At 59.8% G+C, this 57671-nt stretch carries 50 protein-coding genes (2 of these 50 running past the window's edge); 18 read left to right on the plus strand and 32 right to left on the minus strand.

The genetic code is table 11. The features are described from left to right. Positions 1 to 706, minus strand: the 5' portion of a protein-coding gene (locus tag FHS81_RS09705; RefSeq protein WP_183752416.1) for an LL-diaminopimelate aminotransferase. The gene continues 512 nt to the left of window position 1, outside the view; the window shows 706 of its 1218 coding nt (coding positions 1-706); it begins with the start codon at positions 704 to 706; its stop codon lies beyond the left edge, outside the window. Between the two features lie 270 nt (positions 707 to 976). Continuing rightward, entirely contained in the window at positions 977 to 1336 is a 360-nt protein-coding gene (locus FHS81_RS09710) for a hypothetical protein (protein WP_183752418.1), read from the minus strand. A gap of 286 nt (positions 1337 to 1622) precedes the next feature. Between FHS81_RS09710 and FHS81_RS09715 the strand changes: the two genes are divergently transcribed. After that, positions 1623 to 3431, plus strand: a complete 1809-nt coding sequence (locus tag FHS81_RS09715; protein ID WP_183752420.1) for a PHA/PHB synthase family protein — start codon at positions 1623 to 1625, stop codon at positions 3429 to 3431. Between the two features lie 75 nt (positions 3432 to 3506). Here FHS81_RS09715 and argC read toward each other — a convergent pair whose 3' ends face one another. The 3 genes from argC to FHS81_RS09730 all read right to left on the minus strand — a co-directional run bounded on the left by argC (position 3507) and on the right by FHS81_RS09730 (position 6254). Then, positions 3507 to 4490 carry an N-acetyl-gamma-glutamyl-phosphate reductase gene (gene argC, locus FHS81_RS09720; RefSeq protein ID WP_183752422.1) on the minus strand — a complete coding sequence of 328 codons (984 nt, stop codon included), beginning with the start codon at positions 4488 to 4490 and terminating at the stop codon, positions 3507 to 3509. Between the two features lie 75 nt (positions 4491 to 4565). Next, positions 4566 to 5519 carry an agmatinase gene (speB, locus tag FHS81_RS09725; RefSeq protein WP_183752424.1) on the minus strand — a complete coding sequence of 318 codons (954 nt, stop codon included), beginning with the start codon at positions 5517 to 5519 and terminating at the stop codon, positions 4566 to 4568. 237 nt (positions 5520 to 5756) lie between these two features. Next, positions 5757 to 6254: a hypothetical protein gene (locus FHS81_RS09730; protein WP_183752426.1), complete on the minus strand. Its 498-nt coding sequence runs from the start codon at positions 6252 to 6254 to the stop codon at positions 5757 to 5759. Between the two features lie 17 nt (positions 6255 to 6271). Between FHS81_RS09730 and FHS81_RS09735 the strand changes: the two genes are divergently transcribed. The 3 genes from FHS81_RS09735 (at position 6272) to FHS81_RS09745 (ending at position 9025) form a co-directional block, all read left to right on the plus strand. Next, positions 6272 to 7042: an NAD kinase gene (locus FHS81_RS09735; protein ID WP_183752428.1), complete on the plus strand. Its 771-nt coding sequence runs from the start codon at positions 6272 to 6274 to the stop codon at positions 7040 to 7042. Positions 7043 to 7060: 18 nt separating this feature from the next. Continuing rightward, a complete protein-coding gene (locus FHS81_RS09740; RefSeq protein ID WP_183752430.1) occupies positions 7061 to 8002 on the plus strand; it encodes a hypothetical protein in 942 nt (313 codons plus the stop codon). Between the two features lie 222 nt (positions 8003 to 8224). After that, positions 8225 to 9025: a carbon-nitrogen hydrolase family protein gene (locus tag FHS81_RS09745; protein ID WP_183752432.1), complete on the plus strand. Its 801-nt coding sequence runs from the start codon at positions 8225 to 8227 to the stop codon at positions 9023 to 9025. Positions 9026 to 9129: 104 nt separating this feature from the next. Here the strand turns inward: FHS81_RS09745 and thrS are convergent, their stop codons facing one another. Both thrS and yidD read right to left on the minus strand, forming a co-directional pair. Further along, on the minus strand, positions 9130 to 11085 hold the full coding sequence (gene thrS / locus FHS81_RS09750) for a threonine--tRNA ligase (RefSeq protein ID WP_183752435.1): 1956 nt from the start codon (positions 11083 to 11085) through the stop codon (positions 9130 to 9132). Between the two features lie 99 nt (positions 11086 to 11184). Then, entirely contained in the window at positions 11185 to 11577 is a 393-nt protein-coding gene (gene yidD, locus FHS81_RS09755; protein WP_183752436.1) for a membrane protein insertion efficiency factor YidD, read from the minus strand. 162 nt (positions 11578 to 11739) lie between these two features. Between yidD and FHS81_RS09760 the strand changes: the two genes are divergently transcribed. Beyond that, the gene (locus tag FHS81_RS09760) at positions 11740 to 12639 is read left to right on the plus strand and encodes a MipA/OmpV family protein (RefSeq protein WP_183752438.1); all 900 of its coding nucleotides are present in this window, start codon (positions 11740 to 11742) and stop codon (positions 12637 to 12639) included. Between the two features lie 13 nt (positions 12640 to 12652). Here the strand turns inward: FHS81_RS09760 and FHS81_RS09765 are convergent, their stop codons facing one another. Beyond that, entirely contained in the window at positions 12653 to 13141 is a 489-nt protein-coding gene (locus FHS81_RS09765) for an iron-sulfur cluster assembly scaffold protein (protein WP_183752440.1), read from the minus strand. A gap of 234 nt (positions 13142 to 13375) precedes the next feature. Here FHS81_RS09765 and folE point away from each other — a divergent pair, with 234 nt between their 5' ends. Then, the gene (folE, locus tag FHS81_RS09770) at positions 13376 to 14011 is read left to right on the plus strand and encodes a GTP cyclohydrolase I FolE (protein ID WP_183752442.1); all 636 of its coding nucleotides are present in this window, start codon (positions 13376 to 13378) and stop codon (positions 14009 to 14011) included. Between the two features lie 153 nt (positions 14012 to 14164). Then, the gene (gene hisI / locus FHS81_RS09775; protein ID WP_183752444.1) at positions 14165 to 14587 is read left to right on the plus strand and encodes a phosphoribosyl-AMP cyclohydrolase; all 423 of its coding nucleotides are present in this window, start codon (positions 14165 to 14167) and stop codon (positions 14585 to 14587) included. A gap of 57 nt (positions 14588 to 14644) precedes the next feature. Here hisI and FHS81_RS09780 read toward each other — a convergent pair whose 3' ends face one another. From FHS81_RS09780 to FHS81_RS09890, 23 genes are all read right to left on the minus strand, one after another. Then, positions 14645 to 15058 (minus strand): hypothetical protein, encoded by a 414-nt coding sequence (locus FHS81_RS09780; protein WP_183752446.1) that lies wholly within the window; start codon positions 15056 to 15058, stop codon positions 14645 to 14647. A gap of 221 nt (positions 15059 to 15279) precedes the next feature. Next, the gene (ndk, locus tag FHS81_RS09785; RefSeq protein ID WP_183752448.1) at positions 15280 to 15702 is read right to left on the minus strand and encodes a nucleoside-diphosphate kinase; all 423 of its coding nucleotides are present in this window, start codon (positions 15700 to 15702) and stop codon (positions 15280 to 15282) included. 179 nt (positions 15703 to 15881) lie between these two features. Then, complete coding sequence (locus FHS81_RS09790) at positions 15882 to 16874, minus strand: branched-chain amino acid ABC transporter permease (RefSeq protein WP_183752449.1); 993 nt, start codon at positions 16872 to 16874, stop codon at positions 15882 to 15884. After that, the gene (locus FHS81_RS09795; RefSeq protein WP_183752451.1) at positions 16874 to 17761 is read right to left on the minus strand and encodes a branched-chain amino acid ABC transporter permease; all 888 of its coding nucleotides are present in this window, start codon (positions 17759 to 17761) and stop codon (positions 16874 to 16876) included. The genes FHS81_RS09790 and FHS81_RS09795 overlap by 1 nt, the downstream gene beginning before the upstream one ends. A 170-nt stretch (positions 17762 to 17931) precedes the next feature. Further along, positions 17932 to 19131 (minus strand): ABC transporter substrate-binding protein, encoded by a 1200-nt coding sequence (locus tag FHS81_RS09800; RefSeq protein ID WP_183752453.1) that lies wholly within the window; start codon positions 19129 to 19131, stop codon positions 17932 to 17934. Between the two features lie 70 nt (positions 19132 to 19201). Next, entirely contained in the window at positions 19202 to 19948 is a 747-nt protein-coding gene (locus tag FHS81_RS09805) for an ABC transporter ATP-binding protein (RefSeq protein ID WP_183752455.1), read from the minus strand. After that, positions 19941 to 20696, minus strand: a complete 756-nt coding sequence (locus FHS81_RS09810) for an ABC transporter ATP-binding protein (protein WP_183752457.1) — start codon at positions 20694 to 20696, stop codon at positions 19941 to 19943. Before FHS81_RS09810 ends, FHS81_RS09805 begins: the two co-directional genes overlap by 8 nt. Before the next feature lie 430 nt (positions 20697 to 21126). Next, entirely contained in the window at positions 21127 to 22305 is a 1179-nt protein-coding gene (gene lpxB, locus FHS81_RS09815) for a lipid-A-disaccharide synthase (protein WP_183752459.1), read from the minus strand. Positions 22306 to 22419: 114 nt separating this feature from the next. Next, positions 22420 to 23259, minus strand: coding sequence for an LpxI family protein (locus tag FHS81_RS09820; RefSeq protein ID WP_343052465.1), 840 nt, complete (start codon positions 23257 to 23259; stop codon positions 22420 to 22422). 2 nt (positions 23260 to 23261) lie between these two features. Beyond that, positions 23262 to 24077 carry an acyl-ACP--UDP-N-acetylglucosamine O-acyltransferase gene (gene lpxA, locus FHS81_RS09825; RefSeq protein ID WP_183752461.1) on the minus strand — a complete coding sequence of 272 codons (816 nt, stop codon included), beginning with the start codon at positions 24075 to 24077 and terminating at the stop codon, positions 23262 to 23264. Positions 24078 to 24091: 14 nt separating this feature from the next. Then, positions 24092 to 24556 (minus strand): 3-hydroxyacyl-ACP dehydratase FabZ, encoded by a 465-nt coding sequence (fabZ, locus tag FHS81_RS09830; protein ID WP_183752463.1) that lies wholly within the window; start codon positions 24554 to 24556, stop codon positions 24092 to 24094. Positions 24557 to 24634: 78 nt separating this feature from the next. Further along, on the minus strand, positions 24635 to 25720 hold the full coding sequence (lpxD, locus tag FHS81_RS09835; protein WP_183752465.1) for a UDP-3-O-(3-hydroxymyristoyl)glucosamine N-acyltransferase: 1086 nt from the start codon (positions 25718 to 25720) through the stop codon (positions 24635 to 24637). A gap of 81 nt (positions 25721 to 25801) precedes the next feature. Further along, complete coding sequence (gene bamA, locus FHS81_RS09840; protein WP_183752467.1) at positions 25802 to 28126, minus strand: outer membrane protein assembly factor BamA; 2325 nt, start codon at positions 28124 to 28126, stop codon at positions 25802 to 25804. Positions 28127 to 28309: 183 nt separating this feature from the next. Further along, a complete protein-coding gene (gene rseP / locus FHS81_RS09845; RefSeq protein WP_183752469.1) occupies positions 28310 to 29479 on the minus strand; it encodes an RIP metalloprotease RseP in 1170 nt (389 codons plus the stop codon). Positions 29480 to 29621: 142 nt separating this feature from the next. Continuing rightward, positions 29622 to 30929, minus strand: a complete 1308-nt coding sequence (dxr, locus tag FHS81_RS09850; protein ID WP_343052466.1) for a 1-deoxy-D-xylulose-5-phosphate reductoisomerase — start codon at positions 30927 to 30929, stop codon at positions 29622 to 29624. Further along, positions 30907 to 31818 (minus strand): phosphatidate cytidylyltransferase, encoded by a 912-nt coding sequence (locus FHS81_RS09855; RefSeq protein WP_183752471.1) that lies wholly within the window; start codon positions 31816 to 31818, stop codon positions 30907 to 30909. The genes dxr and FHS81_RS09855 overlap by 23 nt, the downstream gene beginning before the upstream one ends. 191 nt (positions 31819 to 32009) lie before the next feature. Beyond that, positions 32010 to 32771 carry an isoprenyl transferase gene (locus FHS81_RS09860; protein ID WP_183752472.1) on the minus strand — a complete coding sequence of 254 codons (762 nt, stop codon included), beginning with the start codon at positions 32769 to 32771 and terminating at the stop codon, positions 32010 to 32012. 414 nt (positions 32772 to 33185) lie between these two features. Continuing rightward, positions 33186 to 33743, minus strand: a complete 558-nt coding sequence (frr, locus tag FHS81_RS09865; RefSeq protein WP_183752474.1) for a ribosome recycling factor — start codon at positions 33741 to 33743, stop codon at positions 33186 to 33188. Positions 33744 to 33846: 103 nt separating this feature from the next. Then, positions 33847 to 34554 (minus strand): UMP kinase, encoded by a 708-nt coding sequence (pyrH, locus tag FHS81_RS09870; RefSeq protein WP_183752476.1) that lies wholly within the window; start codon positions 34552 to 34554, stop codon positions 33847 to 33849. A 95-nt stretch (positions 34555 to 34649) separates the two neighbouring features. Beyond that, positions 34650 to 35570, minus strand: coding sequence for a translation elongation factor Ts (tsf, locus tag FHS81_RS09875; RefSeq protein ID WP_183752477.1), 921 nt, complete (start codon positions 35568 to 35570; stop codon positions 34650 to 34652). Between the two features lie 108 nt (positions 35571 to 35678). Beyond that, positions 35679 to 36686, minus strand: a complete 1008-nt coding sequence (locus FHS81_RS09880; protein WP_183752478.1) for a 30S ribosomal protein S2 — start codon at positions 36684 to 36686, stop codon at positions 35679 to 35681. Between the two features lie 191 nt (positions 36687 to 36877). Beyond that, the gene (gene dnaE, locus FHS81_RS09885) at positions 36878 to 40372 is read right to left on the minus strand and encodes a DNA polymerase III subunit alpha (RefSeq protein WP_183752479.1); all 3495 of its coding nucleotides are present in this window, start codon (positions 40370 to 40372) and stop codon (positions 36878 to 36880) included. 710 nt (positions 40373 to 41082) lie between these two features. Next, positions 41083 to 44160, minus strand: a complete 3078-nt coding sequence (locus FHS81_RS09890) for an autotransporter domain-containing protein (protein ID WP_183752480.1) — start codon at positions 44158 to 44160, stop codon at positions 41083 to 41085. A gap of 1155 nt (positions 44161 to 45315) precedes the next feature. Between FHS81_RS09890 and FHS81_RS09895 the strand changes: the two genes are divergently transcribed. The 6 genes from FHS81_RS09895 to FHS81_RS09920 all read left to right on the plus strand — a co-directional run bounded on the left by FHS81_RS09895 (position 45316) and on the right by FHS81_RS09920 (position 51849). Then, the gene (locus FHS81_RS09895) at positions 45316 to 45546 is read left to right on the plus strand and encodes a hypothetical protein (protein ID WP_183752481.1); all 231 of its coding nucleotides are present in this window, start codon (positions 45316 to 45318) and stop codon (positions 45544 to 45546) included. A gap of 353 nt (positions 45547 to 45899) precedes the next feature. Next, positions 45900 to 46850, plus strand: a complete 951-nt coding sequence (locus FHS81_RS09900) for a homocysteine S-methyltransferase family protein (RefSeq protein WP_183752483.1) — start codon at positions 45900 to 45902, stop codon at positions 46848 to 46850. Between the two features lie 27 nt (positions 46851 to 46877). After that, positions 46878 to 48422, plus strand: coding sequence for an ABC transporter substrate-binding protein (locus tag FHS81_RS09905; protein WP_210281625.1), 1545 nt, complete (start codon positions 46878 to 46880; stop codon positions 48420 to 48422). Between the two features lie 36 nt (positions 48423 to 48458). Continuing rightward, positions 48459 to 49457, plus strand: a complete 999-nt coding sequence (locus FHS81_RS09910) for an ABC transporter permease (RefSeq protein WP_183752484.1) — start codon at positions 48459 to 48461, stop codon at positions 49455 to 49457. Continuing rightward, positions 49454 to 50269, plus strand: coding sequence for an ABC transporter permease (locus tag FHS81_RS09915; RefSeq protein WP_183752485.1), 816 nt, complete (start codon positions 49454 to 49456; stop codon positions 50267 to 50269). The genes FHS81_RS09910 and FHS81_RS09915 overlap by 4 nt, the downstream gene beginning before the upstream one ends. Next, positions 50266 to 51849 carry an ABC transporter ATP-binding protein gene (locus FHS81_RS09920; protein WP_183752486.1) on the plus strand — a complete coding sequence of 528 codons (1584 nt, stop codon included), beginning with the start codon at positions 50266 to 50268 and terminating at the stop codon, positions 51847 to 51849. Before FHS81_RS09915 ends, FHS81_RS09920 begins: the two co-directional genes overlap by 4 nt. A gap of 64 nt (positions 51850 to 51913) precedes the next feature. Here FHS81_RS09920 and FHS81_RS09925 read toward each other — a convergent pair whose 3' ends face one another. Next, positions 51914 to 53734, minus strand: coding sequence for a SwmB domain-containing protein (locus tag FHS81_RS09925; RefSeq protein ID WP_183752487.1), 1821 nt, complete (start codon positions 53732 to 53734; stop codon positions 51914 to 51916). Between the two features lie 693 nt (positions 53735 to 54427). On the opposite strand from FHS81_RS09925, the gene FHS81_RS09930 reads away from it, so the two are divergent. The 5 genes from FHS81_RS09930 to FHS81_RS09950 form a co-directional block, all read left to right on the plus strand. Beyond that, positions 54428 to 55015 carry an NAD(P)H-dependent oxidoreductase gene (locus FHS81_RS09930; RefSeq protein ID WP_183752488.1) on the plus strand — a complete coding sequence of 196 codons (588 nt, stop codon included), beginning with the start codon at positions 54428 to 54430 and terminating at the stop codon, positions 55013 to 55015. A gap of 146 nt (positions 55016 to 55161) precedes the next feature. Then, positions 55162 to 55557: a VOC family protein gene (locus FHS81_RS09935; RefSeq protein ID WP_183752489.1), complete on the plus strand. Its 396-nt coding sequence runs from the start codon at positions 55162 to 55164 to the stop codon at positions 55555 to 55557. A 39-nt stretch (positions 55558 to 55596) separates the two neighbouring features. Continuing rightward, on the plus strand, positions 55597 to 56274 hold the full coding sequence (locus tag FHS81_RS09940; protein WP_183752490.1) for a type 1 glutamine amidotransferase domain-containing protein: 678 nt from the start codon (positions 55597 to 55599) through the stop codon (positions 56272 to 56274). A gap of 120 nt (positions 56275 to 56394) precedes the next feature. Then, entirely contained in the window at positions 56395 to 57078 is a 684-nt protein-coding gene (locus FHS81_RS09945; protein ID WP_183752492.1) for a glutathione S-transferase family protein, read from the plus strand. A 144-nt stretch (positions 57079 to 57222) separates the two neighbouring features. Beyond that, positions 57223 to 57671: the 5' portion of a TetR/AcrR family transcriptional regulator gene (locus FHS81_RS09950; protein ID WP_246374960.1), read on the plus strand. Its footprint extends 82 nt past the window's final position; 449 of the gene's 531 nt are visible here — the first part of the coding sequence; it begins with the start codon at positions 57223 to 57225; its stop codon lies beyond the right edge, outside the window.

Consider the following 57671-nt stretch of genomic DNA (forward strand, 5'->3'; position numbering starts at 1 on the left):
TGGAGGTGAACTCCACCGTCACGTCGATGGCGCCGGGCACCTGCAGCACGGAGGGCGGCGGCTCGCCGTTGAAGTAAACCTCCGAATAAGCAAGATCCGACAGCAGGATCAGCTCATGCTTTTTCGCGAACGCGACGAGATCGCGATAGAAATCCAGCGACGCCACATAAGCGGTCGGGTTGGAGGGATAGCACACGACCAGCGCCAGCGGCTTGGGAATGGAATGAGCGACTGCCCTTTCCAGCGCCGGGAAAAACGCGGGCGTCGGCTCGGCCGGAACGGAGCGGATGACGCCGCCCGCCATCAGGAAGCCGAATGCGTGGATCGGATAGCTGGGGTTCGGCACCAGCACCACGTCACCGGGCGCGGTAATGGCCTGCGCCATGTTGGCGAAGCCTTCCTTCGAGCCGAGCGTGGCGATGACCTGCGTATCCGGGTTGAGCTTCACGCCGAAACGGCGTTCGTAATAACCTGCCTGCGCGCGGCGAAGGCCGGCGATGCCGCGCGAGGCGGAGTAGCGGTCCGTGCGCGGCTTGCCGACGGTTTCGACAAGCTTCTCAATGACATGAGGAGGTGTCGGCAGATCGGGGTTGCCCATGCCGAGATCAACGATATCGGCGCCCGCCGCCCGAGCCGCCGCCTTGGCGCGGTTGACCTGCTCGAAAACGTAGGGAGGAAGGCGCTTGATACGGTGAAATTCGCTCATGGCTTGTTGTCCGACGGGTTGTTGGCCGGGATATCATGTCCCGGACGATGGAAGGCTGCCGCGATTGCAAAGCAGCACTTGTGACGCGACAGATTAAAGTGCTCGTCGTGAGGTGCCGCATCACGGGCTTTTCGCATTGGTTATCATGCGCCGCAGCCGTAAAAGGAATCTTTATCATCGCCCCGGATCTTTGAAAATGCCTTCCCGGAAATTATCTCGCCGGGCACTTGCAAGCGGGCTTTTTATCCGAAAGGCACGACAATGTGAGGCTTACTCCAGCGGCGCCACAACGGGTGGCTGGGCCATGGGCGTACTGCCAAGGGCACGGGCTGCGGCGGCGGCCTGATCGTTATTCGCGCGGCGTTTTTCGAGATTCGCCTTCAGCGCATCAAGTTCATCGTCTTTCAGCGGCGCGAGGTCGCGGGCCGGCGGCGTCCTGCCAATCGGCCTGTACTCCTCGTTCGCGGAGCGGCTCGCCTCGACGAAATCGGCAGCGCCCGGGGTCTCCGTGGCGAAGCCCGTCGCTTTGGCGAAGCCGCCGATTGGCCCGTCCGTCGAGCATCCGGCCAGACCGAGCGCGGTGAACAGCAGGGCGGCTGCGTAAGCCTGTCGGCGCGGATTATGAATCATTGATCGTGACTTTCGTGTCGAATGCGTCAACTTTAATGCTGACCGTTGCGCGTGGGTCATCGCAACGGCGGCCCGGAAGGCTTATGTCGTAGGACAAGGCTGATGTCCTGACGAAGGTCGAGGTCCGGCGGGTCATGACCCTGCGGGGCCGTGTCCTGAAGGTCCGGTTTTTGGAACGCCATCTTAATGGCCAATGTCCTATAAAGCCCGACAGGCGGGGGCGACAAGATCCCCCCGGCTGCCGCGGATGCAGGATGGCCCCGGTTTCGACGAGGAAACGAATAAAATGTCCAACAGCAGCGCAAACCCTCAGTCCGATTTTCCGCTCCCCGATATCGAGGCATTATCGCACAACATGGCCAAACTCGTCGAGGAGACAGGCCGGGCGACCGCGGCATTCCTGAAGCCCCTCGAAACCGGCCGCGCTGCCCCCAAGACGCCCACGGACATCTCGGATATGGTCCGGACACTCGGACTGTTGGCCGAACAGTGGATCTCCTCTCCCGAAAAGATCGTCGAGGCGCAGATGAGCCTCGCCAACGGCTTCATCGACCTCTGGGCCTCGACTTTCCGGCGCTTGCAGGGCGAGGAAGTCAAACCCGTGGCCTCCCCGCGCCCGGGCGACAAGCGCTTCCGCAGCGACGACTGGCAGATGAACCCGGTTTATGATTTTCTGAAGCAGGTTTATCTGATCACCAGCCATTGGGCCGACAATCTCGTGGAAGGCGCAGATGGGCTGGATGACGAGACGCGGCAGAAGGCGCGCTTCTATATGAAGCAGATCTCAAGCGCCCTTTCGCCGACGAACTTCCTGGCAACGAACCCGGAAGTGCTGCGCGAGACCATCAAGGAAAACGGCGCCAATCTGGTGCGCGGCATGCGCATGCTGGCTGAGGATATCACCGCCGGCAACGGCGAGCTGAAAATCCGCCAGACCCCGCCAGATGCCTACAAAGTCGGCGTCGATCTCGCGACAACGCCCGGCAAGGTCGTTTTCCGCAACGAGCTGTTCGAGCTTATTCAGTATTCTCCGGCCACGCCGCAGGTTCTCAAGCGCCCTGTCCTGCTGGTCCCGCCGTGGATCAACAAATATTATATTCTCGATCTGACGCCCGAGAAATCGTTCATCAAGTGGACGGTCGAACAAGGTGCGACCCTGTTCTGCATTTCGTGGGTGAACCCCGATGCATCGCATGCCGACAAGGACTTCGAAGCTTATATGCGCGAAGGCTTGCTTCAGGCTGTCGATGCAGTGCTGAAAACGACCGGCGAGAAGAGCCTGGCAGCCGTCGGCTATTGCGTTGGCGGAACGCTGCTGACGATGACGCAGGCTTTTCTGGAGTCCAATGGCGACAAGCGCATCGACAGCATCACCCTCCTCACCGCCCAGATCGACTTTACGCGCGCTGGCGACCTGAAGGTGTTCATTGACGACAACCAGCTCACCCGGCTGGAAGAGCGCATGTCCGAAAACGGTTATCTGGAAGGCATCGTCATGGCCGGTGCGTTCAACGCGCTGCGGCCCAATGACCTCATCTGGCCCTATATCATCAACGTCTATCTCAAGGGCCAGTCGCCGTTTCCGTTCGACCTGCTGCACTGGAACTCGGATTCCACGCGCATGACGTGCGCGAACCACTCCTACTACCTGCGCAAATTCTATCTGGAGAATGCCTTCGCGCGGGGTGAACTCAAGATTGGCGGGCACAAGCTGACCCCCGGCCAGGTCACCGTTCCCGTCTATGAGCTGGCGACACGGGAAGATCATATTGCCCCGGCCGAGTCCGTCTTCATCGGCGCCAAGCTGCTGGGCGGCCCGGTGAAATTCGTGTTGTCCGGCTCTGGACACATCGCCGGTGTCGTCAACCCGCCCGTGCGCGGCAAATATCAGTATTGGACTTCGGATCGCCCGCTCTACGGCGATCTGGAGGAGTGGATTGCGTCGTCGACCGAACATCGCGGCTCGTGGTGGCCGGACTGGTTCGGTTGGCTGGAAGCGCAGTCGCCCGAACGTGTTCCGGCGCGCGATCCCGCCAAGGGCAGCCTCCCGCCGCTGGCCGAAGCGCCCGGTGAGTATGTGCTGGCACGCTCCTGAAACATGAAAAAAGGCGTGCCCGATATTGGGGCACGCCTTTTCATCGAGAAGGCCGGATCGACGGCAAGCTGGCTGTCAGACGCCGAGCATCAGCCGCAGGTTCTGGACTGCCGCGCCTGAAGCGCCCTTGCCCAGGTTATCCAGCCGCGCCACGAGCACGGCCCGGTCTCCTGCAGGGTTTGCAAATACGTTGATCTCAAGCCGGTTGGTGTCGTTGAGCGCCAGCGCCTCGATACGGCCAGCCGCTTTCGAGTCCGCGAAAGGCACAACCGCAACTTCACCGTTATCGCCATAATGGCGCACGAATATACCGTGCAGGTCGGCGGCTGCCGGCTTGCCCGGGAGCGCATCGAGAAACAGCGGGATGCTGACCAGCATGCCCTGCCGGAAATTCCCTACCGAGGGCACGAAAATCGGCTGGCGCGACAGGAGGCCATAGGCCTCAATCTCGGGCAGATGTTTGTGTGTCAGGCCAAGGCCGTACAACTCGAAGGCGGGCGCCTCTCCGGATTCGTAATCGGCGATCATCGCCTTGCCGCCGCCCGAATAACCGCTTGCGGCATTGATGCTGATAGGGAAATCGGCGGGCAGGACGCCTGCCTTGACCAGAGGCCGCAGCAGGGCAATTGCGCCGGTAGCATAGCAGCCGGGGTTGGCGACATGCGAAGCGCCCGCAACGCGTTCTGCCTGTCCCTCGTCCATTTCCGGAAAGCCATAGGTCCAGCCATCGGCCACACGGTGGGCGGTGCTGGCATCGAGAACGCGCGGGGCATTCTCTCCCAGGCTGGCGGCCAGCTGAACGGCTTCGCGCGCGGCATCGTCGGGCAGGCAAAGAATGATCAGGTCGGCTTCGGCCATCAGCGCCCGGCGCGCATCGGCATCCTTGCGCAGAGCCGGATCAATCCCGAGCACGTCCACCAAGCCGAGTTCATCGAGACGCGTGCGAATCCCGAGCCCGGTCGTGCCCGCCTCCCCGTCTATGAAGACACGCGGCTTGCCGCCTGATGACTTGATGGCGGCTGGATTGGCATTGATGTCGCCCGCAGGCTGACCGGACATGATGGAACCCTCGCAATAATCTTGTGCGGCATTGAGGCGTATGGGCGCGTGATGTCAAGCACGCATTCCCGGTGATCATCGGGCCTTTTCGGCCAGAATCTGGAGATAATGCTGTACGATGGTGGAGCCGGCAATCGCCGTGATGTCCGCATGGTCGTACGGTGGCGATACCTCGACAATATCCATGCCGCGCCAGTCGAGATCGCGGAGCGACCAAAGCGCGATCAACGCGTCGATCGATGTCATACCGCCCGCAACCGGCGTCCCCGTGCCCGGAGCAAATGCCGGATCGAGTGCATCGATGTCGAAAGACAGATAGGTCGGGACACCGCCTGTCCGCGCACGCACCCTCGCCGCGATGCCCGACGGCCCCAACCCGTGCGCCTCATAAGCATCGACGATCTCGATACCGAAATCATCAGGCGCGACAGTGCGAATACCGATCTGGATCGACCGCGCGGTGTCGATAAGGCCCTCGGATTCGGCCTGCGTGACGAATGCGCCATGCGACTGCCCGCCATCGCCTTCCCACGTATCCTGATGGGCATCGAACTGCACCAGCGCCAGTGGTCCATGCAGACTGGCATGGGCGCGCAACAGCGGCAGCGTGATCGAATGATCGCCGCCCAGCGTGATGAGATGCGCGCCGGCTGCCAGAATATCGACGGCCTGCGCTTCAATCAGGCCGGGAACTTGATCGAGATGGCGATAGTCGAACGAGCAATCCCCCCAATCGACAACGGCGAGCGCATCGAACGGGTCGAGTCCAGACGGAAACTGCGGATCGCCATCGAAGATCGCTGATGCGCGGCGCAGCGCCTGCGGCCCGAAACGTGTTCCGGGGCGGTTCGATGTGGCTGCATCGAAGGGCACCCCCCAGATGACGACGTCCACGCCATCGATGTCGCGGCTGAAACGGCGGCGCATGAACGACAACGCGCCGGAATACGTCGCCTCATGCGAGCCGCCGCGCAAATCGCCGAGAAATGCATGGTCAGTCGGGCGTGGGCGAATGGGATCGTCGGTCAAGCTGGCCTCCCGATAATGCCCCGTATCCTGTCATAAATACTGCTATTTTCAAGCTAGGTACGCTCATGCAAACGGCCTTTTCCAGCCATCTTGATGGAACTTGTATAAGACGCAGGTTATCGCCAGCTCCAGAAGCGGGTGCATGATCGTCGGTAGATCTATAATCCTGTTTGCCAGTCTAAGCGCTTCGGGGCACCATGCAGCAGCAGATCATCGCACGAGCCGCGAGTTCCACATTTAACCACAATCTGCGTCTAACTTGGTATACTGAGTGAAACGCCAATTATTCCGAGGCATGTCCTGATGACGAATGATCCCTTTGGCCGAAGTCCTTTCGGCTTCGCGCGTGTCCGTGTCGTCCAGCTTCCGAAATGGAAGCTGGTTCTTTTGTCGGCACTGGCGATTACGGTGCTGCTGACGCTTGTTATCGTGGCAGCGGGCGCGTTTCTGTTGCTTTTTCCGGTCGTATTGATCGGCGGCCTTGTCCTCGGAATTGTTGGGCGTTGGAGAAGCAAGGCGTCGGTGCCAGCTCCTGGCCCCCGCGGCACGCAGAATGACCGCAACGATGATATTGTCGATGCGGAATATGTCGTCATAACCGACAGGCGCCGGGAAGATCAGCGTTGAACTGCTTGCCGCAGGACAATGCCGGATCAGGCGATCGATAGCTGCGCCTGAGGACAGCCTTTGCGCCTGAGGACAGCCTTGCATGGCGGATTGCAACATGCCTGCCATCAGCGTAAGTTCCTGCCATGAGTGAAACACTGTCCATCGCCTTTGTCGCCAGCGACACCCTGGAAGCACAGGCAGCCAAAGAACGTCTGGAAGCCCGCTATGGTGCGCGCGATCCGGATACGGCGCATCTTGTCGTTGCGCTGGGCGGCGATGGGTTGATGCTGCAGACGCTGCATCGCTTTCTTGGAACCGGCAAGCCGATCTACGGCATGAATCGCGGCTCCGTCGGCTTCCTCATGAACGAGTTTCGCGAGGACGATCTTCTTGAGCGTGTTGCGCGAGCCCAGCGTAGCGCCGTTCATCCCCTTCTCATGCAGGCGCATGATGTTGACGGGCGCTCGTTCAGTGCGCACGGCATCAACGAGGTGTTTCTGTCCCGAAAGACCTATCAGGCGGCGAAGATCAGGGTTCAGGTCGATGGGCAGGTGCGCCTGGCCGAGTTGATCGCCGACGGCATCATGGTCGCGACGCCGGCCGGTTCAACGGCTTATAACCTCTCTGCCAACGGCCCCATCCTGCCACTGAACGCTCCGCTGCTGGCGCTGACGCCGATCTCGGCCTTCCGCCCCCGGCACTGGCGGGGTGCTCTGCTGCCGGACCATGCCAAGCTGCGCTTCGAGGTGCTGGAAGCGGAAAAGCGCCCGGTCAATGCCGTCGCCGATCACACCGAGATCCTGTCGGTCTCTTACGTCGATATCGCGCTCGATCCTTCCGTGGACCTCATCATGCTGCATGACCCCGGCCACAGCCTGGACGAGCGGATACTGCGCGCGCAATTCGGATATTGACGCAGAAGGTTGCCGCCAATGCGTAAAGCCCGCACCTCCTTCGCTCTCTTCGCTCTTGCGATTGCAAGTCTCACGTCCACGCCGCACGTGCAGGCGCAAAGCAACGGTGCACCGGCGGCGATCCCCATCACGCCGTCGCTTCCAATGGAAGGCAGAACTTTCAGCGACAGACCGAATGTGCTGCCGGGGGTGCTTGAAGGTGGAAACGGCTCTGTCCATTCGCTGTCTCTTACCGCGACCCTGGCGGATAGCGAAATGCCGATCCAGTCCGGGTTGACATGGCGCATCTACGCCATCAACGCAGACGGCACACCCGTTCTGGCCTCAGAACTGGAGGAGGCGACGCCACGGCAGATCCTTCCGCAGGGCAACTATATCGTGCATGTATCTTATGGTTTCACCAGCGCCATCGCCCGTGTCGCGTTGCGGGCAGATTCCATTACACGCCTCGCGATTGCGGCCGGCGGCCTGCGCGTCACCGGCATGATCGGTACAGAACCGATACCTGACGAGGATTTGACGTATTCCGTCTACCTGCCCGATCAGAACGATCCCGAAGCACGGCTGGTGGTTGCCAACATTGCATCTGGCACGATCCTGCGCTTGCCGGAAGGCGATTATCACGTGGTGTCGACCTATGGGAAGGCAAATGCCATATCGCGGACGGATCTCAGCGTCGAAGTGGGTAAGGTGACCGATGCCACCATCAGCCATCACGGCGCGCGCGTCACGCTCAAGCTCGTCGCCATGGAGGGCGCCGAAGCCTTTGCCGGCACCGCCTTCAGCATACTGACCCCCGGCGGCGACACCATTCACGAGGAAATTGGCGCTTTCCCGTCGCTTATCCTCGCTGAAGGCGACTATGTTGTCGTCGCACGGCATGAGGGGCAAGTTTATTCACGCGAATTCACAGTTCAAAGCGGCACCGACGCAGCTATCGAAATCGTCGGCAGCCAGTGACGAGCCCGCCTGTTAAGAACAATTATTTCGTAACCATGCCTCCGGACATGAGGGGGTAATATTTTTTTATGTGTTACATTGTCTTAGAGAGAATATCTCAAGCCTCAAAAGCTGTTTCTCTCATTCGCTTTGGTGTGCCACCTGGCACGCCATGAATTATTTTTGCCACGCCATGCATCAGATGGGGTTGGCAGATTGTCGTAAAACCGTCACGCTTCAGAAATGACGAATCTCTCCAGCCCCCTGTCCATAGCCGTGGCGCAAAGCCACGTGACCGCCGATGTTCAAACCAATGGGCGGCATATCCGCGCGTTGATGCAACGCGCCAGCGACAAGGGTGCCCGCCTGATCCAGTTCACCGAGTGCGCCCTGTCCGGCCGCGCCCGGAATCACATCAACAACTGGCATCGGGTTGACTGGGACGTTATCGACACGGAACTGGCGGAAACCGCCGCTCTGGCGCGCAAGCTCAAGCTCTGGACCGTTGTTGGCTGCAATCATCGCCTGCCGCCGCCGAGCGAGCCGCACAACAGTCTGTACGTGATCTCGGACAAGGGCGTTCTCATCACCCGCTATGACAAGCGGCTCTGCGCCAGCGATGGCTCCAGCCTGTGGTATACGCCCGGTTCCTCGTCCACGACGTTCGTCGTCGATGGTTACCGTTTTGGCTGCGCGCTGTCGACGGAAGTGCACTACCCGGAGCTGTTCGCAGCCTATGAGCGCCTGTCGGCGGATGTCGTACTGCTTTCATCCTATTCGGATGAAGCGATCTTCGCCATCGAGGCGCAGGCCCATGCCGCCATCAATGCGCTGTGGGTCGGGCTGGCGACGGCCGTGGAAACCAGCCACGGACTTCCCGGTGGCATCATCGGCCCGGATGGCAATTTCCTTGGCAGGAACCGGCGTCGCATGGCCTCGGTGGTGATCGCAACCATCGACCGCGATAGCCCGGAATATACTCGTGTGCACAACCGCACCCGTCTGCGCAACCGCGCAAACCAGCAATCGTCTCAGCTTTTGTGAGAGGCGTGATGCGAATTACGGCGATATGCCGAAGCCACAAAAAAGCGTGGGATCATCGACCCCGCGCTTTTCATTTTTGACATAACACCTGAACGCTATCGCGGTCACACCTGCGATGCGCGGCGCACATCGGGTGGCAAAGCCTCAGCCGCCAACAGGTCAAGCGCTTCGTCCAGCGGGAGTTGCTGCTGCGCCTGCGAGCCGAGACGGCGGATCGACACCGTGCGCTGCTCGCCCTCTTTCTTGCCGACCACCAACAGCACGGGCGTTTTGGCCAGTGAGTGTTCGCGCACCTTGTAGGTGATCTTCTCGTTGCGCAGATCCGTCTCCACACGCAGTCCGCACTTTTCAGCTTCCGCCGCCACGTCACGCGCATAATCGTCCGCGTCCGAGGTGATGGTGGCGATCACTGCCTGCACCGGCGCAAGCCACAGCGGGAAATGACCGGCATGATGCTCGATCAGGATGCCGAGGAAGCGCTCCATCGAACCGCAGATGGCGCGATGCACCATGACCGGGGTTTTCTTCTGCCCATCGTGATCGACGAAAAACGCGCCGAAGCGATCCGGCAGGTTGAAGTCCACCTGCGTCGTGCCGCACTGCCAGTCGCGGCCAATCGCATCCCGCAGCACGTACTCGAACTTCGGACCGTAGAAAGCACCCTCGCCGGGGAAAATCTCGGTGCGGATGCGGTTGCCCGACCGCGCGCGGATTTCTTCCAGCACCTTGCCCATCACCTCTTCAGCGTGATCCCACAGAGCATCGTCGCCCACGCGCTTTTCGGGCCGCGTGGAGAGTTTCACGACGATATTGTTGAGATCGAAGCCGAAATCGGCATACGTGGAGAGGATCAGGTCGTTGATCTTCAAGCACTCTTCGGCCAACTGGTCCTCAGTGCAGAAGACGTGTGCGTCATCCTGCGTGAAGGCACGCACGCGCATCAGGCCATGCAGCGCGCCGGATGGCTCATAGCGTGACACCGAACCGAATTCCGCAAGCCGCAGAGGCAGATCACGATAAGACTTGAGACCGTGCTTGAACACCTGAACATGGCCGGGGCAGTTCATCGGCTTGATGGCGAAGACGCGGTCGTCCTCGGTCTGCGTGACAAACATGTTCTCGCGGTACCACGCCCAGTGGCCGGACGTTTCCCACATGGCCTTGTCGAGGATCTGCGGCGTGTTGATCTCGCGATAATCACCGTGCAGCCTGCGCCGCATGTAGGCGATGAGCTGCTGGAAAATCGTCCAGCCCTTCTCGTGCCAGAACACGACGCCGGGGCCTTCCTCCTGAAAATGGAACAGATCCATCTCCCGGCCCAGCCGTCGGTGGTCGCGGCGCTCGGCTTCCTCAAGCTGGTGGAGGTAGTTGTCGAGATCTTCCTGCGTGGCCCATGCAGTGCCGTAGATACGCGTCAGCATGGGGTTGTTGGCGTCGCCGCGCCAGTAGGCGCCCGCGACCTTCATCAGCTTGAAGGCGTTCCCGATTTTGCCGACGCTCGTCATGTGCGGGCCGCGGCACAGGTCGAGCCACTCGCCCTGACGATAGATCTTGAGATCGTCGCCGGCAGGAATGGCGTCCACCAGCTCCACCTTGAAGTGCTCGCCACGGGCGCGGAAGAAATCCTTTGCCTCGTCGCGCGACCACAGTTCCTTGGTGAAAGGCGCATCGCGGGCGATGATTTTCTTCATTTCCGCCTCGATGGCGGTGAAGTCTTCCGGCGTGAACGGCTCGTTGCGCGCGAAGTCGTAGTAGAAGCCGTTCTCGATCACGGGGCCGATGGTGACCTGCGTGCCGGGCCACAGCGTCTGCACCGCTTCGGCCAGCACGTGGGCGCAATCGTGACGGATAAGCTCAAGCGCCCGCGGATCGTCTCGCGAAACGAACTCGATGCGCGCATCCGCGGGGATGGCGTCGGACAGGTCACGCACTTCGCCATCGAGCGCCATGGCGACGGTGCGCTTGGCAAGCGACTTGGCAATGCTTTCCACCACCTCGCGACCGCTGATGCCGGGGGCGTACTGGCGCGATGCACCATCGGGAAATGTCAGGGTAATCATCAAATAAAGTCTCCGGCTCACTCCTGCACACAGAACAGGTAAGCGACTTGTCAGCAGACAAAATGATGGCCACGGGCAGGCAATAGCCGCGCGGCCGGGTCAACGGACGGAGGTCAGGCCGGGCTTCGAGGTGTCGCCGCCGTCCTTGTCGACGTCCTCACAGACCATGCATGGTCTGGTGGCTGGCGGTGCATTGGTGCCCCTCCAGCGCCCGTAGGTCCACGGCTTATACCATCGAGCTGTCGCGGGCAATGCGTCGGGCACGAGATCGAGACCGCTCGTGCCCAGCGGGTGACAGCGGCAGACGCGCGCCAGTCCGACCCAGCCGCCGGCCCAGAAGCCGTATCGGTCAATCGCCTCGTCTGTATAAAACGAACAGCTCGGCAAATGGCGGCAATGGCGCCCGAATATGGATGAAAGCGTCAACTGATAAATACGGATCAGCGTGCGGGCAATAAAAACGCCGGGCCTGCGGACAGCGCTGATGATCATAGTCTTGAAGAGATGCAATTTGGACACGTCTGACGCTGCGGTTGTGTGTTATCTGGTGTAGTCATAGCATGAATCGGCGATCATCAGGGTTATGTTGTTGGCGCTAACCAATTGGTGAAGATTATGCGGCAGAGTCAGATCGTCAGACAGTGGAGAAATGTTGTGTTGCGTCATCCATCCCGTCCCGCTCTGAAAATCATCGCCGCTTCGGGTTTTCTGGCTGCCGCCATTGCCGCCACCCCCGCTGCCGCGCAAAACGCGGGTTACGACCCTTACGCCGGCGAAGCTGGCGGCTCGTCATTTCCCTCATTCGTCGCGGCTCCGGTTGATTCGGCTCGCTGGATTGTGACGGTCAGCGCCAATGCCGATGTGGGACCGTCTTTCCGCGGGTCCGATAAATACAGCATCACGCCCTATCCGCTGATCGGCATCCGCCGGGGTGGACAGGCGCGGCGCGCCGCGGTTCCGGGCGACGGCCTCACCATCGATCTGCTCGATAATCAATATGTGAGCTTCGGTCCCATCGCCCGCTATCGCAGCGGCCGTTACAAGGCCGACGACCGCAAGCTGTTCGGCCTGCGCAAGCTGCCATGGAGCGTCGAGGCGGGCGTGTTCGCCGAAGTTTGGGCGACCCATAATCTGCGCGCCCGCGCCGAAGTCCGTCACGGGTTTCGCGGTGAAGACGGCTGGGTTGTCGATTTGGGCGGCGACTTCGTGCAGCCGTTCGGTCAGTTTACTTTCACCGTCGGTCCGCGTGTGAGCTGGGCCAGTGGCAAGATGATGCGCAGCAACTATGGCGTGAACGCTTATGAAGCTTCGCTGAACAATCTGGTGTTCCCGCAGCACGGCCTTTACGAATACAAGCCCGGCTCCGGCATCCAGAGCGCCGGGGCGGCAACATCCCTCGCCTACCAGATTAATGATCAGTGGAGCGCCACCGCGAAGGCAACCTACAGCCGCCTCGTCGGCGATGCCGGCAAGAGCCCGATCGTGCGTCGCCTTGGCGACCGCAACCAGTTCTCCCTTGGCCTGAGCGCAGCCTACGCCTTCGGTATCAACTGACGTCGAAACCGCGTCATACCAGCTGATCCAGAACGATCCGGCCCTCATCTGCCGGATCGTTTTTTTGTGTCCGCCGCTTGTCCTCAATCTGCGATAGCGCATCAAGAACGGCGTCGAACGTCAACAGCGTCGAAGCATGGCGCGCCGGGTAGTCACGCACGGGAGCCAGCACGGCAAGGTCTTCCCACCGGCCGGACGGCGGCTCACCGCCCTCTTTCAGCATGCGGCGCATGACCTCGCGGATTTCGCGCAGCTCCTGCGCCGTCGAACCGACGACAAGACGCCCCATGACTGACGATGACGCCTGCCCCAAGGCGCACGCCCGCACCTCGTGGGCGAAATCGCTCACAGTCTCCCCGGACATCACCAGATCGACAGTGACGGTGGAGCCGCAAAGGCGCGCGTGCGCGGTCGCCGTCGCATCAGGCGTGGCAAGCCGCCCCAGACGGGGAATGTCACTCGCGAGCACCAATATCTGCCGGGAATAGATTTCGTTCAGCATCGTCTTTCCATTTCGGCGTGCTCCGGATGGGTGGCAACCGCCGCCCAAGGCCCCGGAGGCCTGATCATCCCATTGGCAGCCCGGCATAGATGTGGTCAAGCTGCCGATGCCGGGTGATCCGTTGTGGTATCGTCAACGTAAACTATATAAGATTGATGTTTACGGGAAAAATATCCCGCCCTGCAAATCTCGAAACCGTCCCCACCCGGCCGGTCAAACAACGGGAGGCACCACATGGATGCCGTGGTTAAGTCCTTGTCCGACGGTGAAGCCAGTCAGGCCGAATCCGACAAGCCGATTTCCGACAGGCCAACACGCGCCGAAGCCGAAGCCGCCGTGCTGACGCTCTTGCGCTGGATCGGCGAAGACCCGGCCCGCGAAGGGCTTCTGGATACACCCAAACGGGTGGTTCGCGCCTATGAGGAGCTGTTCGCCGGCTATCGCGACAACCCGGTCGAAGTTCTCGACCGTGTTTTCGAGGAAGTCGAGGGATATTCGGATATCGTCCTCGTGCGCGACATATCGTTTTTCTCCCATTGCGAGCACCATATGGTGCCGATCATCGGCAAGGCGCATATCGCCTATTTCCCGGAGGGCGGCGTCGTTGGCCTCTCCAAACTTGCGCGCGTGGTTGACGTGTTCGCCCGCCGCCTTCAGACGCAGGAAGCACTGACGGCGCAGATTGCAGATGCGATCAACGACACCCTGCGCCCGCGCGGTCTCGCCATCATGCTCGAAGCGGAGCATATGTGCATGGCCATGCGCGGCATCCAGAAACAGGGTGCGTCCACCATCACCACCCGCTTTACGGGTGTGTTCGAGGAAGACCCGGCCCTTCAGGCACGGTTCTTCATGCTGATCCGCGAGTGACACCGGGCTTTTGTCAGGCTATTTTCATTGTCCGTCAGAGATGTTCGCGTGCAAATCGATCAATCAGTTTGCACGCGCTTTATCGTCTGTACAGTGACGCCTGTCAGTTGCCCACAGCATCTCAATCCAGCATTTTCTTCAGGGTATAATTCCGTGACAGACCGCCTCTTTCAACAGCCCCCCAGCGACAAGACAGCGCTGGAGGAAGGGCTCGCGCTGACCCCCGCTTTTGATGCCAACGGGTTGGTGACATGCGTCACTACCGATGCCGATACTGGCCACCTGCTGATGGTTGCGCATATGAACGCCGAGTCTCTGCGCCGCACGATCGAGACCGGCGAGGCTTGGTACTGGTCGCGTTCACGCCAGACCCTGTGGCACAAGGGCGATACCTCGGGCCAGATCCAGACTGTTGTGGAAATGCGCGTCGATTGCGATCAGGACGCAATATGGATCAAGGTGCGCGTCGCTGGCGATGGCGGCTGCTGCCACACCGGCCGGTGCTCGTGCTTCTACCGCGCTGTTCCTGTCGGACACGGCACCTGCGAGGAGCTTGAGCTGATCAAGGACGATTGACGGGCTGCTACCAGCTTTTACGAGGCCCGCCGGGAGATCACATCCCGGCGGCTGCGATCATAGCTTGCAAGCTGCCCGTGCAGCCTCAGCCTTGGGCCGGGCGGTGTTACTAAAGACACCGGAGCGGCGAAACGCCGCCAATTCGTCCTCACCCATGGCTTGCGTGATGCGCCGCGCATAACAGCCACAACGGTCGGCGTAGCTGTCTTTCGAGGAACTCGAAACGCCCCATTGCTGAACCACGCATGCGTCCAGAATATGCAACCGGATGGTGTCGAGGCTGGCGCTGCTCAAATCGACGGTGCCGGCACCTGCCGGTTGTCGCGGCGGAGTTGCGCCGGCCCATGCCGTCAACGGCAGCGAAAACGTCGCCATCGCCGCCGCAAAGGCAATACAGGCAATCTTTGAGCCAGAAACGCGCGATTGACCGAACTCTGTTCCACTGAACTTGCTGAGACCCGACATCATCATCGCAGTGCCTTTATGGGAGCGCCCGAGAAAGCGCCGTCACCTGAGCATAGCGCTCTAGGTTCTATATTTCGCCGCAACTTGCGTTCAAGGCGATGGATCGACTTGAACGCAAACTGCTCTGGCTGCCTTTCGCGTTTCATCAGAGAATGAAAGGCAGCCAATTATCTGGAATTTAAGCAAATTCCTGTCGATCAGACAATTGCGTCCGACCGAAACGCACTTCAGCCAACGATTTCGTTGCCGGCGAAGAACTGTGCGATTTCCACCTGAGCGGCCTCGGGCGAATCCGAACCGTGGACGGAGTTCTCACCGACGGACTTGGCGAAGAGCTTGCGAATCGTGCCCTCTGCTGCGTTCTCGGGGTTGGTTGCGCCCATGACTTCGCGATAGGTCGCGATGGCGTCCTCACCTTCCAGAACCTGCACCACGACCGGGCCGGAGATCATGAAATCGACCAGCTCGCCGAAGAACGGACGGGCGCTGTGGACGGCATAGAACTGTTCGGCCTGTGCGCGCGTCAGAAGGATGCGCTTCTGGGCGACGATGCGAAGGCTTGCCTTCTCGATGACGGCGTTGATGGCGCCGGTGAGATTGCGTTCGGTCGCGTCGGGCTTGATGATTGAAAAAGTACGCTCAAGAGCCATGATATATCCGTCTAAAACCTGGAGTTTTCGGAGTTGTGAGCGGCTTATAGCCCTCCATAGCGTCAGCGACAAGACACAGCGCTTCTGAAACAGCAAACGTGGTTTTCAGGTTACGCTTTTGGCGGCGGGGAGCGAACTCCCCACCGCCTCGTGCCTTTTATCTCGGCAGATGCGAGACGTTACAGCGGCCGCTTCACCCAGCGCGACAGCACGCCGATGATGCCTTCGCGGAACAGCATCACGCAGACGACGAACACGATACCCTGGATGATCGGCACCCACGCGCCGAACGATGCCAGATAGTTCTGCATCGACACCACAATCACCGAACCCACGATCGGCCCGAAGATCGTGCCCATGCCGCCGACGAGCGTCATCAGCACCACCTCGCCAGACATGGTCCAGTGCACGTCCGTCAACGAGGCGAGCTGGAACACGATGGCTTTCGTGCCGCCGGCAAGCCCCGCCAGACCGGCGGAAAGCACGAACACGGCAAGCTTATATTGGGTCGTGCGATAGCCGAGCGAGATGGCGCGCGGCTCGTTATCACGAATAGCGCGCAGCACCTGGCCGAATGGCGAGTGGATGATGCGGAAGATCAGCAGGAAGCCGAACAGGAAGATCGCCGCGACCACGTAATAAAGCGTGCGATCATCGGTGAGCGGAATGACGCCGAACAGATTGCCACGCGGCACGCCCTGAATGCCGTCCTCACCGCCCGTAAAGGCCGATTGCAACGACACGAAGTAGATGAGCTGCGCCAGCGCCAGCGTGATCATGGCAAAGTAGATGCCCTGCCGGCGGATGGCCAGAGCGCCGAATATGAGGCCAAGCACAACCGCAGTGGCCGTGCCTGCAAGGATGGCCAGTTCCGGCGTCAGCCCCCACACTTTGGCCGCATGGGCGCTGACGTAACTCGCGAAGCCGAAGTAGGCCGCGTGCCCGAAGGACAACAGGCCGCCATAGCCCAGCAACAGGTTGAGCGCCGCCGCGAACAGCGCGAAGCACAACACCTTCATGAGGAAGACAGGATAGAGAAGGTGCGGCGCAATCAGCAACCCGACGATCAACGCAATGAACAGCGCGCCATAGAGCCGGGAGTTGCCGCGCGCAACGGTATCGATAGGCTCGCCAGCGGCGGTGCCGGAAGCTGCGATATCCTGGGTGGTCATCAGGCAGCCCTCCCGAAAAGGCCAGCGGGCTTCACCAGAAGCACGAGGATCATGATAACGAAGATGACGGTCGAGGATGCCTCGGGATAGAACACCTTGGTCAGCCCCTCGACGATGCCGAGCGCGAAGCCCGTGACGATGGAGCCGAGGATCGAGCCCATGCCGCCGATGACAACCACCGCGAACACCACGATGATGAGGTCCGCGCCCATGTTGGGGTTCACCGCATAGATCGGCGCGGCCAGCACACCGGCAAAGCCTGCGAGCGCGACGCCGAAGCCGTAGGTGAGCGTCACCAGCATCGGCACGTTGATGCCGAAGGCTCCGACAAGCGTGGCATTTTCAGTCGCTGCACGCAGATAGGCGCCAAGGCGTGTGCGCTCGATTACCAGCCACGTCACGATGCACACCGCAAGGGCCGCCACCACAACCCATGCCCGGTAATTGGGCAGGAACATGAAGCCCAGGTTATTCCCGCCCGCCAGCTCGCGCGGAATGCCGTATGGCAGACCCGAAACGCCGTATTCGTTGCGGAATACGCCCTGAATGATAAGCGCGAGGCCGAATGTCAGCAGCAGGCCGTAGAGATGATCGACGTTTTGCAATCGTGAGAGAAATAATCGCTCAATGACGATACCCGTCGCACCGACCACCAGCGGGGCGATCAGCAGCGACCACCAATAGCCGACGCCGGCATATTGCAGCAGCATCCACGCAACAAACGCACCCATCATGTACTGGGCGCCGTGAGCGAAGTTGATAATGTTGAGCAGGCCGAAAATGATGGCAAGCCCGAGACTGAGCACCGCGTAGAACGAACCGTTGATCAGCCCCAGCAAAAGCTGGCCGAACAGGACCTGAGGCGAAACGCCGAGAAGTTCGAACATCGATACGCCTTTCAGAGGCAGATGGTATCCGATGAAGGCAATAGCGTTTCATATCAATATGTTGCTATCGTATCATGATGCATTATATGAGCATATGACATCAACATATTGACTGACCGGAAATGCGGGCCGGCATGAACAGCCAGCCCGCATTCCGGCCTTGAAGCGCGTTACTTGACGAGGTTGCAGGCTTCGCCATCAAGCGGACGGAACGCATCCGCCGCCGGGATCACCGCCAACTGCTCGTAGTAGTCCCATGGGCCTTTGGAGTCGCCAGGCGCCTTGACCTTGAACAGGTACATGTCGTGGACGTGGCGGCCGTCGACGCGCACTTCGCCCTTACCGAACAGCGGGTCCTCGGACGGGTTGTCACGCATCCATTGCAGCACCTTCTCCGGATCCTTGGACTTCGTAGCTTCGACGCCCTTCAGATAATGCAGCGTGCCGGAGTAAACGCCGGCGTGCACCATCGTCGGCTTTTTGCCGCCGTGCTGCGCCGCAAAACGCTCGGACCACTCGCGCGTACCGTCGTTTTGATCCCAGTAAAACGCTTCCGTCAGCACCAGACCCTGGGCAGCCTCAAGACCGAGAGCGTGCACTTCGGACAAGAAGACCAGCAAACCTGCGAGCGTCTGTCCACCGGCCACGATGCCGAACTCGGACGCCTGCTTGATGGCGTTGATGGTGTCGCCACCAGCGTTGGCAAGGCCGATGACCTTGGCGTTGGAAGCCTGCGCCTGCAACAGGAACGACGAGAAGTCACCGCCCGGGAACGGGTGCTTGACCTGCCCCAGCACCTTGCCGCCGGCATTCTTCACCACTTCGGCGGTGTCGCGCTCCAGCGCATGGCCAAAGGCATAATCGGCGGTGAGGAAGTACCAGGTATCACCACCCTGTGCGACCACCGCAGAGCCCGTGCCCTTGCCGAGTGAATAGGTGTCGTAGGTCCAATGGATGGTGTTGGGCGAGCACTGCTTGCCGGTGAGTTCGGTCGCGCCCGGGCCAGACGCGATCAGAACCTTGTTCTTCTCGCGCGTGATCTGGGACACGGCAAGCGCCACCGAGGACGTGGGCACATCGAGAATGACGTCGACGCCATCCCGGTCATACCACTGGCGGGCGATGTTCGAGCCTACGTCCGGTTTGTTCTGGTGGTCAGCGGAGATGATATCGACATTGATGCCCTTTTCAGCCGCCTTGAAATCCTCAGCCGCAAGCCGAGCGGCAATGACGGAGCCTTCGCCGGACAAGTCCGCATAGACGCCGGAGCGATCGTTCAGCACGCCGAGTTTCACCGGGATTTGCGCCTGAGCCGCGCTGAATGCGCCGACGATGAAGGTGGTAGCCAGCAACCAGGTCTTGATACCCATTGTTTCCCCCTTGATGATTTTGTTTCACATATTGACGTATGCCACTGTGATAATTTGATTTTATATGGTGTTATACGCCGAGATAGGAGTGCAGCTTGTCGATGTTCGCATCGAGTTCGTCGTTGCGGATCATGTCGACGACCCGCCCCTGATCCACAACGTAATGACGGTCTGCGACCGTCGACGCGAAGCGGAAGTTCTGCTCCACCAGAACGATGGTGAAGCCATCCTGCTTCAGCCGCGCGATAGTGTGACCGATCTGCTCCACGATCACCGGCGCAAGTCCTTCGGTGGGTTCATCGAGCAGAATGAGGTTAGCGCCGGTGCGCAGAATGCGGGCGATTGCCAGCATCTGCTGCTCACCGCCAGACAGCTTCGTGCCCTGGCTGAAGAGCCGCTCCCGCAGGTTGGGAAACAGCGTGAAAATCTGGTCCTGCGTCATGCCGCCGGGTTTGATGATCGGCGGCAGAATCAGGTTCTCGGCCACGGACAGGCTGGAAAAAATCCCGCGCTCTTCCGGCACGTAGCCAATACCCAGCCGCGCTATCTGCCGCGCGGGCAACCGTATGGTCTCCTGCCCGTCAAAGTTGATGGACCCGGTGCGCTTGCGCAGAATGCCGATGATCGACCGCAAGGTTGTGGTCTTGCCGGCGCCGTTGCGGCCGAGCAGCGTCACGACTTCTCCCGGCGCGACATCAAAATCGATCCCGTGCAGGACGTGAGATTCGCCATACCACGCCTGAAGGTTCCGCACGGATAGCAGCGGAGCCGCCGCAGGTTTCGGCGCGGGGAATGGGCGGACAACAGCTTCAGGCATGCATGCCTCCCATGTAGGCTTCCACGACGCGCGCATCGCCGGAAATCGTCTTGTAATCCCCCTCCGCCAGCACTTTGCCACGCGCCAGAACCGTGATCCTGTCTGACAACGAGGCCACGACAGAAAGGTTATGCTCGACCATCAGAATGGTGCGGTTGGCCGACACCCGGCGGATGAGTTCCGCCATGCGATCCACGTCCTCGTGCCCCATGCCGGCCAGCGGCTCGTCCAGCAGCAACATCGACGGATCGAGCGCGAGCGTTGTGGCGATTTCCAACGCGCGCTTGCGGCCATAGGGCAACGCGCCCGCCCGGGTTTTTTCGTACTCTGACAGCCCCACGGCTTCGAGCAGACCTCTGGCCTCGCGGTCATAGCGTCGCAGAAGGCTTTCGGAGCGCCAGAAATCGAACGAATCCCCCCGCCGGCGCTGAAGCGCGATGCGGACATTCTCCAGCGCCGTGAATTGCGGGAACACTGCCGAAATCTGGAATGACCGCACCACCCCAAGCCGCGCGATTTCCGCCGGCTTCATGGATGTGATGTCCTTGCCCTTGTAGGTGATTGCCCCGCGTGTGGGGGTGAGGAACTTGGTCAAGAGATTGAAGCAGGTCGTCTTGCCAGCGCCATTCGGCCCGATAAGGGCATGGATAGTACCCTCCTCGACGTTGAGGCTGACACCGTCGACCGCCTTGAACCCTTTGAACTCTATCGTCAAATCACGTGTTGCGAGAATCGCCTCGGCGCGCATCCGCCGTTCCCCCCTGCGTGTTCCGTATGATTGTTGATGATGGGCTTCGCCCAATTTAGTCGGACACGTAACTATTTCAAAAGAAACCTAGGTATGCACATAAGTCTGTCTAGGCATGCACATGTAGCATTACGCGGATTCGGACCACTGTCAATTGGCCCAAGAGATGAGCCTGTAGAAACAGCGGAAAACATTTGCCAGTTCAATTATGTATGATTATCCGTTCCCATGCGGGGCAAGCATTTGCGCGCGGGTGTGCGCTGCCGCACCATGCAGGGCGGCAGGCTAAAATCGCATGATCCAGTATGCTGGGGTCGATAATTTCGCGGCGCGCCGTGCGCAGTCGATGCTGACCGCGTTGGCATATAGGCAACGTGGCAAAAGGCCCCAAACCCCTGCCAGCCGATCGTGCGCGGGTTTTTAGAAGGTCTTATTGCCGCCGGGTAATTTCTGCAGCGACAATCCGCGCCGCACGCTCGCTGGGCGTGTCATCGCCGATTGCCATGGCCTCTTCAAGGCGCCGGAAGGCCTCAGTCTGCCGTCTTCGATCAGGCGTATCCGCAAGCAACGGCAATACCGTGGCCGCGAGTTTCTCCGGCGTGCAATCCCATTGTAGCCGCTCCGGGATGATGTTCTCGCCGAGAATCAGGTTGGCATATGTCACGGTCGACACCGTCAGGAAATGCCGCACCTGCGATTCGAGCCACGACACCTTGTAAGCCACGACCATCGGCACGCCTGAAAGCGCCAGTTCCAGCGTTACAGTTCCCGATGCGGCAATCGCAGCATGCGCACGTCTGAAAGCGGCATATTTGGCCGCCTCGCCCTCAACGATCTCAGGCTTCACCGGCCATTGCGACACCGCCTCGCGAATGAGCGGTGCGACATGCGCCACGGCAGGCAATACAAAACGGATGGGCCGTCCGGCCTGGGCTTCGATGAGCGGCAACGTATCACCAAAAACCGGCAGCAGGCGGCTCACCTCGGAGCGCCGGCTACCGGGCAGCACCAGCACTTCCAACTTTTCGGCGTCCGCAATAGAGGGCCGCTCACCCGGCGCGGGACGTAGCGTCTCAAGTCTCTCGATCAGCGGATGGCCAACATACGAGCAAGGCGGCCCGCCGAGGCGGCGATGGGCTTCAGGCTCAAACGGCAACAGAGCGAGCAGGTGATCGACGTAACCACGCATCTTTCGTGCCCGGCCCGGCCGCCATGCCCAGACGCTGGGGCTGACATAATCAACAATCGGAAGCTCCGGCCGCGCGGCACGCACCCGCTTGGCCACCGCATGTGTGAAATCCGGGCTGTCAATGATGACAAGCACATCCGGATTGGCCGCAAGCGCCGCAGCGACCGTCTCATGAACTCGCCGAACGATGGTACGCAGCCGCGCGATTACCGCGACGAAGCCCATCACCGCGATATCAGCAAGCGGAAACACGCTGGTAAGCCCTTCAGCCTCCATGGCATGCCCGCCAACACCGGAAAAGCGCACGTCCCCGCGCGCCTTGAGCGAACGCATCAGCCGCGCACCGAGTTGATCGCCGGATTCCTCACCCGCGACAATGAAAACATGCACGGGCTTATCAGTTTCAAGCTGGTCGTTCATGTCCCAATCCCGTTCGCCAGAGGCCTGTTTCAACTCGAAGAATGAGACCACCTCACCTTGACGAGAGACAGGCAGAGGCGGGAGCAGCAAAATATAGATTCTTGAATGCGCGTTCTAGGTTTCGATACCAACCACAAAAAGACCGCGCCTGTCCGCCTCTCGGATAAGCTCTGCCTCATCGATGACAAGCGTGCGTCCCGCGCCATAGGCGATGCCATCAAGCCCGGCCTTCGCGGCCAGACGAACAGTTCTGGGGCCAATTGCAGGCAGATCTATCCGGAAATCCTGCCCGTCCTTCGTGGTTTTCACCAGAACGCCGCGATTCTCAGATCGCCACCGCCGCGTAAACCGCATCCAACGTACACGCTTCAGCATGGCGTCCGTACCCTCGGGCCCTTCCAAAGCGATCACCCGCCTGCCGCCGACAACTGTGGCCTGCCCGGCGTCAAAGCGCGAAACCGTGCGCAACAGATCCAGGCCGATCGCGACCGCCCCTGCGCTGGCTTCATCAGGACCACGCTCGGTGATGCATCCGATCCGGCCCAGCAGTTCCGGCGCCAGTTCGTCGACACCAACGACCTTGTGCCCGTGGTCTTCCAGAAGCCGTACGACACCTGACAGCAAGCCATCATCGCCAAGAGACATCAACGCAGCGATTTCGCGCCGATTGCGGTAGGCAGCGAAAGCACTCAGCACCACCGACGGCTGCGGCCGGCTGACCGGCCCCGCCATTACCACGCATCCGGGCTGCCATTCAGCCAGCAGACGCAATGTCCGCCGGACATCCACCATGCTGACGGTCGCATCGGCCCGGCGCGATATATCCGCCCCGGCAAAGCCACGAAATGCCAGAATACGCGTCGGCACGCCACGAGCATGCAGCGCATCAGCCAACATCACCGGCAAGGCACCGCCGCCTGCCAGCATGACAACCGCTTCGGACTGCCCTGCCACGATTAGTGCCCGTGCCCGTCTCTCGGCACGCAGATGGATCGCTTACCTGCGTTGCGGATAAACGAAAGCACTTCGTCGACCAGTTCGGAAGCCGGAAACGCAGCAGCGACGTCTTCGACCCGCTCCAACAACGTTCCCTCATCGGCGAACAGGGCGCGGTAGGCGCGACGCAGTTCGTGAATCTGCTCCCGTGAAAAGCCACGCCGTTGCAGGCCGACGATATTCAAGCCGCCCAGATACGCCCGGTTGCCAAGCGCCATGCCATAGGGAATGAGATCGTTTTCCAACCCTGACAAGCCGCCGACGAATGCATGCCTACCCACGCGCGCGAACTGAATAACCGCCGCTCCACCGCCGATGATGACATGGTCGCCAACCGTGACGTGTCCGGCCAGCATCACGTTATTCGACAAAATAACGCAGTCGCCTACGTGGCAGTCATGGCCCACATGGGAGTTGGCCAGAAAGGCGCAACGATCGCCAATGACCGTTTCCATGCCGCCGCCTTCGGTGCCGGGGTTGATCGTCACCCCCTCACGGATGAGGCAGTCCGCACCAATAATCAGCGTCGATGCCTCGCCATGATACTTGAGATCTTGCGGCTGGTGCCCGATGGACGCAAAAGGAAAAATCCGGCAGCGGGGACCGATGCGCGTCAACCCGGCAACGACGACATGACTTGCAAGCTCGCAGTCGTCGCCAATTTCAGCATCGGCGCCCACAACGCAAAAGGGCCCGATGCGCACGTTTGCGCCAAGCCGCGCCCCCTCCTCGATCAACGCCGAAGGGTGAATCACGGCCGTATCCGCTTTGCTCATCGGCAATATCCCGCTCACTCGACGACGAGCATGGCAGAAAGCTCGGCCTCGCAAACCAGCGTGCCGTTGACCTTCGCCTCTCCCCGGAACCACCACATATTACGACGGTTCGCGAGCTTCGTCATGTGATAGTGCACGACATCACCCGGCTCGACCGGCTTGCGGAACTTCACCTTGTCGATCGTCATGAAATACACTTCCTTCGGCCGTGCCTTTTCAGCAATCTGCGAAGCGACGCACAAAGCCCCGGCAGTCTGGGCCATGCCTTCGATCATGTAGACGCCCGGAAACAACGGCCGGACAGGAAAGTGCCCCTGAAATTGCGGCTCGTTAAACGTGACGTTCTTGATGCCGATGCAACTGTTGTCGCCATCCATATCAATGATGCGATCAATCAGCAGGAAGGGATAGCGATGCGGCAAATAGCTCAAAATTTGCAGAATATCGGCTGTATTCAGGTGCGACGGCACGTCTGTCATGTAATAGGTGCTCCCTGGATCATGCTCCCTGACACAGGTGCAAGATCATCGTGTCCATTGGTCGGGCAGCAATCTGCCTCACTGAGAATCGTCGCCGGTGTTGCCGGACGATGACTTGCGGTCACCCGGCGACCGACTTGAAATCATCATCTTCAACCATGCGACTTCCTTCATCCATTCCTTGATCGGCTGGGCTGGAGCCCCGCCCCATTTCGCGCCGGCAGGCACATTTTCGGCAACAGCGCTGCGCGCAGCGAACTGCGCGCCGGTACCGATGGTGACATGGCCAACCACGGCACTCTGCCCGCCAAAAACGACAAAATCCCCAAGCGTCGTACTGCCCGAAATTCCGACCTGCGCCACGATCACGCAATGGCGGCCAATGACCACGTTGTGAGCGATTTGCACCAGATTGTCGATCTTCGTGCCTTCGCCGATGATCGTATCACGACTGGCGCCCCGGTCGATCGTGGTGTTGGCGCCGATTTCAACGTCATCCTGAATAATGACGCGGCCAACCTGCGGCACCTTCAGATGGCCGCCCGGTCCCATGGCAAAGCCAAACCCGTCCTGCCCGATACTGGCACCGGGATGAACCACGATCCGATTCCCGAGCAAAGCATGTGAAATCGTTACATTGGGTCCGATACTGCAATCACGGCCAATACGCACCTCAGCCCCGATAACGGCATTGGCGCCGATAACCGTGCCGCTTCCGATCTCCGCGCCAGCCCCGATGACAGCGCCGGGATCAACCGCAACTCCGGTTTCAAGCCGCGCATCAGGATGCACGACCGCTCCCGGCGATACGCCAGATCCCGAAAAAAGCGGACGAGGCCGCAGAGCGGATGGGTGAAGCCTGGCCAGAACCTGCGCAAAGACGCGGTAGGGAACCGGCGTTACCAGAGACAGCGTCGAGGAAGGCACGCGATCTGCGAAGCGTGGCGAAACAAGGCAAATACCGGCCTTCGTTTCAGCCAGCATGGCGGCATAACGCGGGTTGTCCATATAGGCGATATCATCCGGACCAGCCGTTTCCAGCGGCGCTGCGGATGACACTATCCGCGACCCGTCAACGCCCTCAGGCAAGTTGATACCGGCCAATTCGGCAATGTCGCTCAGAATGACTGACCCGACATCGGAAAAAAATACTGGATCGCTCATGCCAGCCCGTTTCGCAAAAAAACAGGGATGGCGCAAGGCCATCCCTGTCGATCTCCCCAATTACCCCGGAAAAACCAGCCGTCAGAAGCTGGTACCGCCGGAGAAGCGGAATGCCTGTGTCTGGTCGCCTGTAACCTTCGACAGCACGTAGGCGTAGTCGAAGCGCAGCGGGCCGAGCGGCGACGACCACAGAAGGCTGACACCGACGGACGAACGAATGTTCTTGTCGTCCTTGACGTTGACGCAGGTCGGCTGGCGATTGGACACATAACCCGGCAGGCCGGCACAGTTGCTGGGCACGCCAAGGCTGGATGCGAAGTCTTTCTGTCCTTCATAGCCGTAAAGGGTACCGGCGTCGGCAAACACAGCACCCTTCAGACCAAGTTCACGCGGCAGGCCGAAGATCGGGAACTGCACTTCGAGCGTACCGCCAAAGTAGGTCGTGCCGCCGAGTGCGTTGTTCTGGAAGTCTCCGGACATATCGCGCGGACCGATACCGGACGGAGCGAAGCCGCGGACAAGCGATGGGCCAAGGAAGAAGTTGTCGACGATACGCAGATCCTTGTTGCCGAAGGAGCGGATGTGACCGCCCTGCAGCCGGACGAAACCGACGACTTCATCGAACAGCTCATGGTAGTAGCGAGCATCAACCGTTGCACGGATGAAGCGGGAGTCGCCACCAAGACCGGCGACATCCGGCTTGAACTCCGCGTAGAGACCCGATGTCGGGTTACGCGTGTTGTCCAGCGTGTTGTAGGTCAGTGTCGCACCGACGAGCGACGTCAGCGTCGTACCAGCAGCTTCCTTGATCGCCAGCGATGCCTCGCCATCCCACGTACAATTCGGATACAGCGACGAGCCATCCGGGTTCAAAGCTGTATAGCCAGGGATCGGGATCGAGCAGTCACCATAAGGATGGCGCCACGTATTCGGAACCTTGATCCGTGACTGATAGAGCGAGTAACGCAGAGTCAGCGTCGTCGCTTCATCGATTGGCAGGCCGACGCGCAGCTGACCGCCGGTTACCCGGTCTTCATAGCGCGAATAGCGGCTGTTATCCGTGAACTTCGAGAACACGTCGAAACCAAACGCGATCCGGTGGCCAAGGAAGTAAGGCTCGGTGAACGAGAAGTCGACACCCTGCGAATACTGGCCCCAAGACCCGGCGAGACGGACGAACTGACCGCGGCCGAGGAAGTTCGATTCGGAAACCGCGACCTCACCGATGAAGCCATCCGAGGTGGAGTAACCACCCGAGACCGAAAACTGACCAGTGGACTGATCTTCGACATCCACGTTGACAACCACACGATCCGGCGACGATCCCGGCTCGCTGGTGATACGAACGTTCTTGAAGTAACCGAGGTTGTTCAGACGCCGCTCGGCCCGGTCGATCAGAACCTTGTTATAGGCATCGCCCTCACCGATATCGAACTCGCGGCGAATGACGTGATCACGCGTACGGCTGTTACCGCGGACATTGATGCGCTCAATGTAGACGTGCGGGCCTTCATCAACGATGTACTGAATGGAAACCGTGTTGTCTCCAGGATTGCGCAACCCGGTGGGGCGCACCTGAACGAACGGGTTACCGTCGCTGTTGACTTCCTTGGTAATACGCTCCAGCGACTTTTCCACTGCCTCGACGTCATACACGTCGCCAGCACGGGTGCGCACCAGTGGCTGAAGCTGCTCGGACGGAGCCACACCCACACGCGAATCGACGGTGACATCGCTGATGCGATATTGCGGCCCTTCCGAGAGATTGAAAGTGACGACATAGCCTTCGCGCTGCGAGTCGTACACAACATCTGTCGAGAGGATCTGGAAGTCGGCATAGCCGTTCTTCAGATAGTAACGGCGGATAGCATCCTCGTCAGCGGCAATGCGTGCGGGATCATAAACGTCGGAGGACTTCAACCATGACAGCAGGTTCGATTCCGTTGTCGTGATCAGGTTACGAAGCTTGTAGGAAGAGAGAGCGTTGTTACCGACGAAGTTGATTTCCTTGACGCCGGTCTTGTCGCCCTCGTTGATCGTGAACACGACGTCGACCGTGCCATTGGGCAGCGGAACCGTGCGGGGCGTAATCGACGCCGCCGAACGTCCGGCGCGGCGATAGGCATCCCGGATTCGCTCGACATCCGCGTTGACCGTGACCTGATTGTAAGGATTGCTGGCCTGCGTGGCCACGACATCGCCAAGGATTTCCTTGGTGAGCTTCTTGTTGCCCTCGAACACCACACGGTTGATTCGTTCGCCTTGCGCGGCGCGGGCCTGAGCCTGCTCCGAACCGGCCTGTGCGTTTGCCTGACTGGCTGGCCCGGCGGTCATCGTCAACGCCAGAAGGCAGGTCGATACTCCTGCCAGCAACATTGCCCGGCTGTTCGTCTTTCTCCGCGTCATCAGGTGCCGCCCTTCACTTGCAACTCGATAAAACCAGCCGTAACTGCCGGCGTGCAGAAGTCCTATAAGTACATGCTTCTAGCGCCAAAAAGCCTGACTGAAAACGCCCTATGCGGCATGAAACGACATTTCCCCAGCCGCCGTTGCGTTCTGGTCACGCCCGAGGGGCAGAAAGTGCCAAGGTCACTGACCGACACTCAACCTGCCACCGATATGCGCCAGATCATTCCATGTCACGAGCAACATCATCATGAGAACAAACGCAAGCCCGATCTTGAAACCGAATTCCTGCGCCCGTTCGCTGAGAGGTTTTCCGCGTATGGCTTCTATAGCATAGAACAGGAGATGTCCGCCATCCAGCATGGGAATGGGAATGAGGTTAACCAATCCGATAGAGACGGACAGCAGCGCCGCGAGACTGAGCAGCCCGGTCAACCCGCCAAGGCGTGCGACCTGCCCCGAAACTTCAGCGATTCGTATGGGCCCGGAGAGTTGATCGGTCGTCTCCTTGCCGGTGAACAGACGCCCAAGATAGTGGTAGGTCTGCGCCACCACCTGCCATGTTTCGCCAGCGCCCGCCTGCAATGCCCCGGGCAATGAATACGACTCAGTGCGCCAGCTCGACCTGTCTCCAGAAGCCTGAACGCCCAGAACGCCAACACGGTGAGAACCAAGCGGGGATGTCACTTCGCGCAACTCGGGAGAAGCCTGGAGTTCCACCTGCACGCCGCCGCGATCCACGACGATGTTGAGCGTCTCACCAGCGTTCATGCTGACGATTCGCTGCATATCGGTAAAGCTGTCGATTGTGCGGCCGTCGATTGAAATTACCAGATCGCCGGTCTGAAAGCCCGCTTTCTCGGCCGCGCTGGCTGGCTGGATGGTTTCGATTCGCGGCAGCAGAATTTGTCTGCCGTTGAAGTAAGCCATGGCACTGAAAACGACGATTGCCATGAGGAAATTGGCCGCAGGGCCGGCTGCAACAATAGCCGCACGCTGTCCCACACTTTTATGGAAAATGCTGCCTTCTCGCTCGGCCGCCGTCATGCTTTTCACGGCATCGTAATCCGGCACGCTCGCGGCGTTGGCATCGCCCTCGAACTTGACGTAACCGCCAAGGGGAATCGCCGAGAACCGCCACCGGGTTCCCTGACGATCATACCAACCGAACAACTCCTTGCCGAAGCCGATCGAAAACACCTTGACCTTCACGCCACACCAGCGGGCGACAATGAAATGCCCATATTCATGCACGAAAACCACAAGCGTCAGCACGAACAGAAACGCCACCAGCGTCGACGCAAGGCCCGTGACCGCTCCTCCGAGCCCCAGCAACCCGCCAAACAAATCCATCCTCAAACCTTCCTTGCGCCCCGCCGGTCACCGTCTATGCAGCCACTTGCCTTCAATCAGTCCGAACGCCCTCTTCAGACAACGGAGCTATCTCCGCGCGCATATTATCCCTTGCCCGCAGATAGCTTTGCTCAAATGTGTATCATGTCGCCTCAAAATCAGCGAGCGTCAGACGCTTGTGCATCCACTCTCTGGAAAGGCTATCGATTTCCATGGCGTGATCAATGCTCTCGGGGGCCATATTGGCCGCTTTCGCAAAAGCCTCACAAGCAGCACGGACGAGACTGGCGATTTCGTTGAAGCCTATATGTCGTCTCAGAAAAGCTGAAACGGCAACTTCATTGGCCGCGTTGAGTACCGTCGGCATACTGCCCCCCTCTGCCAGCGCTTCAAGAGCCAGCGCCAACGCCGGGAAGCGCCCTGTGTCGGGATGAATGAAGTCGAGCCGGCCTATGGTTGCAAGGTCGAGGCGCGGCAGTGTTGTGCGCAGCCGGCTACCTCGTACAGATTCATCTCTTTGATCCGCCTTGCAGCCAACTCCCAGACAATGAGCGGCGGGAATTCGCATATCGGGCGCCGCAAGGCCCGCTACAACAGACCCGTCGCAGAAGTTGACCAGCCCATGAACGATCTGCTGCGGATGGACCAGAACCTTCAGGCGCGTGTGGTCTACGCCGAACAAATAATGGGCCTCGATAACCTCAAGGCCCTTGTTCATCATCGTCGCGGAGTCGATCGAGATTTTCGCGCCCATACTGTAATTGGGATGTTTGAGCGCCTGTTCGGGAATCGCCGCCGCAATGGCTTGCGCGGACCAATTGAGGAACGGGCCGCCCGATGCAGTCAGCACCATGCTCTCGACGTCATCGCCCGGCGCCCCTGCCAAGGCTTGCCACAACGCGTTATGCTCGGAATCAAGCGGCAGAATCTCGACACCTTGCGCTGCGGCCTCGCGCATGAAAACAGCGCCTGCGGAAACCAGCGTCTCTTTATTCGCAAGGGCGATTTTTCGCCCCCGCCGAATCGCCCGGTAAGTCGGGCGCAGCCCCGCAACGCCTGCGATCGCCGCCACCACAAGATCGCAGTCGCGATCGACAGCCTCGTTGATTGCTGACGAACCCGCGCCGCTGTCGATGGCATACCCCACATCCACGAGCGCGCATCTTAGAGCGTCCGCCTGCGATGCGTCGGCTATCGCGGCGAAGCCGGCCCCCAAATGACACGCCATGGCAGCCAGAGAAACAGGATCAGAGCCACCTACGACAGCTTCGACCTGAAACAATTCCCGATGCTCGGCAATGACACTCGCCACCGATTTGCCAACGGAGCCTGTCGCTCCCAGTATGACGACTCGCGTTTTCATAGCGGCTTTCAAAGCATTTCCCAGGGAAGGCAGTTTGCAAGAACAGAAGTTTTCTGAAACATGGCTAATGGATAGTTGGAAAACCAACCGCTAGTCCCAGGGCAACAAGGAGGCAGACAGCCATAAAGCTGTCGACCCGATCAAGAACTCCCCCGTGACCGGGAATCAGTTGCCCCGAATCCTTGACACCTGCCCGTCGCTTGAAAGCCGATTCGGCCAGATCTCCAGCCTGTCCAACAATCGATGCCGCAAAAGAAATAGCCAGCACCGGAACCGCAGATAGCAGCGAAGCCCCCGTCAGCGCTTCAGCGATCAACCAGACAATCCACCCGGCGATACAGCCTCCGGCAGCCCCGCCCCAAAAACCGGCCCACGTTTTGTTGGGGCTGACTCGTGGCCACAGTTTCGGACCGCCGATGGCGCGTCCGGAGAAGAAAGCCGCTATGTCGGTTGTCCATACAACGGCAAACATCCACGCGACGAGCGCAATGCCAATTACCGGCACGGAGCGCGCCAGAAGAGGAACAATGCCAATCAGAACGCCACACAGCAAACCGGCAAGGACCCAGACGGCAATCCGCCGCCCGAACTGGTGCGACCATGCCTCATCCTGCGCTCCCGTACCACTGGCGACAAACACCCACCCCGTACAGCCGATCAATGCAATGAACACACTGACGACAAAGGCGCCAACACTGCCAAGAGACAGAAAAACGGGCAGTCCCGCAATGCCGAAAGCCGCGAGAATACGGAACAACAAAATACGACGGCTATTCAGAGAAGTCGGGGCAGCATCCACTTCTGTTTTTGGCGCTATCAACACCAACCATTCCACCACGACGCAGAAGCTCGCCACCGCCCACATCAAGGCAAAAGAGATCCCGCCAAAACCTGTTGCCGCCACCGCCGCAATCGCTAGCAGCAATGCGGATGCCACACGCTTTTGCAACTCGGACCATCTGATGTAACGGGTCAATGGGTTTTCCGATAAGGACGGCAGCTTCACGAGAACTCACCGTTACCACAGGGAACCAGGCAGTTTGCAGGTTCCATGGCAAGATCCTTTCGACTCAGGATCGATGCAAGTTGCATAGAAACTGCCATGGAAACTGCCATGAAACAAAGTGAGCCCGTTGGCTGCCGTTTGACGTTGATCATGCCGGCATATCAACCTGTTCGCCCTTGCGCCGCCGCGCCCAGGCTGCCAAACCGGCGCTCCCTGTGGCGAAACTCCTCGATGGCAGCCTCCAGCGCCGACCGATCGAAGTCAGGCCAATAGATCGGCAGAAACACCAGTTCGGCGTAAGCTGCCTGCCACAGCAGAAAGTTCGACAGCCGCTGTTCTCCGGATGTGCGTATCAGCAAATCCGGATCCGGGAAATCAGCAGTATCAAGGTGAGCGCAAAGAATCTCTTCTGTGATGGCCTCTGGATCGATCTCGCCAGCAACAGCCTTGTGCGCCAGCGTGCGAGCCGCACGCATGATTTCGTCCCGGCCACCATAATTGAAGGCCACAGTCAGCGTTAGCCCCTCATTGGCAGCGGTGCGCTCTTCCGCTTCATCAAGCAGGGCGGCTATGTCGACAGGCAACCCTTCCCTGTCGCCGATAATGCGGACGCGCACGCCGTTGCGAATAAGGTCTCCGAGATCACGGCGGATGAAAAGCTTCAGAAGCCCCATCAACTCGGCAACTTCCGCTGCTGGCCGACGCCAATTTTCGGATGAAAAACTGTAGATCGTCAAATAACGGATGCCAAGATCGGACGCTGCCTTCACAGTCCGCCGAACTGCCTCCACGCCTCGATGATGCCCTTTGACACGCGGCAGTCCACGCGCATTCGCCCAGCGTCCATTGCCGTCCATGATAATAGCGACATGCGCCGGGACGCTTTTTATATCGGTGGCACCAGTTTCGGCCGATGCGGCCACTGACGCGCAAGACTCTGTCGTTTTCTGTACGGCGGACTTGTCTCTAAAAGCGGTAGAACCTGTCTCCGCCGTCGCTGTTGGTTTCGTCGCCGCATCGGTTCTCCCCAAAAGGCGGGGTAAAATAGTCAATCGACAGTCTCCATGATACGCGCATTCTACATGCACGCCTGACAATGCGCCACCAGCTTCGTCCGGCTATCGGCTTTCAGATACCATTCCAAAAATTTAAGGACATTTTTCGCAAAACGTCTCCCGCAAAACGCAAAAGCTGCTGACGCTCGAAGCGTTTTATACAGCCCTATCATAATTCTGCGGGACACTTCGATCGTTACAGCCCGACGAAATATGCACTCAACCTTCGGCTGAAAATGAACATAAATCGCCTTTCATCAGCTAAATTCAACACCAGACGACTCAAACTTGAAGAATCTCTTTCTCCTTGATGGCGACCGTCTGATCGATCTCAGCAATGGTTTGATCTGTGGCTTTTTGCACCTGGTCGGCGTGTCTCGCGGATTCGTCCTCGCTAAGCCCATCCTTTTCGAGCTTTTTAAGCGTATCCAGACCATCCCGGCGCACATGCCTGACGGCGACACGTGCCTCTTCGCCATATTTGCTCGCCACCTTGACGAGTTCCTTGCGGCGCTGCTCATTCATCTCGGGAATGCGCAAACGAATGACCTGCCCTTCGGTCTGGGGATTGAGGCCAAGGTCCGACTCACGGATAGCCTTTTCCACCGAGGCGACAACACCGCGATCCCACACCTGCACGCTCAGAAGGCGCGGCTCGGGCACACTCACGGTAGCAACCTGGCTGATGGGTGTCGGTGTGCCGTAAGCTTCGACCTGAATGGGATCCAGAATGCTCGGCGATGCGCGGCCCGTGCGCAGGCTGGAAAGATCATGCCGCAGCGCGTTCACCGCCCCCTGCATGCGCCGCTTGATATCGTCGAGGTCGAAGCTTCCAGCCATTGCCTGTACCTTTTATCTAAAAACCGATTTTGCCCTGATTCCATCGAAGCAAGACATTGATTCTGTCACGTCGTCCACACAGGTTCAACAGTGGCCGACATCATCAGGGTGTAACGAAGGTCGCACGCCCCGTGCCGGCCAGCACCGAACCGATTGCGCCAGCATCCAAGACGGAAAATACCACGACCGTCAATCCCGCCTCTCGCGCCAGCGCAAAAGCCGTCGTGTCCATCACCTTGAGATTTTGTGTAATGGCCTCGTCATGCGTCAGGTGGTCGTATCGCAGCGCATCCGGATCAGACTTGGGGTCCGCCGTATAAACACCGTCGACATTCGTACCCTTGAGAAGCGCGTGGCAAGATAGTTCTGCAGCACGCAAAGCCGCTCCGGTATCAGTCGTAAAATACGGATTGCCGGTGCCACCGCCGATGACCACGACCTTGCCATGCGCCATATGATCAAGCGCACGCTTACGTGCATAGCTTTCGCAAAGCGCCGGCATGGATACCGCAGACATGGCACGCGCCGGCACACCCGCCGCATCGATAGCGTGCTCCAGGGCCAGTGCGTTCATCACCGTACCCAGCATCCCGATCGAATCGGCTGACGCGCGGTCAAGACCCTTGCCCAACCCTTGAACGCCACGGAAAAAATTGCCTCCGCCGACAACGATGGCCAACTCATGCCCGGCATTGGCGGCAGCGGCAATATCGGATGCAATCGCCATCAGCGTTTCTCCGTGCAGACCAGCCTTTTCCGGACCTGCCAAAGCCTCACCCGACAACTTGACCAGCACCCGTTTAAACCGCATCGCAAGCCTCCCAAAGCGTTTGAAGCGACGTCGCTATCGCTACCGACAATGATCTCATAAAAAAGGCGGCGCCTTGGCGCCGCCGGGAGGATGGATCAGGCCGTACCGGCCGCCGCCGCCACTTCACTGGCGAAGTCCGTTTCCTCTTTTTCAATGCCATCGCCAAGCGCGAAGCGAACGTAGCCGGCCAAGCGGATCGGACCACCAACCTTGCCTTCCGACTCCTTCACAGCCTGGGCAACAGACTTCGACGAATCATGGATGAAGGGCTGCTCGACAAGGGTCACTTCCTTGTAATAGCTCTTCAGACCATTTTCCGCGATCTTCTCGAGAACATGCTCGGGCTTGCCGGCATTCTTCTCCAGCAGGATCGCTTTTTCGCGTGCCACGACATCCTCGGGAACACCCGAAGCGTCGAGAGCAACCGGATTGGTCGCTGCAACATGCATCGCAATCTGGCGAGCCAGAGCCGTCAGCTCGTCCTTGTTACCGGTCGACTCAAGCGCCACCAGCACGCCGATGCGGCCAAGGTTATCGCCGGCAGCATTGTGGATATAACCGGCAACAACGCCTTCACCCACCGAAATGCCCTGGGCACGACGAAGCGCGATGTTTTCGCCGATCGTCGCAATAGCGCTGGTGATGGTTTCCTCAACCGTGCCGCCATCAGGATAAGCAGCGCCCTTGATCTCGTCCACGTTATCGCCGGTGCGCAGAGCCACATCAGCCACGGTCTTTGCCAGCGACTGGAACTGCTCGTTGCGGGATACGAAATCCGTCTCGGAGTTCAGCTCAACGGCGATACCCTTATTACCGTCGATTGCCAGAGCGACCAGGCCCTCGGCAGCAACGCGGCTGGATTTCTTGGCTGCGCGAGCGAGCCCCTTCTTGCGGAGCCAGTCAATTGCCGCCTCGATGTCGCCATCGGTCTCGGTCAGCGCATTCTTGCAGTCCAGCATGCCGGCGCCGGATTTTTCACGGAGCTCCTTCACAAGAGCAGCGGTGATGTTCGCCATGGTAATCCTCATGTTACGGACAGGGGAGGCCCGGCATCCCCGAAAGAGGAGCCGGGCCAACCGGTAAACGCCTTAACTCGCCGTGTTCCAGCTGGAACCGGTATACGCTCAGATTGCGACTTCTTCCAGACGAGCACGGGACTGGTCGATCCAGCCATCGCGCTCGATACGTCCTGCAAGCTTAAGCTCGGCATCAAGAGCAGCAACGTCCGCAGGAGTCAGAGCTGCAAGCTGCCAGAAGTGGAAAACACCGGCTTCATTGAGCTTCTTTTCCAGCTCCGGACCGATTCCGGTCAGTGCGGAAAGCTCGTCGGGAACGCCACGCGGAGCAACCAGACGCTCAAGAGCCGCTTCAACAGCGCCCTCACCCGACAGATCCTCTGCGAACGGCTCATCGGATGCACCGATATCGAAGCCAAGATCGCCCTGTCCACGGGAAATGCCGTCGATCGCAGCACGAGCGACGAGGTCGCAGTACAGCTTGATCGCACGACCTGCATCATCGTTCGCGGGAACGGGGAATGTGATGCCATCCGGATCGCTGTTGGTATCGACAATAGCGGCCACGGGAATACCCAGACGCTGGGCTTCCTTGATTGCAAGCTGCTCCTTGTTGGTGTCGATGACGAACAGCAGATCAGGCGTGCCGCCCATGTCCTTGATACCGCCAAGCGCACGCTCAAGCTTTTCGCGCTCACGCAGCAGCAGCAGACGCTCTTTCTTGGTCAGGCCAACCGCGCCGCCGGCGAGGGTCTCGTCGACCTTGCGCAGGCGCTGGATGGAGCCGGAAATCGTCTTCCAGTTCGTCAGCGTGCCGCCGAGCCAACGGGAGTTGACGAAGTACTGGGCCGAGCGGCGTGCAGCATCCGCAACCGAATCCGCAGCCTGACGCTTCGTGCCGACGAAAAGCACGCGACCGCCAGCAGCAACGGTGTCGGAAACGGCCTGCAGGGCGCGATGCAGCGCGGGGACCGTCTGCGCCAGATCAATGATGTGGATGTTGCTGCGCACGCCGAAGATATAAGGCTCCATCTTCGGGTTCCAGCGGTGGGACTGGTGACCAAAGTGGGCGCCGGCTTCGAGCAGCTCGCGCATGGACAATTCAGGAAGTGCCATAATTCAGATCTCTCCGGTTCAAGCCTCCGCGGGGCTCCGGCCGGACAACCCGGCCACCGGAAGCCAAATAAGCCCGCCCCGCGTGTGGAATGGCGCGCGTTATAGTACCCGTAAACAATAATTGCAAGACCAAATCAGCCTGCCGGCAGACCTCGCCCCGCGCCGAAATTTGACGGGCGTTATATAGCCCATCATCGCAATTCAACTTCCACGACGCCTGGCAGGCCGCGCAGTGCCCCCGCAATTTGCGGTGATGTGGCGAAGCGACCGGGTAACTCGATCTCGACCACCTGACGGCCTTCAATATCGACAATGATCGAAACCAGACCCTCGCCATGCTGGGCAAGCTGGCGGGCGATCATATCGATCGGGCGCTGATTGTTGATCGTGATGCGCATACCTTTCTGATGGCGGGCGACGGCGAAATCCAGCGGCTCGACACGCTGGATGCGCGCACGCACATCCTCGCCGTCGCTCGACGCCTGGATCAGGAGCATGACGGCCTGCCCCGGCTCAAGCAGATCGCGATATTGCGCCAGCGCCTCGGAAAACAAGATGGCCTCAAAATGCCCGCTTTGGTCGGACAGACTGATGATGCCCATTTTCGACCCGCTGCGCGTTCTTCGTTCTGTGCGATCCAGAACCGTCGCGGCGAGTTGGCCCATGCTTTCGCCGCGCCGGACGCCACGAGCGAAATCGGCCCACCGTTGGACGTTCAGTTTGTCGAGAAGCGGACCGTATTCATCCAGCGGATGGCCAGACAGGAAAAAACCGACCGCATCATACTCACGCTGCAGCCTTTCAGATGTTAGCCAAGGATCATATTCGGGAATTCGCAAAGGGTCGGGCGTGAATGCCAGACCGAAGATGTCGCCCTGCCCCGCAGCTTCGGCCTGCGCAGTTTGATTCGCCAGCGCGAGAATAGCGTCGATAGCGGCGAATGCCCTCGCCCTGTCCACTTCGATTTCATCCAGAGCGCCGGCCGACACCAAAGCTTCCAACATACGCCGATTGACCAGTCTGGGATTGATCCTCCGGGCAAAGTCGCCAAGATCCTTGAAGGGGCCGTTCTTGCGCGCCTCCACAATCGACGCGACGGCTTGTTCACCGACACCCTTCACCGCGGCGAGAGCGTAACGGATGACACCCTGCCCATCTTCATACACGACGTCGAAGCGCACACCTGATCGTTGCACCGAAGGCGGGTCCACGCGGATCCCAAGGCGTTGCGCCTCACGCCTGAATTCCGACAGCTTGTCGGTGTTGTCCATATCCAGCGTCATCGACGCGGCGAGGAACTCCACTGGGAAGTTCGCCTTGAGATACCCTGTCTGATACGCGATCAAGGCATAGGCGGCCGCATGGCTCTTGTTGAAGCCGTAATCGGCAAACTTGGCGAGCAGGTCGAAAATTTCATCAGCCAGTTGCCGCGCAAGGCCATTGGCAACAGCGCCCTCCACAAATCGGGCGCGCTGGGCATCCATTTCCGCCTTGATCTTCTTGCCCATGGCGCGGCGCAGCAGGTCAGCTTCTCCGAGCGAATACCCGGAGAGCGTCTGCGCCACCTGCATCACCTGCTCCTGATAGATGATAATGCCGAACGTCTCGCGAAGAATCGGCGCCAATGCTTCATGCAGGTACCAGGTTTTCTCGGGCTCACCGCGCCCGTTCTTGCGGTCGCAGTAAACGGGGATGTTGGCCATGGGTCCGGGCCGGTAGAGCGCCACGAGTGCGATCAGATCCTCAAGGCGGTCCGGCCGCATGTCGACCAGCGCCTTGCGCATGCCGGCACTTTCAACCTGGAACACACCTACCGTCTCGCCGCGGCCCATTTGCTCGAACGTCAACCGATCATCCAGCGGGATGCGGGCCAGATCGAAATCCGGTTGGCGGGCATGGATGTGATCGACCGCTATCTTGAGAACGGTCAAAGTCTTCAGACCTAGAAAATCGAACTTTACCAGACCCGCCTTTTCGACCCACTTCATATTGAACTGGGTGACGCGCATGTTTGAACGCGGATCGCGATAAAGCGGCACGAGTTGTTCAAGCGGCCTGTCGCCGATCACCACACCGGCAGCGTGTGTCGATGCATGGCGGTGGAGCCCTTCCAGCTTGCGGGCAATGGCCAACATGCGGGCGACGACGGGCTCCTCCTCCGCAGCGGCCTGCAATTTGGGCTCGTCCTCGATGGCGCGCGCCAGTGTCACGGGATTGGCCGGGTTCTGGGGAACCAGCTTCGTCAGCTTGTCCACCTGCCCGTAAGGCATTTCCAACACACGCCCCACGTCGCGCATCACACCGCGCGCCTGCAAGGTACCGAACGTGATGATCTGCGCCACCATTTCTTCGCCGTAGCGCTGCTGGACGTAACCAATGACCTCTTCTCGCCGCTCCTGACAAAAGTCGATGTCGAAGTCAGGCATCGACACGCGATCTGGATTGAGAAAGCGCTCGAACAGAAGACCGAAACGCAGGGGATCGAGATCCGTGATGGTCAGCGAATAGGCAACGAGAGATCCCGCGCCCGAACCGCGCCCCGGCCCCACCGGGATGCTACGCGCCTTGGCCCATTTGATGAAGTCCGCCACGATCAGAAAGTAGCCGGGGAACTTCATTCTTTCGATAACGCCAAGCTCGTAGTCCAGGCGCTTGTGGTAATCCTCCTCGACAAGGCCTTCTGCCGGTCCATGCGCTGCAAGCCGCTGGGCCAGACCTTCAAATGCCTGCGCGCGCAACACACGCGCCTCGCTGTCTTCCGGCAGATCATCAACCTGATGCGTGGCGGACTCGGCATCTTCCGTAAAATGCGGAAGTATCGGCTTGCGCGTCGGCACGCGGAAACCACACCGCATGGCGATCTCGACAGTCGATTGCACCGCTTCCGGAATATCCGAGAACAACTTGACCATCTCGGCGCGCGAGCGAAAGGTGTGAGAGGCAGCAAGCTTACGCCGTTGATCGTCAGACACCAGTCGTCCATCGGCGATCGCGAGCAAAGCGTCATGCGCCTCATAATCATCGGATGCCGCAAAATACGGCTCGTTCGTCGCCACGAGAGGGATGCCATGACGATACGCGAGCCGCAGCAGCTCCGGCTCGGTCAGCGCCTCCTCGGGGGCATTATGGCGTTGCAATTCCACATACAGACGGTCGCCAAACATCCCGATCAGGTGGTCGAAACGCGTCGCCGCAAGCTCTGGCCGCCCGCCGGCCAGCGCGGTATCGAGCGGCCCTCCGGGGCCGCCGGTCAACGCGATGACACCCGCCGAATGAGCCGCGAGCGTTTCAAGATCGACATGCGCGCCATAAGCGCCGAGGCCAGGCTCATTGCGAAGGAATGCCTTGCTGGAAAGCGCCATCAGGTTGCTATAGCCATCCCCGTCGGCAGCGAGCAGCACAATGTGTGGAAAATGGCGCTGAACCTGCCGGGCATTAGGCTCCACAGCCTCGAAACGCACCGCCATTTGCAGGCCGGCAATCGGCTGGATTCCAGCCTGATGCATGGCCTCGGAAAACTCCAGCGCGCCGAAAAGATTATTGGTGTCGGTCAACGCCAGCGCCGGCATTCCATCCGCCTTGGCAAGCTTGGCCAAGGTCTTGATGGGCAAAGCCCCCTCAAGCAAGGAATAGGAGGAATGAACGTGGAGATGAACGAAGCCGACTTTCTCGATCAACCCATCCATAATGACCTCCCTGCCCATACGGCATCGACAACACACCCACCGCTTCCGTCGCACGATTCCCGGCATGAGAAAACACGGAACGACATTCCGCGTTTTCTCCCCGTGTTTTCTCCAAAATTGGTTACGCCGATCCGCCTGCTACCGCGACGACGCCGACCAGGGCGACGAACAGCAACAGCGACGCCAGCTCGACCATATCAACAATCACAGCCTTATACATCGTTATACCCTCCATCCGTTCCAATGAGATCATATTATGTTCTCATAACGTTCAGAGTCTAGCAGTGCTGTGTTCTATGATTAACAGTTTTCCACAATGGAGGTAAGGGTAAGCTATCCAGAACGGCGCGCAGTGCTCGACACTTCGGCTCAGCGATTGCTGGAAAAGGAAACGCTTGTCGAGGACGACCTGAGGCAACTGGTCGGCGTGCTCCCGGCCCCCGCTCCGGCAACGTAGGGGGACGGCGTGCCCTGACCCCGGATGATCGTGCCGTTCTGTCCGTGAGCGACCGTGCAACCGGCCGATGCTGTCGCTCGCGGACTTCTCCTCTTAACCGGGAGTCCTGATCGACCATAATTCGTTCATATGAAAGAACTGCCGGACATTTTCCGGTCCGGCCGGACCGGAAAATGTTGTCGTTGATTGATTTGACGCGTTGTCTTCGCGCAGACCTGTATCCGCTTGGCGATCTGTATCCACTTGGCGATCTTCAGAAGTTGACCGAGAAGCGGCCCTGAACGGCATTGCTCCGGCTTTTGGCGGCAAGCTGGCCGGCGTAGATGATGCCGAGACGGGTGTTCGCGTCGATCAGCCAATCGGCGCTGACATCCACCAGTGCGGTATCGCGGGCGATAGGTGCGCCGGTGATAAGGAACGTCGGCGAGTTGGTGAAGGCGAACCGTTCGGCAAGCCGCGGGGTGACCGTGCCGAAAGCATGCTGCCACGCCAGGCTGCCGCGCACCGTGAACGTGGCTTCGCCGGCCGTGAAGGTGCGGTTGGCGCGCAGGCCGAGCGTCGTCTTCAGATTGTCCTGCGTCCGGCTGGCTGCGGTGAGCGCGGTGACGCCGCCCGTTTCCGTGAAGCCGTCGAGCCGGAGCCGAACGTAGGCCAGACCGGCGAAGGGCTCCAGCTCGGCGCCTCCGGCGTTCAGCTTGTAGCCGAGTTCGCCGAAGAGCTGGCCGGTGCCGCCGCTGCGGCTGGCCGACAGGCTGTTTGCAAGCCCCGGCAGGAACGTGACGCGGGAGGTCGAGACGTCATGCCACGTGTAGCTGCCGGCGTAACGCAGGCCGATGGCGCCGAAGCGGTTGGCGCCATAGAGGCCGAGATCGTAGTTGTCGCTGTCGCCGGAACCCGATGTGTTGCGGAGCGAGAAGCTCGTCCGGTTGAAGCCGCCGACGATACCGACCCGCCAACCGGGCGACAACTCGCCATCATAACCGGCGAGGAAGCCGGCGGTCGAGCTGCTGACCGAGGCCGACGCGGCGCTGCGGTTCGTCGAGGCCCAGTTTCCGTAACCCTCGCCCCTGGCTGTGAACTGTCCTGCGGCAGGCGTCCCTGCGCCATGATTATTGATGTGCAGTCGGCCGAGAATCGCTTGCCGCAGGCTGGCTGACTGATTGGCGAGCACCGACGCCGTCGTGGCATGGATGTCGCCGGCGAGGCTGGCCAACGTACGCGGCGCCGAAGCCCTGTCCAGGGTGACGACGGACTGAAGCACCGGGTGCGAGTAAGGCAGGTAGGCGATGGCAAGGCCGACGGCGTTGGCGTTCGGCGAACCGCCGGCGGTGGACAGCGCCGCGGCATCCGGCGCCACCGACACGACGACCCCCCGGCCCGACACCGTTGCCGAGGCCGATACGAAGGGAGCGGGCGCGGTCACCGTGTGGAACGCGCCGGTGATCCCTCCTGCCGCGGTCAGCACTTCATAGCTGCCCAGTTCCACGCTGCCGCCGCCGGCTCTCGTCACTGTCAGGGTGCCGTCGAGGGCGGCGCTGCCGCCCACGGCAATCCGGCTGCCGACGCCGGCCGCTCCGGTTTCCGCCGTATACACGGACGTTCCTGCGAAAACGGCGTTTCCGATCACGGTCAAGGTGCCGAGGCCCGGCTGGAGTGTTCCCGCGTTATGCAGGTTGCCGGCGATGCGGCCGGCGCCGACAAGACGGCCGGCATTGTTCACGTTGCTCCGCACGAGGCCGGTATTGGTGAAGGCGCCGAGATTGCGCAGCGTGGCGTTGACGGAGGTGAAGGTGCCGGCGTTGGTGAGCACGGCGTCCCGCGCGACCGTGTAACCGCCCGCGCTGAGGAAGGCGGCGCCGGACGCGATGTGCAGATCGCCCGTCAGGGTGCCGGTGAGGCCCAGCGTACCTGCATCGACGCGGGTGCCGCCTGTATAGCTGTTGTCGCCGGCAAGAAGAAGCGTGCCCGTTCCCTTTTTGACGAGGCCGCCGGGGCCGGAAATATCGTTGTTCCACAAATCGAAGGCATGCAGGCCGCCCTTCGACGCATCCAGCGTCACCGTGACGGTGCTGTCGAGGCGGCCATAGCCGCCGTTCGCCGCGTAGGGGTTGAGCCGCGCCCATCCCGAGCCGTTGTCGAGCGGAACGCCCGAGGGGAGAGACGTGCTGGCCAGCACGTCACGGATCTGCGCATCGGACAGGTAAGGAAACCGCGACCGGAACAGCAGTTCGGCATTCTCCGGCACCACCGGCGCCAGCGTGGTGTCGCCCACGGAGGGCAGGCCATAGGTCAAATAATGCGTCGATTCGTTCCGCTCCGCGCGGTAGTCGGCGGCGGAGGGCACCGCGCCGCTCCTGATGCATGCTTCCAGATCCGCGCCGCAGGCGGCGTAGACCGGCGAAACGGCGCCGGCGCCGAGCGCCCCCACCAGCGCCTTGCGGTTGGCTTCGAAAGCGGCCGTGTAATTGGCCGAATAGTTGGGATCGTCCGCCATCGCGCGGGCGAGCGTTTGCAAGGCGACGACGCGCCCACCGATCACGTCCAGCCCGTAATGCATGCCGATGATGTTGCGGCTGAGGCCATATTGCTGCCCCGCGACCACCATGTCCTGCGCATAGGTGGGCAGTTGCATGGCGTAATAGAACGCGGTCATGAAGCCGCGCATGGAATGGCCGCTGGCGAACGAGGCCTCGGTCGTGTTCCTGGCCCATTCTTCCGCCTGCTGGATGTGGACCGCGGCGGCGGAGGTGCCGGCCGTCGTCCAGGGCTGGCTGCTGATGGCCGCCAGCCCGATGAAGGGCCGCGGATTGCCGACGTCATGGCCGGCCCCATATGCGGTGGCGTAAACCTTCTGCGCCGCGTAAAAGTCTTTCACCCGGCCGGAACGGAGCAGGGAGCCCGTGTTCCAGAGGTCACCGGCAATGGTGTTGGGCAGCGTGCCGGTCTCTCCCCACGCGGCCATCTGCCCGCTGATGGGGGTGTCGACCATGCTCCACAAATGGGCGGTGATGTCGCCATCGACGTTCTTGGCGGCGAGCAACCGCTTTTCCGGGGTGGAGGTCGTGTAGATCTGCGTGGTGACCGCGGCGTTCGCCTGAAGGAGCGCGCGGCCCTCCGCACTGCCCAGGTAGGTGCCGAAGGCGGAAACGGCCTGCACTTCGTCATTCGTCTGGATCGTCTTGCAGGCATCGGTGTTGCAGAATGTCATCTGCGCGGACGCGGGCGTCGCGGCAAAGACCAGGAGAAGTGCGGAAATTGAAACCCCGGCGGATGCCAAAACCGGAGATAGACGCGCCTGGCCGCGCTGCATGCATGCGACGCTGAGTTTCATCCCTGATCTCCTTGATAATAAAATTATTTTGCAAAAATAACTTACGAGAAGGTCATAATTGCGGATCGTTAAAATTTTTCAAAGCTTAAATATTCATTCAATGTAACAATCTCAATAAAGATGGCAACAATAAAAATTCATCAAAAATATATTTATTTAATATTAAATGAAATGCATAGAGGCGTGCGGAATTTTATTATTAATTTATAATTATTTTATATCATATCCCTTATTTAGCTTTTGTTGATGCGGTATTTTGTCGATTGAATCCGAAATACTTACTTGTGGGCCAGAAGAAGGCATAGGTTTTCCATCAATGGCAGACAGTGATGCCCCCGCTCAAGCGGGGGCAGTCAAGTGGCATCCTTTCTGCATGCGATCTGCCAGCATTCTGGAAGGTTATATATAAATATAAACCAGGTAATTTAATAAAATTATACATTAATAAAATTTAATATCGATTAATTTTGAATGTAATTTAATATATATAACTTATTTCCATTATTATATTTTGTTGATGTGTCAATGGATATTCAATTTGCATGGTGATGCGTTTCCGAAAAATGAATTTCATTGTCGATAATTGTGGTGTGTTATATTATGCGCGCTTTCGAGACGTTTTCCCTGATAACATTGCTGGACTCACGCCTTAGTGGGGGCAGGTCAGCTACGACACAAACGGGCCTGTACGGCCTTCTATTCCAGCGAGCCGTTTGGTGCCGTCACTGCGCTCCGAGCGCATATCCAATCCACGGCCTCCTCACTCGATGAGCCCCTGAAAACAATCTTGGCAGCAATTGCAGGCTCGAAAGCTCTCATTCTGGGCGGTCCCGTACTTTGACGATATGATACCCATCGTGCCCGAGCCATTTCGCCTGTACCGTAAAGCGCGTGGATGTTGCGGCCCACCGGGCGCACCTGTACTTTCGCTGGTTGCACTGGACACATTCAGGGGCGGGAGAGACGCCTGGGGGTACGTCACCATCCCCACGGGAGTTACCCGGCCATACGAATTGTCTCAGGCGTCTCGGGTGATATTATACATCGTAAGGTCGCCTGCTCAAGATTTCAGGCCGGTGCGTTCTTTCGTGACGCATTTGCGGCCAGTGCGTCTTTGCGGGGTTTTAGGGATAAGAGCCTCAAATGAGGCCCCCAATGATCCACGACAGCATCGTCAATCTTAAGGCATCGCCAATCGACCGCGATCCGGAATTGGCGACATTCATCGCCAGCCGCCTGGGCTTGCAAACAATCTCGCAGATTGCATCTGAGTGCCGAGAGAATTTTGGCTCGCAACGCGCGCCCAGCAAATCCGCCATCTACCGCTATTGGATCAGGCAACGTGCGACCAACCGCCGAAGTGCGCGTCCCTCTATATCCCCCTAAATCCGGGCAAATCCCAGATGCCCGTTCCAAGATAATTCGGAACATTCCCGTTTAAAGGTAATCTATCTAGAGCGGAACGCTTGTGCAGAACGGGAAAGACGCAACCGGATGCGCCTTGGCAAAGATGGCATGGGAGCGGGATAGGGAAAACAACGCAAACGGTTGCCACGCCTTAGACTTTGAGATGCTCGGCAGCCTATTTTTCTGTGGACCCCGCCCACAAAAAATAATGATTTATATAAAATTAATAGAAAAAATATTTTATGTTGCAATCTTATTAAGTTGGCTGCTATGCGCTCACACTTGATAATTCAGTATGAAGCTGCTTTTCAGGGACGCGGCTGACGGGAGTTATGGCATTGGCGACGCATATCACTATTCTGGACGGGGGCATGGGACGGGAATTGCTGCGCTCGGGCGCGCCGTTCCGTCAGCCGGAATGGTCCGCTCTGGCCCTCATCGAGGCGCCGGAGCATGTGCGCAGGGTTCATGAGTCTTTCATCAACGCCGGTGCGCAAGTCATCACGACCAACAGCTATGCCGTTGTGCCTTTCCATATCGGCGAACAGCGGTTTCGTGAACGCGGCCTTGAGCTTGTGCGCCTGGCGGGGACGCTTGCGCGCGAGGCCGCACAGACCGCGGATCGCCCTGTACGCGTCGCGGGGTCGCTGCCGCCGCTGTTCGGCTCTTATAGGCCCGATCTTTTCAACCCCGATGAAGCCCCTGCTCTGCTGTCCGTGCTCATTGAAGGGTTGTCGCCGCACGTTGATTTCTGGCTGGCGGAAACGCAGAGCGGAACTGCCGAGATACGCGCGGTGCGTGAGGCACTCGGGAATGACGAACGTCCGCTGTGGTTATCCTTCACACTTGACGACACCGGAGACGCGGAAGCTGTCGCAGCGGGACGTGAACCGCCGCGTCTTCGCTCGGGTGAGACGGTGACTGAAGCTGCCGCAGCGGCGGTTGAGGTCGGTGCATCCGCGCTTCTCTTCAACTGCAGCCAGGCGGAGATCATGGAAACAGCCGTTAAGGCGGCCGTGACCGCCCTGCATGCCGCTGATTCCCAGATCACCGTCGGTGTTTACGCCAATGCGTTTGTGCCTGAGCCTGACCCTGCCCTCAAGCGGCCAGCGAACGCGGGGCTGAGTGCGTTGAGAGAGGATCTCGATGCATCGGGTTACCTGCACTTTGCCCGGCGGTGGGTCGATGCCGGAGCCACGATCATAGGCGGCTGTTGTGGCATCGGGCCTGAGCATATTGCCGAATTGGCGTCCACCTTCAAATCTCACCCCGAAGCTGCCTGAACGGCATCGCCGCAAGGAACCAGTCTCATGACACGATCGATCTTGGGCAACATCAACCGCCGTACCCTGCTTCAGGGGGCTGGCATGCTGGCGGCAGCGGGGCTGATCGGCGTTGGCCCGGCACGGGCCGCGGAGCCGCGCAAGGGCGGACATCTCATCCTTGGCATCGACAATGCTTCAAGCGCCGACCGCATTGATCCTGCTTCCTATTACGAAAGCTATGCTTACTACGTCGGCCGCCAGATCTTCGACACGCTGACGGATCTGAATGAAGACGGCTCGTTGCGACCGGCACTTGCCGAATCCTGGGAGCCGCGCGACGGGGCCAGGACGTGGGTGTTCAAGCTGCGGAACGGCGTGCAGTTTCACAACGGCAAGGAGTTGACGCCAGAGGATGTGATCTACTCGATCAATCATCATCGCGGCGAAGACAGCAAGTCTGCCGGTAAAGGTTACCTGCTCAGCGTCAGCAAGATCGAGAAGACCGGCGATAACGAGGTCACGTTCACGCTTTCCGAGCCGAATGCCGACTTCTCTTATCTGCTGGGTGAAGTCTATTTCGGCATTTCGCCGGATGGCGCGAATTTCGATGACGGTATCGGGACCGGCCCCTTCATTCTGGAGGATTTCCAGCCGGGCGTGCGCACGCTGACACGCCGCAACCCCAATTACTGGGACAGCACGCGCGGTCACGTCGACTCGGTCGAGACCGTGGCTTACAACGACAGCACGGCAAGGGTGGCGGCGCTCATCAGCGGCGCGGTTCACTTCATCAACAATGTCGAACCGCGCATCGGTGAGCGAATCGCCTCCAACCCGGCGCTGGCGCTGCATCGCGAACCCGACAGGCGCATCATCCTGTTCGTGGGGCGGTCGGATCAGGGTCCGTTCCAGAACCCGGACGTCCGGCTAGCGCTTAAATATGCAATCGATCGGCAGCAGATTCTCAGTTCCGTTCTTCTGGACACGGGATCGGTCGCCTACGATAACCCGATTTTCCCGTCCAACCGTTACTTCGCCAGCGATCTGCCGAAGCGTCCTTACGATCCGGAGCGGGCGCTGCACCATTGGAAAAAGGCCGGCTATGATGGCAAGGTCGTGCTGTCTGCATCTGACGGGGCAACTTTTGCCGGCGCGCTCGACGCGGCGCAGCTTTATCAGGCATCCGCAGAGAAGGCTGGCATCCCCTTTGAGGTAGAGCGTGTGCCGGCTGATGGCTACTGGACGAACACGTGGCTCAAGAAGCCGTTCTTCCCGTCCCTCTGGGCCGCACGGCCGACTGCGGATGCAATGCTGTCGCTGATTTATCTTTCCGATGCACCGTGGAATGAGAGCGGCTGGAAGAATCCTGCCTTTGACCAGCTAGTGATTTCGGCCCGCGCCGAGCTGGACGAAGACAAGCGCAAGCAGCTGTACCACGATGCACAACAACTCATCGTGGAAGAAAACAGCTCCATCATTCCAGCCTATACCGATCTCATCAGCGCCAGCACAAGCAAGCTGCGGGGCTTCACTGTGATCCCAGGTCAGGTCGGACCGCGGACGGCTGCCACAAGCTGGTTCGAAAGCTGAGCGTGAAGGCAACAGCCGCGCACCGTTTATAGGCAGATGAGCAGTCGAGCTTTGATACCCCTGCGTTTTTCGGTGCGTGAGCACCCCATACTGAGTCTGGTCGCCGCACGAGTGGCGATCAGCATTCCGATTCTGTTTGTGGTTTCGATACTGATCTTCGCGGCGACGGAGGTTTTGCCGGGTGACGTTGCCTCTGCCGTGCTTGGCCAGTCCGCCACACCGTCAGCACTGGCTGCGCTGCGGGCGGAGTTCAACCTCGATCAGCCGGCCTATCTCCGTTATATCGACTGGCTATCCGGTGTGCTCGGCGGAGATCTCGGAACAAGCTTCACCAGCCGGCGAGACATTACTGAAACCATAAGCCTGCGGCTCGGCAACACGCTTGTTCTGGCTGCCGCAACCGCTATCGTAACGGTGCCTGCGGCTGTGTTTTTGGGCATCTTATCGGTTTATCGCCATAACGGGTTCCTCGATCGCGCGGTGAATGCCTTCACCCGTGCGACCGTGGCGCTGCCGGAGTTCTTCTCCGGTTATCTGCTGATTTTCGTTTTTGCGGTAACGCTCGGATGGCTGCCCAGTAGCGCCGCCGTATTTCGGGATATGAGCCCGGGTGCGCGGGCAGTGGCGCTCATCCTGCCTTGCATAACGCTGGCCCTGGCGGTGATTGGCCATATCACCACCATGACGCGGGCGGCTTTGCTCAACGTCATGTCCTCCCCCTATATCGAGATGGCCGAATTGAAGGGCCTGTCGCGCTGGACGATCATCCGCCGCCATGCGTTGCCGAATGCTGTGGGCCCGATTGCGAACGTCGTTGCCCTCAATCTTGCCTATCTGGTTGTGGGCGTGGTGGTCGTTGAATCGGTCTTCGTCTATCCGGGGATGGGGCAATATATGATCGATGCGGTGTTGCGACGCGATGTCCCCACGGTGCAAGCCTGCGGCCTGATTTTTTCCGTTGCGTACATCGTGGTCAACATGCTGGCGGATATCTTCGCCCTGATTGCCAATCCACGGCTGAGGCACCCGAAATGAGGCGCCTGCGCTCGCCGGCAACCGTGCTGGCGTATATCTTTCTCGGCCTCGTTTTTATCGCATCCGTCGGCGCGCCGTGGATTGCGCCTCACGGCGTGAGCGAGATCGTCGGCCGTGGCTGGGAGCCGCCATCCGCCAACGCGCTGTTCGGCACGGACACGGTGGGACGAGATCTGTTCTCGCGGCTCATCTGGGGCGCGCCGGTGACGATGGCGATTGCATTGTCAGCCACCCTCCTGGCCTTCCTGCTGGGTGGCGCGACAGGGATGCTGGCCGGCCTTTCGCGTGGCCGGTTCGGCATGCTTCTCGACCGGATGAACGACGTGCTGATTTCATTGCCGACCCTGATTTCAGCGCTGGTGCTGTTATCTGTGCTGCCGCGGAACACATTTATTCTTGTGGCGGTGATTGGTCTGCTGGAATCGACCCGTGTTTTTCGTGTCAGCCGCGCGTTGGCTGCCGAACTTGGCGCCATGGAGTTTGTGGAGGTCGCGCGGTTGCGCGGCGAGAACCTCTTCTGGATCATTCGAGCCGAGGTGCTGCCGAATGCGTTGACGCCTCTGCTGGCCGAGTTTGGCCTGCGCTTTACGCTTGCTGTGATTTTCTTGTCGACGCTGTCTTTTCTCGGGCTGGGGATTCAGCCGCCTGCCGTGGACTGGGGCAGCCTCGTGCGCGAAAATAAGGACGGTATCGTCTTTTCCGTTGGCGCTGCGCTTATTCCCGGCGCTGCAATCGCGCTGCTCGCCATCTCGGTGAATCTGGTCGTGGATCGGCTGCTTGAGCGCAGCGCAGCAACGCGGAGCGGTCGATGAACGACGCCCCCCTTCTCGATATACGGGCGCTGTCAATCACCGCGCGGAGCGCCTCGGGGCCGATCCGGCTGATCGATGATGTGTCACTGACATTGGCGCGCGGGCAGGTTCTGGGCTTGATCGGAGAGTCAGGAGCTGGAAAATCCACGATCGGTTTTGCCGCTCTTGGATATCTCCGTCCGGGCCTTCAGGTGACTGGCGGAGAGGTGCGCATCGACGGACGCGACATACTTGCGCTTTCCGCGCAAGACCGAAGCCGTTTGCGCGGAGCCCGGCTTGCTTATGTCGCCCAATCGGCGACGGCTGCTTTCAATCCGGCGCACCGGCTTGGCGATCAGGTGGTGGAGGCGGCGCTTGCTTTTAACCGGCTTGATCGCTCCAAGGCGAAAAAGCGCGCGAGAGACCTGTTCGCGATGCTTGAGCTGCCGAGCCCGAACACCTTTGGCGAGCGGTTTCCCCATCAGGTTTCGGGCGGTCAGTTGCAAAGGGCCATGATCGCCATGGCTATGTGCACCGATCCGGAGCTGATCGTTTTCGATGAGCCCACGACAGCACTTGACGTCACCACACAGGACGAGGTGCTGAAAGCCATCCGCAACGTGATTGCCGCAAGCGGCGCAGGCGCGCTTTATATCAGCCACGATCTTGCTGTTGTGGCACGTGTTGCTGACGAAATTCTTGTGCTGCGGCATGGCCGCGCCGTTGAACACGGTGCGACGAGAGCCGTTATCGATACCCCACGCGAGGCTTACACAAAGGCGCTTCTCGATGTTGCGCGCCGGGGCGGGTCAAGGTCGCCGGAGGCCGGCAGCACACCGTCGCTTCTTTCGATAGAGGGCATCACGGCGGCTTACCGGCATGGCGGTACGATTTTGCACGACGTATCGCTGTCGCTTCCCGAAGCGCGAACACTTGCCGTGGTGGGCGAGTCCGGATCGGGAAAATCCACTCTGGGCAGAGTCGTCAATGGCCTTCTGCCGCCACAGGCTGGCACCGTTTCCTTTCAGGGAAGGACGCTTGCGGCCAGTCTCGACAAACGCTCGCGCAATGATCGGCGCGAGATTCAAACCATCCATCAAAGTCCCGATGCCGCGCTCAACCCACGTCAGACCGTTGGCAGTATTCTGGTAAGACCGCTCGGTTTTTATTTCGGCATGACGGGCAAGCGGAAGCAGGCCCGCATCAACGAGCTACTGACACAGGTGGAACTCGATCCGGCGCTCGCGAAGCGCTACCCGGCAGAGCTTTCCGGCGGGCAGAAGCAGCGCGTTTGCATAGCACGCGCCCTCGCCGCCGAGCCCAGGCTCATTATTTGCGACGAACCGACTTCCGCGCTCGACCCGCTCGTGGCCGATGGCATATTGCGGCTGCTGCGCGAGTTACAGGAGAGCCGCGGCCTGTCCTATCTTTTCATCACCCACGATATTGCCACCGTCCGCGCCTTTGCCCACGAGGTCGCCGTCATGCATCTGGGACGCGTGGTGAGGCAGGGCACGGTAGCCAAAGCGCTGTCCCCGCCCTTCGACGACTATACCGGCCGATTGCTGGCCGCAGTGCCGACGCTTGATAACGTGAGCTGACAAGCGCCCGGAAAAGCAGAAGCGGGCCGAAAGGCCCGCCCCCTTTTCAGGTTCTGGATTGATCTCAGACGTTGTTGACGTCGTGGATCTCACGGCCTTCGTAGATGCCGTATTGCAGGTAGTGCGTCAGCGGGTTGATGCCGGCGGCAGCAATGTCAGCGTTGTTGTCCAGATAGGCCTGCGTATCGAACTCGGACGATGCCGCACGGCCTTCGCGCCAGCCAAAGCTGTTGTAGTGCTCCAGCGGATCGATGCCGGCAGCCGCAACGTCTGCGTTCGCGGCCAGGTAGTCTGCCGGATCGAAGAGCGTGTTGGCCGAACGGCCTTCCTTGAAGCCGAACTCGGCGAAGTGCGTGCGGGCGTCGATGCCTGCCGCCGCGATGTCGGCGTTCGAGAGCAGGTAGTGCTGCGCGTCGAAGCCGTCGGCTGCGATGGTCTCGCCGACTGCCTCGTAAGCCTTGCGGCCTTCCGCACGACCGGACTGGAGGTAGTGCTCCAGCGCATTGATGCCGGCAGCCGCGACATCCGCGTTGTTCTGCAGATACAGGCGGACATCGAAGTTGGCCGATGTATCGCGTCCCTCAGCAGCACCGGCATTGATGAAGTGCTCCAGCGCACCCACACCGGCTGCCGCGACATCCTTGTTCACGGCCAGATAGCCGCTGACGTCGAAGAAGGCGTTGGGATCGCGGCCTTCGGAAGCGCCGTGCTGGAGGAAGTGCTCGGACGAACCCACGCCGGCCTTGAAGATGTCGAGGTTGTTGAGGGCGTAGAACACCGGATCGAACAGACCGGAGTGCGAGGTCAGGTCGATCGAACCGTCCTTGAACACCAGCTTGGTGAAACCGACGAGATGGTCTGACACCGCGCCGCCTTCGTTGATGCTGATGTGCGTGCCGTTGTGCTCCAGAGCATAATCGGCAAGGCTCTTGGCGAGCGTCACGGTCTTACCGCCTTCCGGCGCAGTAATGACGTCAAACTTGTCATCCGCTCCGGCCTCGGTCGGCTGCGTAGGCTCGCTGGGCTGCGTCGGTTCACTTGGCTGCGTAGGCTCGCTCGGCTGCGTAGGCTCGCTTGGCTGCGTGGGCTCGCTCGGCTGCGTCGGTTCACTTGGCTGCGTGGGCTCGCTCGGCTGCGTGGGTTCGCTCGGCTGCGTGGGTTCGCTCGGCTCAAACGGTATTGGTCCGTATAATACGTCGTTTTTCACCCCCCTCTCTGGCAGTGAAGCGGCGTCGTTACCCGAGAGATCCTGGATCGCAGAGTTGCGGATGCCCGCATCCGGCTCCGGCGCCGCATAGGAGACCGTCACCGACTGCCCCTTGGTGATCGGAGTCGCCAGCGTCAGATACACCGTACTTTGGGAAACCCGCACCTCGCTCACGGCGACGGGGGAGTTGTCCACCTTCACCACGAAGTCAGCGGCATCGGCCGTGATGGTGTGAAGGAGCGCGTTATAGTGCAGCAAGATGCTCTCGCCGACCAAGTCGGTCATCGCCGTCACCAGCGTCGGAGCCGTTGTGTCGGCAGCGATGGTGCTGTTGTTGCTCACGTTCGTCTCTGGCAGTGAAGCGGCGTCGTTACCCAGGAGATCCTGGATCGCAGGGTTGCCGACGCTCGCATCCGGCTTCGGCGCCGTATAGGAGACCGTCACCGACTGCCCCTTGGTGATCGTAGTGTGCAGTAGCAGATCAACTGTATTAGGGATATTCTCGTTTCCATTCCAGTAAGGGCGGTACCACATGGCAACGGGGACCCCGTTCACCTTTACCTCGAAGGCCTCCGTGCTGAGGTAGTTGCCATCAATAAGCAGTGCTTCGTTGTAAGAGAGGATGACTTTACCGCCATCGGCGCTAACTTCGGCAGATTGAAAAACCGGACTTGCCATAAGAAATTCTCCTCGAAGAATCTGAAACAGAAATAGGCTCTATTTCCCTGAATGAACAAACGCGAGATTCTGCTCAAATAAACAGTGGTAGAGCGCTCAACGACACAACATTATTAACGGCGCCACTTCCTGGTTTACTGCCAGGCAGGCTTTCAGCACATCATGTGACGAATTGACGACAGATATGTCACATCTGTCCGCCCCTGTCTACCCCCGCATATGAAAAGGGCGAGCCTTCCGGCCCGCCCCTCCCTGTATTGTACTGTACTTCCGATCCCATGCCGCAGCACATCTCGAGCACAGCCAACCCGCCTTTTGCCTGATGCAGCATGCCCCCTTGATCTGCGCTTCAGAGAAACGGCATCCCAAATCACGGTAGCGTGGATCTGCTTCCTGACGCCTGACTATCCATGACCAAAGCCTCAGCCCACTTGACTATCTACCGATAGTAAGTTACTTAAAGTATATAACGATGAACGGCTATCGGATGGTCTCGGTTCAACCACCATCCTCCAGCCAGCGAATGAAGCAGTACGGTGGGTCGCAACCTTCACCCAGCCCGCCGTCAGCGTCTATCAGAACCACCTTGTCGCGTGCCGCACGGCAGCAGGAGCTGACAGGTATTACGATCCTGCCGCTGGTGGGCGCTGCGCCCCGCTTGCAGCGATTTGACAACAGGACATCGAGGCCCCCATGCATGCTCTCATCGTCATTTCTCATCCCAATACGGATTCACTCACCCATGCGCTGGCGGCCGAGGTTGCGCGCGGCATCGCCGACGCCGGCGGGGAGCACACGGTTGAGTTCGCGGACCTTGCTGCCGAAGGGTTCAATCCGTCATTCAACGCGCAGGACCATGCCTATATCGAAGGCAAGGCCGAATTGCCCACGGACGTTGCTGCTGAAATAGAGCGGATCGAGCGGGCCAACGCGGTTATCCTTGTCTATCCTGTGTACTGGTGGTCGTTTCCCGCTTTGCTCAAGGGCTGGATTGATCGCGTATTTACCTATCGCTGGGCGTATGGTGACGGCGGCGCGGACGAGCCGGTTGGGCAGCTTGAACGGTTCCGGTTTCATCTGATCGGCAACGGCGCGTCGAGCATCCGCACCTACGCACGGCGCGGCTACTGGGGCGCGATGCGAACGCAGATCGATCAGGGAATATTCGACTACTGCGGCGCCAAGGTCGTCACATCGGAGATTCTGTCAACCTCGGAGCCAGGGTTTCCCGAAAGCCATCTGGAAACTGCACGCAAGATCGGACGCGGCATTTTCGTGTAAAATATCGCCCTGCTTCGTGCGATGTTCTATCTCTGGATCACCGGACAGGAGACCTGCGGTTCAGCAGACAGTCACCGATCTGCGGATAAGAAAAGGTGGTTGGAGCCTTAGCTCCGACTCTCAGTATGCTCTGATGGAGACAATAGATGGCCAAGATTATTCACAGCATGATCCGCGTTCTCAATGAGGAACGTTCCGTTGCTTTCTACAAGGAGGCATTCGGGCTGGAAGTCGCAGATCGTGTTGAGTTCGATGATTTCGTTCTGGTCTACCTGTCCAACGGTGAGTCCGGGCAAGAGCTGGAACTGACGATCAATAAGGGTCGCCAGGAGCCGTATGAAATCGGCGACGGCTATGGCCACCTTGCTCTCTCGGTCGACGACCTCGATGCGGAACACGCACGGTTCGAAGCGGCCGGTCTGGCGCCGCGCAAACTGGTCGATTTCAAGCACGACGGCAAGACCCTCGGGCGCTTCTTCTTCGTCGCCGATCCCGATGGTTACAACATCGAAGTGCTTCAACGCGGCGGGCGCTACCTCTGACGCTCTGACCTAAACCCCGCATTTCCGAACGGACTGATCATGAACATTCTCATCGTGCTGACATCTCACGACAAGTTCGGCGACACAGGCAAGCCGACAGGCTTCTGGTTCGAGGAACTTGCGGCCCCCTACTACACGTTCCTTGATGCCGGCGCCAAAGTGACGCTGGCCTCTCCTGCCGGCGGGGCCGCGCCGCTCGATCCAGCAAGCAACGAGCCCGCTTTTCAGACAGATTTCACGCGTCGTTTCGAGGCCGATGCCGATGCAACGAAAGCCGTTGCCAACACGCGCAAGCTTTCCGATGTCGATGTCGCCGATTATGACGCCGTTTTCTATCCTGGCGGCTACGGTCCACTGTGGGATCTGGTGAGCGACGCAGCGTCACTCGCGCTGATCGAAGCGGCGGCGCGTGCGGGCAAGCCGATCGGCGCGGTCTGTCACGCTTCGGCCGTTTTACGTGATGCCAAGACGCCCGACGGCAAGCCGCTGATCCAGGGTCGCAAGGTTGCAGGGTTCACGAATGCCGAGGAAGAGGCACTGGGCCTCACCGCTGTCGTACCCTTTTCGGTGGAAGATGCGCTGAAACAAAAGGGTGGCGATTATTCCAGCGCCGGCAATTTCGAGGCCCATGTTGTGACCGACGGACTGCTCGTCACCGGCCAGAACCCCGCCTCTGCGGCGCCCGCCGCAAAAGCGTTGCTCGCGCTCATCAATTAAGTCCTCCGACTTTTGAGCGATTGCCGACCGGTCAGATCATGCATCTGACCGGAACGCGCTCTCACGTCCTCGCCCGGCGCGTTCCGGGCTTATCGCCCCATGAAAACCGGAGTTAAAACCATGTCCGATACCAACCTCACGCTTTACAGCCTCAACATCTGCCCGTTCGTGCAGCGCGCTGTGATTACGCTGCTTGAAAAGGGCGTGCCTTTCGAGCGGGTTTACATTGACCTGTCGAACAAGCCGGAATCATTCCTCGCGATCTCGCCGCTGGGCAATGTGCCGGTGCTGGGCGTTCGCCAGCCGGATGGCAGCGAAGTGGCGATTTTCGAGAGCGTGGTCATCTGCGAATATCTGGAAGAGACCCAGCCCGGCCGCAAGCTGCACCCTGCTGACCCGCTGGCACGCGCGCGCCATCGGGCATGGATCGAATATGCATCGTCCATCATTTCCGGCGTTGTCGGCATCGAGCGGGCTGCTGACGAGGAAGCGTTGATTACCAATGGCAAGAAGCTGGCGGAACGCTTTGCCCGGATCGAGAAGCAGCTTGGTGGCGGCCCCTACTTCGACGGTGCGGAATTCAGCCTCGTCGACGCGGTTTATGCGCCAATCTTCCGCTATTTCGATGTATTCGAGTCCTTCCGTGATCTGGGCGTTTTCGATAATCTTCCGAAGGTCTCGGCGTGGCGCAAGGCACTGGCCGAGCGTCCAAGCGTGAAGGATGCCGTTACCGCAGACTTCCGTGAGGAGCTGATCAAGTATCTGGAAGAGCGCAAATCGCACTTGGTCAAGACAGGAAATTGAACATCGGGATGATGAACTGATATGGCGACCCGTTTGTATTCAGCCGGAGCTTCCGGAGGATCTCCGGCTGATAATCCCCTCTCAGGCGTCAGCGACCCGTCGCCGCGTAGACGCCTGACGCGGGAGCAGCGGCTGGCGCAGCTTATGGAAGTATCCTGGCAGCTTGTCCGCCACGAAGGAACGGACGCGTTGACATTGGGACGCCTTGCCGAAGCGGCGGGCGTCACCAAGCCCGTCGTCTACGATCACTTTGGCACACGGCACGGCCTGCTCGCGGCGCTCTACCGCAATTTCGACAAACGGCAGGCTCTCATTCTCGATGCGGCACTCGCGGCAAGTGAGCCGGATCTGGAGAGCAAAGCGCACGTTATAGCTGCAAATTACATTGGCTGCGTGCTGGCAGAAGGCCGTGAACTGCCGGACGTGCTTGCTGCCCTCAGCGCATCTCCGGAATTGGCGGCGATCAAGAAAGAATGCCAACAGTCCTACATCGCCAAGTGTCTGAAGGTTCTGTCGCCCTTCACCCCGACAAAGCCCCTCTCCAAAGCGGCGTTGTGGGCGATGCTCGGCGCTGCGGACGCGCTGTCCAACGC

It is taken from the genome of Pseudochelatococcus contaminans, assembly GCF_014195635.1.
Taxonomy (GTDB): Bacteria; Pseudomonadota; Alphaproteobacteria; order Rhizobiales; family Beijerinckiaceae; genus Pseudochelatococcus; species Pseudochelatococcus contaminans.

Coding starts and splice junctions, on each gene's coding strand:
- FHS81_RS09710 (WP_183752418.1), bottom strand. CDS start 1,336: ATGATTCATAATCCGCGCCGACAGGCTTACGCAGCCGCCCTGCTGTTC.
- FHS81_RS09715 (WP_183752420.1), top strand. CDS start 1,623: ATGTCCAACAGCAGCGCAAACCCTCAGTCCGATTTTCCGCTCCCCGAT.
- argC (WP_183752422.1), bottom strand. CDS start 4,490: ATGTCCGGTCAGCCTGCGGGCGACATCAATGCCAATCCAGCCGCCATC.
- FHS81_RS09730 (WP_183752426.1), bottom strand. CDS start 6,254: ATGGCAGGCATGTTGCAATCCGCCATGCAAGGCTGTCCTCAGGCGCAA.
- FHS81_RS09735 (WP_183752428.1), top strand. CDS start 6,272: ATGAGTGAAACACTGTCCATCGCCTTTGTCGCCAGCGACACCCTGGAA.
- FHS81_RS09740 (WP_183752430.1), top strand. CDS start 7,061: ATGCGTAAAGCCCGCACCTCCTTCGCTCTCTTCGCTCTTGCGATTGCA.
- FHS81_RS09745 (WP_183752432.1), top strand. CDS start 8,225: ATGACGAATCTCTCCAGCCCCCTGTCCATAGCCGTGGCGCAAAGCCAC.
- thrS (WP_183752435.1), bottom strand. CDS start 11,085: ATGATTACCCTGACATTTCCCGATGGTGCATCGCGCCAGTACGCCCCC.
- yidD (WP_183752436.1), bottom strand. CDS start 11,577: ATGATCATCAGCGCTGTCCGCAGGCCCGGCGTTTTTATTGCCCGCACG.
- FHS81_RS09765 (WP_183752440.1), bottom strand. CDS start 13,141: ATGCTGAACGAAATCTATTCCCGGCAGATATTGGTGCTCGCGAGTGAC.
- folE (WP_183752442.1), top strand. CDS start 13,376: ATGGATGCCGTGGTTAAGTCCTTGTCCGACGGTGAAGCCAGTCAGGCC.
- FHS81_RS09780 (WP_183752446.1), bottom strand. CDS start 15,058: ATGATGATGTCGGGTCTCAGCAAGTTCAGTGGAACAGAGTTCGGTCAA.
- ndk (WP_183752448.1), bottom strand. CDS start 15,702: ATGGCTCTTGAGCGTACTTTTTCAATCATCAAGCCCGACGCGACCGAA.
- FHS81_RS09790 (WP_183752449.1), bottom strand. CDS start 16,874: ATGACCACCCAGGATATCGCAGCTTCCGGCACCGCCGCTGGCGAGCCT.
- FHS81_RS09795 (WP_183752451.1), bottom strand. CDS start 17,761: ATGTTCGAACTTCTCGGCGTTTCGCCTCAGGTCCTGTTCGGCCAGCTT.
- FHS81_RS09800 (WP_183752453.1), bottom strand. CDS start 19,131: ATGGGTATCAAGACCTGGTTGCTGGCTACCACCTTCATCGTCGGCGCA.
- FHS81_RS09805 (WP_183752455.1), bottom strand. CDS start 19,948: ATGCCTGAAGCTGTTGTCCGCCCATTCCCCGCGCCGAAACCTGCGGCG.
- FHS81_RS09810 (WP_183752457.1), bottom strand. CDS start 20,696: ATGCGCGCCGAGGCGATTCTCGCAACACGTGATTTGACGATAGAGTTC.
- lpxB (WP_183752459.1), bottom strand. CDS start 22,305: ATGAACGACCAGCTTGAAACTGATAAGCCCGTGCATGTTTTCATTGTC.
- lpxA (WP_183752461.1), bottom strand. CDS start 24,077: ATGAGCAAAGCGGATACGGCCGTGATTCACCCTTCGGCGTTGATCGAG.
- fabZ (WP_183752463.1), bottom strand. CDS start 24,556: ATGACAGACGTGCCGTCGCACCTGAATACAGCCGATATTCTGCAAATT.
- lpxD (WP_183752465.1), bottom strand. CDS start 25,720: ATGAGCGATCCAGTATTTTTTTCCGATGTCGGGTCAGTCATTCTGAGC.
- bamA (WP_183752467.1), bottom strand. CDS start 28,126: ATGACGCGGAGAAAGACGAACAGCCGGGCAATGTTGCTGGCAGGAGTA.
- rseP (WP_183752469.1), bottom strand. CDS start 29,479: ATGGATTTGTTTGGCGGGTTGCTGGGGCTCGGAGGAGCGGTCACGGGC.
- frr (WP_183752474.1), bottom strand. CDS start 33,743: ATGGCTGGAAGCTTCGACCTCGACGATATCAAGCGGCGCATGCAGGGG.
- pyrH (WP_183752476.1), bottom strand. CDS start 34,554: ATGCGGTTTAAACGGGTGCTGGTCAAGTTGTCGGGTGAGGCTTTGGCA.
- tsf (WP_183752477.1), bottom strand. CDS start 35,570: ATGGCGAACATCACCGCTGCTCTTGTGAAGGAGCTCCGTGAAAAATCC.
- FHS81_RS09880 (WP_183752478.1), bottom strand. CDS start 36,686: ATGGCACTTCCTGAATTGTCCATGCGCGAGCTGCTCGAAGCCGGCGCC.
- dnaE (WP_183752479.1), bottom strand. CDS start 40,372: ATGGATGGGTTGATCGAGAAAGTCGGCTTCGTTCATCTCCACGTTCAT.
- FHS81_RS09890 (WP_183752480.1), bottom strand. CDS start 44,160: ATGAAACTCAGCGTCGCATGCATGCAGCGCGGCCAGGCGCGTCTATCT.
- FHS81_RS09895 (WP_183752481.1), top strand. CDS start 45,316: ATGATCCACGACAGCATCGTCAATCTTAAGGCATCGCCAATCGACCGC.
- FHS81_RS09900 (WP_183752483.1), top strand. CDS start 45,900: ATGGCATTGGCGACGCATATCACTATTCTGGACGGGGGCATGGGACGG.
- FHS81_RS09905 (WP_210281625.1), top strand. CDS start 46,878: ATGACACGATCGATCTTGGGCAACATCAACCGCCGTACCCTGCTTCAG.
- FHS81_RS09910 (WP_183752484.1), top strand. CDS start 48,459: ATGAGCAGTCGAGCTTTGATACCCCTGCGTTTTTCGGTGCGTGAGCAC.
- FHS81_RS09915 (WP_183752485.1), top strand. CDS start 49,454: ATGAGGCGCCTGCGCTCGCCGGCAACCGTGCTGGCGTATATCTTTCTC.
- FHS81_RS09920 (WP_183752486.1), top strand. CDS start 50,266: ATGAACGACGCCCCCCTTCTCGATATACGGGCGCTGTCAATCACCGCG.
- FHS81_RS09925 (WP_183752487.1), bottom strand. CDS start 53,734: ATGGCAAGTCCGGTTTTTCAATCTGCCGAAGTTAGCGCCGATGGCGGT.
- FHS81_RS09930 (WP_183752488.1), top strand. CDS start 54,428: ATGCATGCTCTCATCGTCATTTCTCATCCCAATACGGATTCACTCACC.
- FHS81_RS09935 (WP_183752489.1), top strand. CDS start 55,162: ATGGCCAAGATTATTCACAGCATGATCCGCGTTCTCAATGAGGAACGT.
- FHS81_RS09940 (WP_183752490.1), top strand. CDS start 55,597: ATGAACATTCTCATCGTGCTGACATCTCACGACAAGTTCGGCGACACA.
- FHS81_RS09945 (WP_183752492.1), top strand. CDS start 56,395: ATGTCCGATACCAACCTCACGCTTTACAGCCTCAACATCTGCCCGTTC.